This window comes from Streptococcus sp. HMSC072C09 (genome assembly GCF_001813105.1).
In the GTDB taxonomy this organism is placed as follows: Bacteria; Bacillota; Bacilli; order Lactobacillales; family Streptococcaceae; genus Streptococcus.
In genome coordinates, this window is record NZ_KV811506.1 from 5,783 (window position 1) to 51,869 (window position 46,087).

The 46,087-nt window shown below is 43.8% G+C and carries 37 protein-coding genes, 2 tRNA genes and 1 pseudogene; 38 read left to right on the plus strand and 2 right to left on the minus strand.

The features are described 5' to 3' along the window. The 22 genes and pseudogenes from HMPREF2893_RS11310 to rsmA form a co-directional block, all read left to right on the plus strand. A partial coding sequence (locus HMPREF2893_RS11310; RefSeq protein ID WP_148131937.1) for an LPXTG cell wall anchor domain-containing protein occupies positions 1–1,421 on the plus strand: 1,421 nt, incomplete at its 5' end. 195 nt (positions 1,422–1,616) lie between these two features. Then, entirely contained in the window at positions 1,617–6,239 is a 4,623-nt protein-coding gene (locus HMPREF2893_RS10120) for an accessory Sec-dependent serine-rich glycoprotein adhesin (protein ID WP_070676005.1), read from the plus strand. A 183-nt stretch (positions 6,240–6,422) separates the two neighbouring features. Beyond that, complete coding sequence (locus tag HMPREF2893_RS10125) at positions 6,423–7,427, plus strand: sugar transferase (RefSeq protein WP_070676006.1); 1,005 nt, start codon at positions 6,423–6,425, stop codon at positions 7,425–7,427. A 223-nt stretch (positions 7,428–7,650) separates the two neighbouring features. Next, on the plus strand, positions 7,651–8,868 hold the full coding sequence (gene secY2, locus HMPREF2893_RS10130; protein ID WP_042760209.1) for an accessory Sec system protein translocase subunit SecY2: 1,218 nt from the start codon (positions 7,651–7,653) through the stop codon (positions 8,866–8,868). Positions 8,869–8,876: 8 nt separating this feature from the next. After that, positions 8,877–10,466, plus strand: a complete 1,590-nt coding sequence (gene asp1, locus HMPREF2893_RS10135; RefSeq protein WP_024056285.1) for an accessory Sec system protein Asp1 — start codon at positions 8,877–8,879, stop codon at positions 10,464–10,466. Beyond that, on the plus strand, positions 10,459–12,003 hold the full coding sequence (gene asp2 / locus HMPREF2893_RS10140) for an accessory Sec system protein Asp2 (RefSeq protein WP_024056284.1): 1,545 nt from the start codon (positions 10,459–10,461) through the stop codon (positions 12,001–12,003). The genes asp1 and asp2 overlap by 8 nt, the downstream gene beginning before the upstream one ends. Next, positions 12,000–12,470 carry an accessory Sec system protein Asp3 gene (gene asp3 / locus HMPREF2893_RS10145; RefSeq protein ID WP_024056283.1) on the plus strand — a complete coding sequence of 157 codons (471 nt, stop codon included), beginning with the start codon at positions 12,000–12,002 and terminating at the stop codon, positions 12,468–12,470. Before asp2 ends, asp3 begins: the two co-directional genes overlap by 4 nt. Before the next feature lie 25 nt (positions 12,471–12,495). Next, a complete protein-coding gene (secA2, locus tag HMPREF2893_RS10150) occupies positions 12,496–14,880 on the plus strand; it encodes an accessory Sec system translocase SecA2 (protein ID WP_083312264.1) in 2,385 nt (794 codons plus the stop codon). Between the two features lie 11 nt (positions 14,881–14,891). Then, positions 14,892–16,406 carry an accessory Sec system glycosyltransferase GtfA gene (gene gtfA / locus HMPREF2893_RS10155; protein ID WP_024056280.1) on the plus strand — a complete coding sequence of 505 codons (1,515 nt, stop codon included), beginning with the start codon at positions 14,892–14,894 and terminating at the stop codon, positions 16,404–16,406. Then, positions 16,390–17,745: an accessory Sec system glycosylation chaperone GtfB gene (gene gtfB, locus HMPREF2893_RS10160; protein WP_024056279.1), complete on the plus strand. Its 1,356-nt coding sequence runs from the start codon at positions 16,390–16,392 to the stop codon at positions 17,743–17,745. The genes gtfA and gtfB overlap by 17 nt, the downstream gene beginning before the upstream one ends. Next, positions 17,738–17,929 carry an accessory Sec system protein Asp4 gene (gene asp4 / locus HMPREF2893_RS10165; protein WP_003003066.1) on the plus strand — a complete coding sequence of 64 codons (192 nt, stop codon included), beginning with the start codon at positions 17,738–17,740 and terminating at the stop codon, positions 17,927–17,929. Before gtfB ends, asp4 begins: the two co-directional genes overlap by 8 nt. Before the next feature lies 1 nt (position 17,930). Further along, the gene (locus HMPREF2893_RS10170) at positions 17,931–18,155 is read left to right on the plus strand and encodes an accessory Sec system protein Asp5 (RefSeq protein ID WP_003012425.1); all 225 of its coding nucleotides are present in this window, start codon (positions 17,931–17,933) and stop codon (positions 18,153–18,155) included. 365 nt (positions 18,156–18,520) lie between these two features. Next, positions 18,521–19,414: a TDT family transporter gene (locus tag HMPREF2893_RS10175; protein ID WP_070676009.1), complete on the plus strand. Its 894-nt coding sequence runs from the start codon at positions 18,521–18,523 to the stop codon at positions 19,412–19,414. An 85-nt stretch (positions 19,415–19,499) separates the two neighbouring features. Then, a complete protein-coding gene (locus tag HMPREF2893_RS10180; protein WP_070676011.1) occupies positions 19,500–20,177 on the plus strand; it encodes a CPBP family intramembrane glutamic endopeptidase in 678 nt (225 codons plus the stop codon). A gap of 78 nt (positions 20,178–20,255) precedes the next feature. Next, entirely contained in the window at positions 20,256–20,597 is a 342-nt protein-coding gene (gene rnpA, locus HMPREF2893_RS10185; protein WP_003002960.1) for a ribonuclease P protein component, read from the plus strand. A 1-nt stretch (position 20,598) separates the two neighbouring features. After that, positions 20,599–21,414: a YidC/Oxa1 family membrane protein insertase gene (locus HMPREF2893_RS10190; RefSeq protein WP_003015944.1), complete on the plus strand. Its 816-nt coding sequence runs from the start codon at positions 20,599–20,601 to the stop codon at positions 21,412–21,414. 15 nt (positions 21,415–21,429) lie between these two features. Further along, positions 21,430–22,377, plus strand: coding sequence for an RNA-binding cell elongation regulator Jag/EloR (gene jag / locus HMPREF2893_RS10195; protein WP_024054752.1), 948 nt, complete (start codon positions 21,430–21,432; stop codon positions 22,375–22,377). Positions 22,378–22,452: 75 nt separating this feature from the next. After that, a pseudogene (locus HMPREF2893_RS10200) lies at positions 22,453–23,083 on the plus strand (HI_0552 family protein). Positions 23,084–23,230: 147 nt separating this feature from the next. Next, positions 23,231–23,365 carry a 50S ribosomal protein L34 gene (gene rpmH, locus HMPREF2893_RS10205; protein ID WP_003003086.1) on the plus strand — a complete coding sequence of 45 codons (135 nt, stop codon included), beginning with the start codon at positions 23,231–23,233 and terminating at the stop codon, positions 23,363–23,365. Between the two features lie 125 nt (positions 23,366–23,490). Continuing rightward, positions 23,491–24,261, plus strand: a complete 771-nt coding sequence (locus tag HMPREF2893_RS10210) for a TatD family hydrolase (protein ID WP_049483646.1) — start codon at positions 23,491–23,493, stop codon at positions 24,259–24,261. After that, positions 24,233–24,817, plus strand: coding sequence for a ribonuclease M5 (gene rnmV, locus HMPREF2893_RS10215; protein WP_176745632.1), 585 nt, complete (start codon positions 24,233–24,235; stop codon positions 24,815–24,817). The genes HMPREF2893_RS10210 and rnmV overlap by 29 nt, the downstream gene beginning before the upstream one ends. Positions 24,818–24,869: 52 nt before the next feature. Continuing rightward, the gene (gene rsmA, locus HMPREF2893_RS10220; protein ID WP_023919235.1) at positions 24,870–25,745 is read left to right on the plus strand and encodes a 16S rRNA (adenine(1518)-N(6)/adenine(1519)-N(6))-dimethyltransferase RsmA; all 876 of its coding nucleotides are present in this window, start codon (positions 24,870–24,872) and stop codon (positions 25,743–25,745) included. A 44-nt stretch (positions 25,746–25,789) separates the two neighbouring features. On the opposite strand, the gene HMPREF2893_RS10225 is transcribed toward rsmA, so the two are convergent. Next, positions 25,790–25,879: transfer RNA gene (locus HMPREF2893_RS10225), tRNA-Ser, on the minus strand. Between the two features lie 4 nt (positions 25,880–25,883). Continuing rightward, positions 25,884–25,966 (minus strand) — tRNA-Leu (locus tag HMPREF2893_RS10230). A gap of 248 nt (positions 25,967–26,214) precedes the next feature. Here HMPREF2893_RS10230 and rsgA point away from each other — a divergent pair. From rsgA to glnA, 16 genes are all read left to right on the plus strand, one after another. After that, on the plus strand, positions 26,215–27,093 hold the full coding sequence (gene rsgA / locus HMPREF2893_RS10235) for a ribosome small subunit-dependent GTPase A (RefSeq protein ID WP_070676015.1): 879 nt from the start codon (positions 26,215–26,217) through the stop codon (positions 27,091–27,093). Between the two features lie 14 nt (positions 27,094–27,107). Further along, a complete protein-coding gene (rpe, locus tag HMPREF2893_RS10240) occupies positions 27,108–27,767 on the plus strand; it encodes a ribulose-phosphate 3-epimerase (protein ID WP_070466649.1) in 660 nt (219 codons plus the stop codon). After that, a complete protein-coding gene (locus tag HMPREF2893_RS10245) occupies positions 27,760–28,392 on the plus strand; it encodes a thiamine diphosphokinase (protein WP_049506567.1) in 633 nt (210 codons plus the stop codon). Before rpe ends, HMPREF2893_RS10245 begins: the two co-directional genes overlap by 8 nt. Before the next feature lies 1 nt (position 28,393). Next, positions 28,394–29,644, plus strand: a complete 1,251-nt coding sequence (locus HMPREF2893_RS10250) for a DNA recombination protein RmuC (protein WP_049506568.1) — start codon at positions 28,394–28,396, stop codon at positions 29,642–29,644. Further along, entirely contained in the window at positions 29,631–30,575 is a 945-nt protein-coding gene (locus HMPREF2893_RS10255; protein WP_021153975.1) for a 3'-5' exoribonuclease YhaM family protein, read from the plus strand. The genes HMPREF2893_RS10250 and HMPREF2893_RS10255 overlap by 14 nt, the downstream gene beginning before the upstream one ends. A 135-nt stretch (positions 30,576–30,710) precedes the next feature. Then, positions 30,711–31,526 carry a pur operon repressor gene (gene purR, locus HMPREF2893_RS10260; protein WP_049491697.1) on the plus strand — a complete coding sequence of 272 codons (816 nt, stop codon included), beginning with the start codon at positions 30,711–30,713 and terminating at the stop codon, positions 31,524–31,526. 23 nt (positions 31,527–31,549) lie between these two features. Continuing rightward, positions 31,550–32,131, plus strand: a complete 582-nt coding sequence (locus HMPREF2893_RS10265) for a hypothetical protein (protein WP_049491695.1) — start codon at positions 31,550–31,552, stop codon at positions 32,129–32,131. A 205-nt stretch (positions 32,132–32,336) separates the two neighbouring features. Beyond that, positions 32,337–32,750 carry a 30S ribosomal protein S12 gene (gene rpsL, locus HMPREF2893_RS10270; RefSeq protein WP_003003125.1) on the plus strand — a complete coding sequence of 138 codons (414 nt, stop codon included), beginning with the start codon at positions 32,337–32,339 and terminating at the stop codon, positions 32,748–32,750. 19 nt (positions 32,751–32,769) lie between these two features. Beyond that, positions 32,770–33,240, plus strand: a complete 471-nt coding sequence (gene rpsG / locus HMPREF2893_RS10275; RefSeq protein WP_003003105.1) for a 30S ribosomal protein S7 — start codon at positions 32,770–32,772, stop codon at positions 33,238–33,240. Positions 33,241–33,655: 415 nt separating this feature from the next. Next, positions 33,656–35,737 (plus strand): elongation factor G, encoded by a 2,082-nt coding sequence (gene fusA, locus HMPREF2893_RS10280; RefSeq protein WP_003003071.1) that lies wholly within the window; start codon positions 33,656–33,658, stop codon positions 35,735–35,737. A 278-nt stretch (positions 35,738–36,015) separates the two neighbouring features. After that, on the plus strand, positions 36,016–37,026 hold the full coding sequence (gene gap / locus HMPREF2893_RS10285; RefSeq protein WP_003003093.1) for a type I glyceraldehyde-3-phosphate dehydrogenase: 1,011 nt from the start codon (positions 36,016–36,018) through the stop codon (positions 37,024–37,026). 233 nt (positions 37,027–37,259) lie between these two features. Then, entirely contained in the window at positions 37,260–42,023 is a 4,764-nt protein-coding gene (locus HMPREF2893_RS10290; RefSeq protein WP_083312265.1) for an endo-beta-N-acetylglucosaminidase, read from the plus strand. 204 nt (positions 42,024–42,227) lie between these two features. Next, positions 42,228–43,427, plus strand: a complete 1,200-nt coding sequence (locus tag HMPREF2893_RS10295; RefSeq protein ID WP_031573909.1) for a phosphoglycerate kinase — start codon at positions 42,228–42,230, stop codon at positions 43,425–43,427. 268 nt (positions 43,428–43,695) lie between these two features. After that, on the plus strand, positions 43,696–44,229 hold the full coding sequence (locus HMPREF2893_RS10300; protein WP_070676019.1) for an FUSC family protein: 534 nt from the start codon (positions 43,696–43,698) through the stop codon (positions 44,227–44,229). A 67-nt stretch (positions 44,230–44,296) separates the two neighbouring features. Beyond that, positions 44,297–44,656, plus strand: a complete 360-nt coding sequence (locus HMPREF2893_RS10305; protein WP_014713966.1) for a MerR family transcriptional regulator — start codon at positions 44,297–44,299, stop codon at positions 44,654–44,656. A 39-nt stretch (positions 44,657–44,695) separates the two neighbouring features. Beyond that, the gene (gene glnA, locus HMPREF2893_RS10310) at positions 44,696–46,042 is read left to right on the plus strand and encodes a type I glutamate--ammonia ligase (RefSeq protein WP_003008870.1); all 1,347 of its coding nucleotides are present in this window, start codon (positions 44,696–44,698) and stop codon (positions 46,040–46,042) included. Positions 46,043–46,087 lie beyond the last annotated feature (45 nt).

The following is a 46,087-nucleotide window of genomic DNA, read 5'->3' on the forward strand; positions in this document are numbered from 1 at the left end:
TGTCAGCATCTGAATCAGCTTCAACCTCAGTAAGTAAATCGGTTTCTACGTCTGAATCGGTGTCTACATCCGAATCAGTATCAGCGTCTGATTCAGAATCAGCGTCCGAATCAGTATCGACATCTGAGTCAGTGTCAACGTCCGAATCAGTATCGACATCTGAGTCAGTGTCAACGTCCGAATCGGTTTCTGTATCTGAATCAGTGTCCACCTCAGAATCAGTTTCTGCATCCGAGTCAGCGTCAGAATCATTGTCTGCATCTGAGTCAGCATCAACCTCTGAATCAGTCTCGGCGTCTGAGTCGGTATCCGAGTCAGTATCAACGTCTGAATCAATCTCGACATCTGAATCATTGTCAGCCTCTGAGTCAGTGTCTACATCCGAATCGGTTTCTACCTCTGAATCAGTATCAGTGTCCGAATCAGCTTCAACTTCAGTAAGCCAATCAGTCTCAGCATCTGAATCAGTGTCGACATCAGAATCAGTTTCAGCCTCTGCGTCGGTATCAACATCGGAGTCAGTTTCTGCGTCTGAATCAATCTCGACATCGGAGTCAGTTTCTGCGTCTGAATCAGTTTCAGCATCCGAGTCGGTTTCTACCTCTGAATCAGTATCGACCTCAGAGTCCGTTTCTGTATCAGAATCGGTTTCTACGTCAGAATCAGCATCAGCCTCTGAGTCAGTTTCTGCGTCTGAATCAGTGTCAACATCAGAATCAGTATCAACGTCTGAATCTGTGTCAACATCCGAATCGGCATCTGTGTCTGAGTCAGTTTCAGCGTCTGAGTCAGTTTCAACATCAGAATCTGTGTCAACGTCTGAATCGGTGTCTACATCAGAATCAGTATTAACGTCTGAATCAGTTTCTGTATCTGAGTCAGCATCAGCCTCTGAGTCGGCCTCTACCTCAGAATCAGTCTCAACCTCTGAATCAGTCTCAATGTCCGAATCGATTTCTGTATCTGAATCAGTTTCAGCGTCCTTGTCAGCGTCTACGTCTGAATCAATCTCGACATCCGAATCAATGTCAGCATCGTTGAGCAGTTCAGTATCAGAAAGCCAGTCAGTCTCTACTTCGCTTTCGGTTTCGACATCAGTATCTGCATCAGAGTCAGCATCATTGAGTACCTCTGCACCTGAATTAACTTCAACATCAGTAAGTACTTCAGTTTCAGTGAGTCAATTACAATCAGGATCAACATCTGGTAGCGGTTCATACTCTAACTCAATGAGCCAATCAATTTCTCGTTCAGAGTCATTGTCTGTATCAGAAACAGCAAGTGGTTCACAAAAACACAGCCAATCTGTGGCGCTTCCGAATACTGGCGAAACAGAATCTGTAACATCAGTTCTTCTCGGGGTAGTTACAGGGTTAGCTGGAATTGCTGGACTTACCCGACGTAAAAAGAAGGGGAACTGATCTAGTAGGAAATATCATTTTTTTCGAGTGAATCTCATAGGAGATTCACTTTTTTATTAGTAGAATGAAGTATTTTTAATGTGTTACAAAAAATTTGAAAATTAAACAATAATATAGAAGTTTTTTGTAGCGAATTACTTGAATCTACGTAGTATTCCTGTATAATAATAATGACTACAATGTAAGGGGAATATCATGCAATTTAAGCGTTCAAAAGGAAACTTTCGTGAGACAGATCGTGTCGTACGCTTCAAATTAATTAAATCAGGAAAAAATTGGCTTCGAGCATCAACAGCTGCTCTAGGCCTCTTTCGCGTGGTGCGTGGGCAAGTGGAGGAGACTATCATTGCCAACGTGCAGCAAGATCAAATAGAAAGTCAAAAGCATAACCAAGCCTTCTTAAAGGGTTTGATTACGGTAGGGACTGTTTTTGGTGGTGCTGTGCTTGCTACGACTGCTAAGGCGGAGGATGCAACATCACTTGCACCAACGGTTTCTGAGACAAAAGAGGAAACCTTGGTAGAAGTGGATAGTGTGGTCTTAGCAAAAACTTCAAGCCAGCCTTCAGAATCCATCTCTGTTTCAGGATCAACTAGTTTTTCTACATCTGAGAGTGCGTCTGCTTCGATCAGTGAATCCACCTCTTTGTCCTTGAGCGAAGTTGGATCAACTGCATTATCAACGGCACTTAGTGAGTCTGCTCAAGCTCTAGAGTCAGAGGTAGTTGTTGAAGAGCCGACTAGTTTAGAAGAAGCTACTGTTTTAGAACAAAATACCTCTGAAGCTGAATTGCTACAGGAAATTGCAGGGAATTACGCATCTAAAATGACGGACACCGATCGCCGAGCAGTGGTCGAAGCGGTCATTAACAAAGTGCAGGCCGAAGTGGCTGCAAGTAATAACTTGATCCATACCAATGCCAGTGCTCAAGCTTATGCTGACCAGCGCGATCGTTTGGAGAAAGCTGTCGATGAGATGATGACGACCTTGACAGCTGCAGGTTTTGTGGGAAATACAAATGTAGATGGGAAACCTGCGATCTCTGCTCAGTTGGCTCCTCTAGCTGAGGAAACATACTTGGCTGATGATGTATTGGATATGAGCCCGAACCCAGAAGATCCCAATGGTGCGAGTGTAGAAGATCCTACACTTGACACACCAGGATATGCTAAGGATCCTCATCTAGATAAAGATCTCTTAAGATTTTCGCCTGAAGAGTTGAAAAATTTTTTAGGTGAACCCTACACCAATCGTTATACATTTGGTATTTGGGACTTTGTGAATAAACAAGGAGAGTCACTTGGTTACTATGCGACCATGTCGATTGATATCAGTGAGATAGATCCGGAAAAGCATAAGGCAATGGATGTTTATTTCCGCATTGTCCGAAAATCAGATGGGGCTGAAATTTTTTCACAAACTGTATCTCCAGAAGGATATGGCCAAGATATTCAATTACCAAAAGAAGTACTAATTGGTCAGGCTCCCCTTGGGAACAAGGTTTTTAATTCGGAACCTTCTACAGGTAATGGGACCTTTGGAATGCTAACGAATTTTATTCCGGAACAGGCTTTCTTATTCCGGAGTATTTATGATGTCATGACGCCTGAGAATCAGGGGCAATTGATTAGGACGTATCCTAGTATCAAAATTCCATCTATGATGGGACAACAATCGACCTTCTATAGAGAAGTGGACCCGAATGGTAGATGGTTTAATGGGCAATATGAACCAACGGGGAAAGAAAGATCCTTACTAGAGTATAGAATCTACGGATTGGAAGGCCAGCATTATACAGCTTCCAATCCACGCGAATTTCCTGGTTATGTACAGGTCCCAGCGCATACCGTGTTCCCGAATCGTAAAAGTGGGGTGTTCGATAATAGTAAGAATGGGAAATCAAGAATTGAACTATTAGGGGATGCGCGTGAGCATTTCATTAAAAGTGAAGTTGTCACCCTTAATCAAAATGGTGATTATTCTCTTCGCTACTATGTTTTAGATCCTTCTAAAATCCATGATGTTAGTAGTGGTGATGTAGGAAACGCTAAGGTAACCGATGTATATACACTTGTTTATGAAAAAGAATTTAAACAAGATAGTACGGATAACCTTTCAGATTTAGGTGGAACTCGTAAAGTTGAAAGTAAAAACAAGGATTATTTCCTGAATGTTACACCAAAACGAATAGATTACCAACATTTTGAGTTGGATATTACAGGTTGGTTCTCTAGTAAGGAGACAGTTACATACACTGATGAGAAAACAGGAATAGAATATACTGTTCCAAAACCATTCACGGAACTTCCAAAATCAGCCTACCTCGATAAAAATACGACCATGGTCGTTGGAGAAGATGCAACACCTCAAGGAGCAGATGGTTTTTCCAACTTCAAACAAACGATCAAAAAAATAGTAGATTCATATCCCTTAACGAGTGTGAATTATTACTATCGGAAGATGACACCGTCAGAATCTGCTTCACAATCTCAAAACTTCTCGATTTCAACTTCAGAGTCACTAGTTTCAGAATCCATTTCATCTTCTCAATCTGTTTCGGTCAGTGAGTCCGTTTCCTTGTCACAAGCATCTAGCTTCGCCAGTCAATCAGATTCACAGGTTTCAACCTCGATTTCCTTGTCACAATCTGTATCGACAAGCGAATCCAACTCGTTGGTTCAGGAATCGATCTCCACTAGTCAGTCGGAGTCTCTAGTCCAAGAGTCGGTTTCAGCCAGTCAATCAGATTCCTTGATTAAAGAATCCGTATCTGCCAGCCAGTCTGATTCGTTGGTTCAGGCCTCTGTTTCAGCAAGTCAATCGGATTCGTTAGTTCAGGCCTCAGTCTCTGCTAGCCAGTCCGAGTCGCTGCTCAAAGAGTCGGTTTCTTCAAGCCAGTCAGATTCATTGGTTCAAGAGTCCGTTTCGGCAAGCCAATCAGAGTCGTTGGTCCAAGCCTCAGTTTCTGAGAGTGAATCGGAATTATTGGTTCAGGAGTCTGTATCGGCCAGTCAATCCGATTCGCTGGTTAAAGAATCTGTCTCAGCAAGTCAGTCAGATTCGCTGGTCCAAGAGTCGGTATCATCCAGTCAATCAGACTCACAATCAAAAGCAGCATCAGCATCTAAGAGTGAGTCTGAAAAAGCCTCTAAATCTGTTTCGTTGAGTCAGTCGGTATCCTTATCTAATTTAGCATCTAGATCAATTTCTGTGTCTCAATCGCAGTCGACATCAGCTGTTGGATCGGAGGAAGTGGTTTCTCAACTGATTTCCTTGTCACAATCTATTTCGATGAGCAAAAAGCTGTCAGAATCCGTTTCGTTGAGTCAGTCAGATTCCTTGCTTCAGGAATCCGTATCTGCTAGCCAATCAGAGTCGTTGGTTCAGGAATCTGTATCGGCCAGTCAGTCAGAGTCGTTGGTTCAAGAATCCGTTTCTGCGAGCCAGTCTGATTCGCAGGTACAAGAGTCAGTCTCAGCGAGTCAGTCCGATTCCTTGATACAAGAATCAGTTTCCGCGAGTCAGTCTGATTCCTTGGTTCAGGAATCTGTATCGTCTAGCCAATCAGAGTCTTTGGTAAAAGCCACAGTTTCAGCAAGTCAGTCTGAGTCATTGGTACAAGAATCAGTTTCAGCAAGTCAGTCTGAGTCGTTGGTACAAGCGTCAGTTTCAGCGAGCCAATCAGACTCGCAGGTACAAGCCTTGGTTTCAGTGAGTCAATCAGAGTCGTTAGTACAAGAATCAGTTTCCGCCAGTCGATCAGACTCCTTGGCTCAGACATCTGTATCGTCTAGCCAATCAGAGTCTTTGGTTCAAGCATCAGTTTCAGCGAGCCAATCAGAATCGTTAGTACAAGAATCGGTTTCAGTGAGTCAATCACAATCTACTTCTGATGTCGAATCTAAGTCTCAAAATACAGAATCTATGTCCTTTTCTCGTTCTGATTCAATGAGTCAGTCGGAATCGCAAGTATCGACTGATTTGCAATCAACATCATGGAGTCAGTCAGAATCACAAGTTCAAGCTTCGATCTTTGCAAGTCAATCAGAGTCGTTGGTTCAGGAATCTGTATCTGCCAGTCAATCAAAGTCGTTGGTTCAAGCATCGACTTCAGCGAGCCAATCTGAGTCACAAGTTCAAGCATCAGTCTCCGCAAGCCAGTCTGAATCGTTGATACAAGCTTCGATCTCTAATAGCTACTCAGAGTCGTTGGTCCAAGCTTCGGTTTCCGCGAGTCAATCAGATTCATTAGTTCAAGCTTCTGCTTCGACAAGCGAATCGGCTTCAACTTCTCATGTCGTAGCTGCATCGCAGGTTTCAGAGTCTGGATCGTTCTCTCGATCCGTTTCTGAGAGTCTATCTGCTTCACAATGGACATCCCATTCAGAATCTCTAGCGTCGGCCTCGCTATCGAAGTCTGACTCCTATAGCCAATCAGCTTCACTCCTTTCAACAAGCGAATCGGCTTCAACGTCCATGCGAGTATCTGAATTTCCTTTGACGAGTGTTTCAGATTCTATAAGCGCATCATCAACAGAGAGTCAATCCCTATCGCAGGAAATTTCTGAATGGATCAGTGTGTCTTATGCGTCAAGCTTCTCTGCTGTGACAAGTTCTTCGGAGTCTGTCGTGTCTTCGTTTGGCACCTCTTACTCAGAATCTCCATCAGACACAAGCTCACTAAGTGCGACGCGTTCTTCAGAACCTGCTCTTCCAGAGACAGGTACCCATCCTTCATCTAATATTCTTGCTACAGGAGCTTCCATTCTTCTGTCTGGATTAGCCCTTTTAGGAATTCGGAAAAAGGATGGCAAATAAAACCTTAAAAGACCGGAATGAACTGGTCTTTTATTGATCTAGAATGTCTAAGAAGTTGGGAAATATGTTATAATGGACAAGGAAGTTTTGAGTAAAGTGATATAGAGAAGGATACCTGTGAGAAATGTATCTGTCTATATGCAATTACAATATAGGATCAATAATAAGAGTTTGAGGGAAAAAATGAAAATCCATTTCACAAATTTATTTGGGCAATCTTCGCAAAGTGTTGCCTTAATGGCGCAAAATGATATTATGAATGTGGTTCGTGAACTCGGGGTTAATGAACTTGGGATCTACTTTTATGATCAAACTAATGAACCGGCTGGTGAGTTGAATTCACGGATGGACGGTATTTTAGCTGGTGTAGCTTTTGGAGATATCGTCTTCGTTCAATCACCCTCTTGGAACGGAATTGAGTGGGATAATCGTTTAGTGGATAAGTTAAAACTCCTTCAAACCAAACTGGTCATGTTCATCCATGATGTCCCGCCACTCATGTTTGAAAGTAATTATTATCTCATGCCTGCTTATATTGAGATGTATAATAAGAGCGACCTTGTTGTAGTCCCCTCAGAACAGATGTACCATCGTCTAGTATCAGAAGGGCTTACAGTAAAAAAATATGTGGTCCAAAAGTTGTGGGATTTGACCCACAGTTTGGATCTCTATACTCCGCAATTTGAGAAAAAACTGATCTTCTCAGGAAATCCGTCACGTTTCCCACATATCATCGATTGGAAATATGATACCCCCCTTCATGTCTATACCGAACCAGTTGAAGGAGTCGATTATTCTAAGGTCCATATTGAAGGCTGGCGGACCAAGCAAGAGTTGCTTCTCGAACTTTCCAAGGGAGGTTTTGGACTTGTCTGGGGAAATTCAGAGAATCCTGAGGATGAGCGGGATTACTACAAAGAAAATATTTCCTACAAACTATCAACCTATCTTTCTGCTGGTCTTCCAGTAGTGGTACCAGATTATTTGTCAAATGCAGACTATATTCGAGAAAAAGGGCTCGGATTTGTAGCCTCCAGTCTCGAAGAAGCCAATCGTTTGGTTCAAGACTGCACAGAAGAAGAGTATGCCCAAATGGTTCAAAAGGCTCAACATACTTCTTATTTGATTCGCAATGGCTATTTTACAAAGAAATTATTTGTTGATAGTGTCATGGCTTTAGGAAAATAAATAGAATAAAATAGGATTCTTCAGACATAAATCTGAAGAATTTTTTATTGAATACGGTACCAAGGCTATAATTTTTTACAATATTAAGGATTAGTGACAAATAAGTGTAGAAAATAAGCAAATTATGGTAAAATAAGTTGAGATAAAATGCTCTAAAGGCACATATTTAAAGGCTGTTTTCCAAGTGGAAGAGTCAAAATGAGTAAGAGAAAGTTTAAAAGAAATGTTAAAACGATCTGAAGTAGGAAAGAGATTTTGTTGGACGATATTTTTCGTCTTTATTTATGTTTTGGGAAGTAAAATTTCCCTGCCTTTTGTTGACTTATCAAAGGCCTTGAGACTCAATGAGGGAACGACAACGGGCTTGCAGCTCTCAAGCGCTGTGATGGGGGGAAACCTCCGCGGGATGTCGATCTTTTCGATCGGTCTATCCCCATGGATGTCTTCCATGATTTTGTGGCGGATGTTTACCGTTTCAAAACGCTTTAACCTCGAAAAAACCAGCACGGAGATTGTGGAACGGCGAAAGATGTACGTAACCTTGGTGCTCGCCATCGTCCAGTCTTTGGCAGTGGCCATGTATCTCCCTTTGAAGACAGGGTTGAACTCTGGACTTGTCATTGCGGTCAATACCATGATTATGGTAGCTGGAGCCTTCTTTTTAGTTTGGCTCTCCGATCTAAATGCCGCTTTGGGGCTTGGAAGCTCTGTGGTCATCATGATGGCTGGGATGGTTATGTACCTGCCAGAAGACGTGATGCAGACCCTTTCAAATGTCAATAATATACCAGAAATCGCTTATGTTCTGGGCGTGATTTTCATCTTGATTTTTGTCTATGTGGCAGTCTTAGTGGAATATTCCAAGTACCAGATTCCTGTCAATAAATTAGGGATCCACAACAACTTGAAAAGTTATACTTTTTTGGATATCAAGATCAACCCAGCAGGAGGGATGCCCTTTATGTACGCCATGACCTTGGTGTCCATTCCTCAGTATGCCATGCTCTTGATCTTGTCTATGGATTCCAATGCCAAGTGGGCTGCTCATTTAGCCAAACACTTGGTGATGGGAGATCCGATTTGGATCCTTCTTTACATTCTGATGATCGCCCTTCTCTCTTTTGCTTTCGCCTTTGTCAATGTGAACGGAGAAGAAATTGCAGATAAGATGATGAAGGCTTCTGAGTATATCGATCATGTCTATCCTGGAGCAGATACACGTCGCTATATCAATAAAATTGTGCTACGCTTGACTGTTTTTGGGACCTTGTATCTGATCCTCTTCACAGCGCTTCCTTTTTCTCTCTTGTTATGGGATAAGGATCTCTTGCGCTTGACCATGATTCCAGGAACCTTTCTCATGTTTGTCGGGATGATTTACAATATCCGAGAAGAAATTCGTGCCCTTCGAGTGAATCAACGTTATACAAGAATATTCTAGGAGTAACCATGTATTATTTTGTACCAGCTTGGTATGGAACGGACCGCATCTGGCAGCAAACAGCTACCCCTTGGTACTGGATGCGAGAGTCCATTGAATTTGACGATACCATTAATCAAGTTCGTATTTTTCAAGAAGCAGAAATGGATCGGATCTTATTGTTGCCTCAATATAGTCCACAACTGCGCTATTTTTTACACCGCCAAGATTTGTTAGAGACAGATGTTCTTTCGATTTTTGATAAAATCCAACAGGTTCCGTCTGATTTGACTATGCGCCCAGTCCAGCTTCAGGACATCGAATGGCCAAGTGAGACCACTTTTTCCTACACTCCCTTTTTGGTAATGGCATTTCGAAAGGGCCACCACCTAGCGAAAATTGATATGGGAGTGGATGGAAATATCCTTACCCTAACCCGTTATAAAGAGGATGAAATCCTATATGTCGAATATTTAGATGACCGTGGGTTTATTTCTAGTAGGGTATACTATAAAGATGGCAAACCTTATTTCCAAGAGTATCTGAGTTTTGATGGACAATGGGTTTTGAGAGAGATGTTGATCGAAGAGAACCGCTCCGTCATGGTCAATGAAGCTTTCTTTCATGCCTTCAAAAAAGAAAGCTACTCTGATATAGGAGAAGTTGTAGCTGAAAAAATGAAGGAACATTTACTGACTCTGGTTCCAGGACGAGATCAGTTGGTTCTGGCAGCTCATCCAGCAAATTTGGCTTTTTTACAAGATACAGCAAGTAGCGTCAAGAAAGTCTTGTCTTTCTATGGGGATCGTCAGCCCTTGTCTGCTGAAAATTTTGCCCTCTATTTTGATATGATTGATGCCCAGCTCTTGATTACAGATAGTGAAAAAACCAAAGAAGCGATTGGAGTCTTTTCTCCTAGTTTGGCTCAAAAGACACACCGGATCACCTCTTTTGACTCCCGACTCCGTTTGGGTTCTAGTCAGGAGCGCAAGGAATCGAAGATTTACTTTTATGTCAATGAAGCCGAGCTCCCAAGTAAGAGCCAGCTCAAGAAGGTCTTAGAAGTGTTGTCTCACCATCCTTTATTTGAAGTTGTTTTTGCATTTTACAATGGCTCGCCGGAGCGTGTTAAGGAATTAGAAGGGCAACTCGAGGAATTGATCGCTAGCGAGCAGGACTTGCATCTGGTTCAATCACCAGCCCAAATGGAAGGGCTTGGGGAAAACCAGATTATCGATGAAGAGTCCGTACAAGACGCACCGGACTATCGCTTTGTAGTTAAGAATTTTTCAAATGAAAATGACATTATTCAAGAGTTGGAAAAAACCCGCTTGATCGTAGATTTAAGCGAGGAACCCAACCTCTATACTCAGATTGCAGGGATCTCTGCTGGGATTCCTCAGGTCAACCGCGTCCAGACAGAATATGTTGATCATTTGAAAAATGGCTATGTCTTATCAAAGGGAGACAAGGAATTAGAGAAGGCGATTACTCACTTTTTATTCGAATTGAAGCCTTGGAACGAAGCCTTGGTCTACTCGATCGAAAAAATTCAAGAATACACCGGTCAACGCTTGATCGAGAAATGGGAAGGATGGATGAAAGAACGTCATGGATAAAAAACAACAAATACCCCATATTCTCCAAATCGGCTCAAGCAGTTGGCAGGATCAGGTGGAGCTTCCTGATGGACTAGGCTGGCACTTTTTTCAAGCTGCCGCTCTTCCATCGCTCAAAGAGTATATGGAAGAAGAGGAAATCTCCAAATTCAAAGCCTTGATTCTAGAAAAGCCAGAAGATTTATTAGCTTTAGGCGAAGACCTGGCTTATTTTCAACCTTATACCGTTTTTTATGATCAAAGCCATGAACTAGAGGCGCCTTCTGACGAATTGGCCCACCTCTTAAGACTCAAGCAAGCAAGACCCTGGGATTTCTCAAACAAGCATCAATTTCTCTATGTCTTAGAGCGCTTTTTATACGACAATCAATATGGAGATGCCTTTACGGTTCGTGACCTGCGAGTGAGACCTGATTTTGCTGGCCAGCAAACGGTGCTGGGGCAACATTTTCTGAAGCTAGATGGATCATACGGTGAAGAGTTTACACCGATTGCTCAGTGGGTCTACAACTACGTGTATGATGCTAGCCATCCTATCAATTTTTGGTTGGAATATGAAAAAGATCCAAGCTGTCAGCTGCAATTGCGGATTCAATTTTATCGCTTTGGTGCACTGGGAGAGTGGGTCAAAGATGCAGTCTTTTCAGAAGAAGAGATGGAGCAACCGCTAGAATTGGATGGAGCAGAACCTTATTACCTAGCCTTTTCGCTGGAAGCAAAAGGAGAGGGGGCGCTTACGATCGGAGCCTTACATAAGCGCTTGTCACATGGTCCTTTAGGAGAGATGACCGTAGGAGCTAAGACGCTACGGGACCACAAACGCCAAGAAATTTTTGCTTATTTCCATCCTGGCGATATGAAGCCACCTTTAAACATTTACTTTTCTGGGTATCGCCCGGCCGAAGGTTTTGAAGGGTTTGGGATGATGCGTGCGATGGGTAGTCCCTTTATTCTCTTTTCTGACCCAAGACTGGAAGGTGGATCCTTCTATATGGGCTCAGAAGAATTGGAAAGTCAAATCACTGCCTTTATTGATCAGCACTTGGACTTGCTCGGCTTTGAGCCAAAAGATATGAATTTTTCAGGCTTGTCCATGGGGACCTTTGGTGCCCTTTACTATGGTGCTCTTTATTCTCCTCATGCGATCTTGGTCGGAAAACCCATTGTCAATCTGGGGGATGTCGCTGCCAACCTGAAATTTAAACGCCCAGATGAGTTTGGAACATCCCTAGATATGATGCAGTTGATCATTGGTCAAGTGTCGCAAGAAGGGATCGGTCAGCTGAATCAACGCTTCTGGGACCGGTTTGATCAGGCAGATTTCAAGGATACGATTTTAGCCCTTGCCTATATGAGGGATGATGACTACGATCAGCAGGCTTATCCAGATATTTTAGAGGCCTTGTATGAATTGCCGGTTCGTATTATCAGCACCAGTCGCGCTGGTCGGCACAATGACGCGAGTGCTCCAATCATTGAATGGTTTATGACCCAGTACAATGAAATCATGGAAAGGGATTTTGGAAGAAACCAATGATAAAAATAAAAGAAAATGAAAGCAGACGAATCTACTGGGGCGATACTGTTCTAGCAGATTATCTTTGGGGGTCGACCATTCAGGTAACTGCTCAAGGAAGCGTTCAGTTTCAGAACCCCCTCATGCCATCTGGTCAAGTGCTGAAAACTTGGCATTCGCAGACAAATTTTGGTGCAACTCGTCAAATTCCTAGTCTGCCCCTGCTCAAAAGAGAACAAGATTATGAATTGGTTATCACGATGGAAGCGACTCCTGCTCATACCGTTATGGTAGAAATTGTCTTCAAAGATCGCTTTGGAGAGGTCGTTGGCCGTCGAGTAACCGCAGAAGGTCGCTTGCCGTTTACCTACCCAGATCAAGCATACGCATATGAAGTACGCTTGCTCAGTGCAGGTTTGCAAGAGTTTACCTTCCACTATTTCACGATTCAACCAATATCGTCTGAGGGAGCAGAAGTTCTCGAATAGACGAACATCACTGCAAAAAAAGAGGATTACATTGGATTACGTTAAATTAAGAAACATCAAAAAAATCTTAAAAGAAGTCAATAGCTGGAAGGATGACATGGCCCGCTTGACGGATCGACAACTACAGGAGAAGACTGTGGAATTTCGGGAACGACTAGCAGAGGGCGAGACCTTGGATGATCTCTTGCCGGAAGCATTTGCGGTTGCGCGGGAAGCTGATAAACGGGTCTTGGGCATGTTTCCTTATGACGTGCAAGTCATGGGAGGAATTGTCCTCCACCAAGGCAATGTCGCTGAAATGAATACCGGTGAAGGAAAGACCTTGACGGCAACTATGCCGGTTTATCTCAATGCCTTAGAGGGCAAAGGGGTCATGGTTATTACGACCAATATCTATCTGGCAACTCGGGATGCAGAAGAGATGGGACAGGTCTACCGCTTTTTAGGCTTGACTGTTGGAGTTCCCTTGAAACAATCAGAAGACGAAGAATTAGATCCAGAAGCCAAACGGGAGATTTACCGGTCAGATGTCATTTATACGACTAATACTAGTCTGGGCTTTGACTATTTAACAGAGAACTTGACGGCTTCTGCAGATGGCCAATTTTTGGCAGACTTCAATTACGCCATTGTTGATGAGATTGATTCGGTGCTCCTTGATAGTGCTCAGACTCCCTTGATTATTTCTGGTTCTCCTCGGGTTCAATCCAACCTATATGGGATTATTGATACCCTGATCCAAACCTTCAAAGAAGGGGAAGACTTCAAGTTTGATGAAGAAAAGAAACGAGTTTGGTTGACTCGAAAAGGAGCTCATGCAGCAGAAGCCTTTCTAGCCATTCCCAACCTCTATGATCCCCAATACCGTGACTTGGTACGCCATATCAGCTTAGCCCTGCAGGCCAATAAAAACTTTATTAAGGATAAGGATTATGTCATCCATCCCAATGTCGAAGGGCAACCGGAGATTGTCTTACTAGACCAGGCGACGGGGCGCTTGATGGAAATGACCCGTTTGCAAGGAGGACTCCACCAGGCGATTGAAGCCAAAGAGGGTCTCAAGCTCACCCAAGAAACACGGGCCATGGCTTCTATTACTTACCAAAACCTCTTTAAGATGTTTCGGAAGTTGGGAGGCATGACCGGGACTGGGAAGGTCGCTGAGGCAGAGTTTCTTGATACCTATGCCATGTCAGTGATCAAGATCCCAACCAATCGCAAGAAGATCCGCAAAGATTTGCCGGATGAAATCTATCAGACCTTGCCAGAGAAAATCGTGGCTTCCTTGGATTATGTGAAGAAGGTCCACGAAAAGGGCAATCCGATTCTGGTCTTTGCCGGATCGGTTGAAATGTCGATTCTTTATTCGAATCTTCTTTTGCGCGAAGGGATTCCACACAATCTTCTCAATGCCAACAATGCTCCTCGAGAGGCCCAGATCATTAAGGAATCAGGTCGAAAAGGTGCTGTGACCGTTGCGACCTCAATGGCCGGTCGGGGAACCGATATCAAGTTGGGACCAGGAGTTGCTGAGTTAGGTGGCTTGGTGGTTGTCGGGACTGAGCGGATGATGAACCAGCGGATTGACCTTCAAATTCGGGGGCGTTCAGGTCGCCAAGGAGATCCCGGTTTGACCAAGTTCTTCGTCTCTTTGGAAGACGATTTGATGAAAAACTGGGGGCCAGACTGGATCCAGGATACCTATCAAGACTATGATGTGGATGAGCGGATTGGTTCTGCTAAAGCTCTGACCAAGCGCAAGTATAGAAACTTGGTGGAACGGGCTCAAAATGCTAGTGAAAGTTCTGGTCAGGCCAGTCGTCGGATGACGTTAGAATTTGCGGAAAGCATGAACATTCAGCGTGCCATCGTCTACGAAGAGCGCGACCGCTTGATCAAACAAGAAGGTCGCTTGGACAACATCGTTGAAAAAGTGCTTCGTTCCGTCTTTTCAAGCATAGTCCATAAAAAAGAGTACAAGGAACCGGTAGCTTTTTATCGCTATATGTTAGACAATGTTAGCTACCAAGTGGATCCGGATAAGGCCCACCAAACTTTCCGTAGCAAGAAAACCAAAGAAAATTTCTTATGGGAGATTGCTAAAAGCGAGTTGGAAGCTAAGTATGAGATCTTAGGCACCGATGAGGTGATCGCCCAATTCCAGCGCATGGCCATTCTAAAAGCTATCGACGAGAACTGGGTCGAGCAGGTAGACTATCTGCAACAATTGCGCATGGCGCTCTCTGGTCAGTACACCAGTCAGAAAAACCCTTTGGTAGAATTTTTCCAAGAAGCCTACCAATCCTTTGAACGAATGAAAGAGGCGGCCAAAGAACAAATGGTCCGCAATCTCTTACTGAGTCGAGTAGAAATCAATAAAAAAGGGGAAATTGTCTTGCATTTCCCATAAAAGAGGACATTATGACAGTATACAATATCAACCTTGGAATCGGTTGGGCTAGCAGTGGTGTTGAGTATGCCCAGGCCTACCGTGCCCAGTTGTTACGCAATATCCATCAACCAGCCAAGTTTGTCTTTATGGATATGATCCTAGCCGATAACATCCAGCATTTAACAGAAAATATCGGTTTTAAAAATGATGAAATTATCTGGCTCTATAGCCATTTTACAGATATAAAAATTGCACCAACAACCTATACCATTGATCAGGTCTTAGCAGGATTTGCCGGAAAACCGACTCGAGAAGAAGTCGATGGTAAGATCAAGCGCTTCTTTTATGAGGACCAGGACAACTTTTTGACCTGCTACCTGCGCGAAGAAAACAGTCCCTATGTCGAACGCTGCGAGTACGTGTCTAGAGGGATTTTAGTGAGAAAGGATTACTTCTCCTATACCCGCTATTGTACCGAGTACTTCATTCCCAAAAACAATCAAGCCAACTTGATTGAGCGCCGCTTTTACAATGAAGACGGGACAGTTGCCTACAGCATGCAGATGGCGGATGGTCGCGAAATTTATCGTTTCCCAGATCGCTACCTGGTTGGTCGCCAAGAATTGATCCGCTACTTCATGCAGACCCTTCAATTGACCAAACAAGATCTGGTGATTTTGGATCGGGAAACCAATATTGGTCAGCCTATCTTTGAAGAAGCGCAAAAAGCCCGCCTGGGGGTGGTCGTTCATGCCGAGCACTTCAGCGCCAATAATGTCGATGATCAGTATATCCTGTGGAATAACTACTACGAGTACCAATTTACCAATGCAGACAAGGTGGACTTCTTTATTGTCGCGACTGACCGCCAAAAAGAAATCTTGGCCGAGCAGTTTGCTAAATACACCAACCATCAGCCGGCTATCTATACCATTCCAGTTGGGAGTCTTGCAAGCCTGCCACAAAATGAAAATCGCACTCCATTTTCTATGATTACTGCCTCTCGTTTGGCGACAGAAAAGCATATTGACTGGTTGGTGCGAGCAGTGGTTCGCGCCAAAAGAGAATTGCCAGAACTGTCTTTTGACATCTATGGAAAAGGTGGAGAAGAAGGCAAGTTGCGTTCTCTAATTGATGAATTGGGGGCGGCAGACTATATCCATCTCAAAGGGCATGCCAATCTAGAGGAAATTTATAAGAATTATGAGGTTTACCTGTCAGCATCGACCAGTGAAGGCTTTGGGTTGACCTTGATGGAGGCGATTGGTTCTGGACTTCCGATTATCGGTTTTGATGTTCCTTATGGCAATCAGACCTTTGTCACAGAAGGTAAAAATGGCTATCTCATTCCACCATCAGCAGATCAAGTGGTCGACCAGATCGCTGCTGCCTTTGCAGATAAAATCATCCAGCTTTACAAAAAAGATGATCTAGCCAGCATGCGTCAAGCATCTTATGCGCGTGCAGAAGACTTTTTGACCAGCCGAGTAGAAGAAGCTTGGGCACAATTGATAGAAGAGGTGACACATGCTGAACATATTTGATAGTTATTCTCGTGAGAGCCAGGATTTGCTCCACTCTATGAAAGAGTCTGGCTTTGACCATCCGACCGTTGTTTTGGAGCCAAACGGTTTCTTACCAGACGGTGTTGAGTCTCCCTTTATCTATTTCTTAGGACAAGCAAAAGGGGAGAAGCGCGGACGCTACTTTAATGAAGTTCCAGTGCCTGATTTCTGGGAAGTTTCTGGGGATAACAGTTCGGGGAGAGTGACCTACTATGGTCAAGAAAAGGCTCGAATTGTTTACCATGCTGCTTCCTATAAACGCATCGTTGAGCGCTTAGAGTGGTTGGACGATAAGGGACAAGTGTTCATGATTGAGCGCTTCGACCAATACGGTCGCAAAATTGCCGTAACGACTTGTGGCGATCAGGGCCAACATTTGGTGACCACTTATTTTGAAGGGGATATCGAGCGCTTGACAGAGAATCACCAAACAGGGGATTTGATTTTGACCTTGGACCATCAACCCATGCGGATTTTCAAGAATCGCTTAGATTACTTTGTCTTTTATCTAGAGTATCGTGGTTTTGATTTGGATGGTTTGGTCTACAATACGCTGGCTACCTCCTTTAGCATTAGTCTCCAGTTGGGTAATAAAGGCATCAAAGGACGCGATGTCTTGGTGTGGCAAGAGCCTCTTCACGACAGCCTTCCGGGCAATATGCAGTTGATTCTAAAGAGCCCAGAAATCCGGACCAAGAAGATCTTGATTCCGCAAAATGCGACCTATCATCGTGCTTTGCAGTTGACCTCGCAAGATCAGCATAGCTATTTCGGTCCCCTTGGCTACCTGTATGATTTCAAGGTGAAAGACGATATCCGTAAAGACGCCTTTGTCTTGACCAATTCGGATCAGATCGAAGCCTTGACCTACCTAGTAGAGAACTTGCCGAATGTGACCTTCCGTGTAGCAGCTTTGACGGAGATGTCTGCGAGCCTCTTGTCTATGGTCCGCTACCCAAATGTAGTCTTGTACCAAAATATCAGTCAAGAGCGGATCAAAGAGTTGCTTAAGGTCTCTAGTATTTATCTGGATATCAACCACTATGCAGAGGTGCAAGGTATTGTTCGCAAGGCCTTCGAACACCAGCAAGTCATCCTTGCCTTTAGCCATACCCTGCATGACCGCCACTTCCTCGCACAAGCCAATATCTTTGATCAAGGAAAAGAAGCAGATATGGTGGCTCGTATCCAGGAAATCTACCAATCTGTGGATAACTACAGAGAAGCCGTTGCGCAACAAATTGCCCAATCAAGTAGCGTTGAGCCAGCTGTTTTCAAAGCTCGCTTGCAAGAAGGGATAGGTGGACATAGTGAGTGATCGTAAGAAAGACTTATTTTACAAAGAAGTAGAAGGACGGATGGAGTCTCTCAAACGCCGTCCTGCCGAAAAAGAAAAGACGACACGTTCTGAAAAGATCAATGTCACTTTTAATGTGATCATTGGTTTGGTGATTCTGCTGGGAGTTATTTTTACCCTCTTCAGAGTGTTAGGAGGATCCTAAGATGGAAATGGTATTTGCAATCGGGATCTCGATCTTATCCCTCGCTCTTGTGGTTCTGATCACCCTGCAGCCTCGCCAACAACAATCGCTTTCAACAGATGCGACCAGTAACCTAGGAAAGCCAAGTTACTGGCGGTCTCACCGTGGACTCAAGTTAGCGACCCTTGTTGTTAGTATCGTCTTTCTCCTATCCTTATTTCTTTATATGATGGTCGTACAGGCCTAGTCTTTAATAGAATGGATAAAAAGAAGTTGGTGTTTTCCAACTTCTTTTAGAATGTAATCCATCTGTTTCTTACATAATGCAACCTAAATGATACATAAAAAATTAAAGAGATATCTACAATTTGAAGAGGCTGGGACAAAAGTCCTAGCCTCTCAATTGTTTTTGGATTGTCGAGCAAGACGCAGTGGTTGAGTGGGCTCTACTACGCTGATTTCATCAGCTTTTACAGCCCTACTCAACTGTGCGGAGGTGGGACGACGAAATCGAATTCTAACGAATTACCGATTTCTCTCCCACTCTCTTTTTTATCCTGCTTCCTTCTCTTTTATGGTATACTGAAAGCGACAACATGATTGGAGCTCTCGATGAAAAAGATTCCCTTAGTATTTTCAGGATGTCTGTTAGGACTGGTTGGCGCTGGAAACCTTCTTGCAGACTCGCTACCCTTCCTTGCTCACGCCTTTAGTCTGACAGGTTTGTTCTTCTGGTTTTTCTTTGTCGTTTATCATGCGATTCGCTGGCAAGAAACCAAGATAGAATTCCAACAACCAGCCCTTTTATCTGGGATGGCGACTTTTCCCATGGCAGGGATGATTCTATCCACCTATCTTTTGCGCCTCTTTCCAGCCTTTGGGGGTCTATCACAGTTGGTCTGGTGGTCTGCCTTTCTCTTGGATCTGGGCTTAATTCTCTATTTTACCAAGACACATGTCCTAGCGCGACCAAGAGCCAATGCCACTCCCAGTTGGACCGTTCTCTATGTAGGCATTGCAGTAGCAGCTTTGACCTATCCCGTTGTGGGAATAAGAGAGATTGCTTATCTCGCTTTAGTGATTGGTTTTGGTTTGACCTTTCTTCTTTATCCCCTTATCTATCATGATTTGAAGCAGTCCCCCTTACCCAGTCATCTGTTGGGCCAAGAAGGCATCTATTGTGCTCCCTTTTCTCTTCTTTTAGCAGCCCTGGTTCGTGTGGGTGGAGCGAGCTTGCCCACCTGGTTCTTACTGATCATGGTGGTGGCCTCGCAAGGTTTTTATTTCTTTGTGTTGATGCGCCTACCGAAAATGATCAAAGAAGGTTTTCAACCTGCTTTTTCAGCCCTGACCTTTCCAACAGTCATCACAGCGACCTCTTTGAAAATGGCCCAAGGCTTGTTGCAACTACCTTTCTTGACAGTTCTTGTATGGCTGGAAACTCTTCTTTGTCTCTTGATTTTAGTCGCTGTCTTAGGTGGTTATGTGGCCTATCTCAGAGAGTAGGAAGGCATCCTTTTTCATTGAAACCTTGTCACGATTATGGTAAGATGCACTATACGATTTGTCATACTTTATAGGAAAGGTATCTATGAAATTCATCAAAGGAAAGCTCTCACTGCTGTATCCCCTCTTTCTGCTCTTGTTTTATTTTTATGTTCGGCCCCAATTTCGCCCCTTGGCCCAGTATGTCTCCAATAGTGTAGCAAGTGCCAATAGCTATTATTGGACCTTATTTGGCCTAGAAGGCCTCTATGCAGTCTTTACAGGATTTTTGGTCTATCGTTTTTCTAAAAAAGCGCAGTTTAAGCTGGGGAAGAACCCTCTTCAAGCTCTGATAGAAGCCGTTTTTGCGGCCTGTTTGGTTTACTGGTTGGACTACTTCATCAGTGGTTTTGTTCAAGGACGGGCAGCCGTTTTGAGTCTCTTTCCACGGGAAATTAGCCCAACAGGTGTGCTTATCCTAGTGATTGCAATGGTTATCATCCGGCCGGTGACAGAGGAGCTGATCTTTCGTGGAGCCTTGGTGAATGCCTACTTCAAAGGCTGGAAACTCTATGCTGAGATTTGGCTTCCAGCCCTCATCTACAGTGGCTTACATTTTCTCCACAATCCCTTTTCATTAGGAGCTTCTATCATCTATCTCCTGCCGAGTGTGATTTTTGGGACCCTGTATTATCGGAGCAAGACGCTCCTTTCTCCTATTTTGGCTCATATCTTGCTCAATCTCTACTACACCTTGCCTTTACTTTTATCTGTATTCAAGTAGCAACCGATTTCCTGAGTGAGATTGGTTTTTTTTGAAAATATGGTATAATAGAATAAATTTAATAGAGGGAGTTGAGGTTTGAAAAAAAGCTACCGCGTCAAACGTGACAAAGATTTTAATGCTATTTTTAAAAGTGGTCAAAATGTTGCCAATCGGAAATTCGTTGTTTACCGCTTGCGCAAAGACCAACCACATTTTCGAGTCGGCCTGTCTGTTAGTAAGAAGCTGGGAAATGCTGTGACTAGAAATCGCATCAAACGTTTGATTCGCCATGTTTTGATCAAACACCAAGCCTTCCTTACGACCGATGATTTTGTCGTCATTGCTCGTAAAGGAGTGGAGGAGCTCGACTTCCATCAAGTTGAGAAAAATCTTGTACATGTCTTAAAATTAGCGCATGTCTACCAAGAAAGGGAATAATGTGAAAAAGAAACTGAAGTTAACTGGATTATTAGGAGCAGCCTTATTGGTCTTGACAGCTTGTGGGACCTCTCAAGTGACAGCTCAGTCGACAGGTGGTTGGGAACGCTTCGTCTACTTCTTTGCCGAAGCCATTCGCTTCTTGTCATTTGGCGGAAGTATCGGTGTGGGGATTATCGTCTTTACCATTGTCATCCGGACGGTCCTCTTGCCGCTTTTCCAATATCAAATGAATTCAACCCGCAAGATGCAGGAAATTCAACCCCTACTCAAGGAATTGCAAGCCAAGTATCCTGGAAAGGATCTAGATAGTCGGACCAAGCTTTCTGAAGAGATGCGGGCCCTTTACAAGGAAAAAGGCGTCAAAACATCTTCAGCCTTTCTTCCTCTCTTGATTCAGATGCCGGTTTTGATGGCCTTATTCCAAGCGCTGAGCCGTGTCGAATTCCTTAAAGTTGGTCACTTCCTTTGGTTGGACCTTGGCGCGATCGACCCGACTTACATCTTGCCGGTTCTTGCAGCGCTCTTCACATTTTTCAGTAGTTGGTTGACCAATAAAGCCATGCCAGAGCGCAATGGGAGTGCAACAACCATGATGTATGTGATGCCTGTGATGATCTTCTTCTTTGCCTTGTTCTCAGCTAGCGGGGTCGCACTCTACTGGGTGACTTCCAATGCTTACCAAGTCGGACAGACCTATCTCTTGAACAACCCCTTCAAGATTATCGCAGAGCGTGAAGCAAAAGAGCAAGCTTCGCGAGACATGGAAAAACAAAAACGCCGTGCCCTAAACAAAGCACAGAAAAAGAAAAAATAAGAAAGAGGTGGACATATGGTCCTATATACTGGAGCAACTGTTGAAGAAGCCATTCAAAAAGGCCTGAACGATTTAGATATTCCCCGTATGAAGGCACACATTACAGTTGTAGCGCGTGAGAAGAAAGGTTTTCTTGGCTTGTTTGGGAAAAAACCAGCCCAGGTTGAGATTGAGCCGATTGCAGAAACAACGGTTGTGAAAGCCAATCAAAAAGCCGTCAAAGGTGTCCCAGATGAAATCAATGCGCAAAACGAGCCGGTTAAGACAGTGAGCGAAGCAACGATCGATCTCGGACGCGTCGTTGCAGCGATCAAAAAGGTCGAAGAAGAAGGAGAAGTTGTCTCTGAAGAAATCAAGACAGAAATCCTCAAACATGACAAAGAAGCAGATACCGTTCTTGAAGAAAAAGGGCATGAACATATCCTTGAGAAGGTTAAAGAACCAGTAGCAAAAGAATCAAATGAGTCTGATTTCTCAAACCTTGGTATCGAAGTAGAGGAAAACTACAATATCGAAGAAGTCGTCACAGATGTGACAGCCTATGTTCAAACAGTAATCGATGAAATGGATGTGGATGCGACCATCTCAAGCAGTCACAACCGCCGTACGGTCAATATGCAAATTGATACCAATGAACCGGGACGTGTCATTGGATACCACGGAAAAGTCTTGAAGGCTCTTCAACTTTTGGCGCAAAATTACCTCTATAACCGCTACTCAAAGAATTTTTACATTACCATTAATGTTAATGACTATGTAGAACACCGGGCGGAAGTTCTTCAAAGCTATGCTCAGAAGTTGGCAACGCGTGCCCTCGAAGATGGGCAAGCCCAACAGACAGATCCGATGTCAAACAGTGAACGCAAAATCATTCACCGGATTGTCTCTAAGATGGAAGGAGTCACTAGCTACTCTGAAGGGGAAGAACCAAACCGTTACGTAGTGGTAGACATCGAAGGATAATCAAGCTATTATTTCCCATAAGGGAGAGACGGGATTGAGCCGATCTCTCCTTTTTTAGGTTTAGAAAGGAAGCAGATGGCATTTGCAGCGATTCGAGAGTTTTTAAAGCTTCAAGGAATTCACTACCAGGCCCCAGCAAAGGCAGGCGTGCTAGCCTCAGAGATGGAGCAGTATCGTGCTCTAGCTCAAGCGGCTCGTAAGGAATTCACCGATTTGGTCTCAGCCTTTCAGAAGCGTCACCCCTATTTGGAGCAAGATCGGACCAGTCAATGGATGAACCAGGCCCAGGTCTTGCGACCTCATTTTTGGGCCTATCTAAAAGGAGAAGGGACGATGGCAGAACCTATGTTTGCCTTGAGGCTCTATGGAGATGCAGCTGATTTTGGAGTTTCCTTAGAGGTGAGTTTTATCGAGCGAAAAAAAAGATGAGCAGAGCCTTCAAAAACAACAAATGGTTCTCACCCTTCCCATCACTCAGCCAGTTTATTATTTCGCCCAGAAAAATGGAGAGAGTCAAAGGGTAGAAGGAACAGAAAAGAATCGTCATGATCTGTTACAAGCAGTAGCAGAAGGGGCGGTTCGTAAGGTCCTCGTCAAATACGATGTTTCTCTAGTCGTGGAAGATTCTCTTGAGGATATCCTGGATCAGTTGCAAGAGGCGCTGGTGGCTCTGGAACCCTATTACTTGGCAACCCGTCAGGTGTAGAAAGGTTTTCTCCGACCTGTATTTGCAACAATTTTGCCATAGCTATTGACAAATAGAGCTGAATCCGATAGAATAGTAAAGTATGTTTAGTAACTGATCACAACTAGCCGGCTAAACGAATACAAAATCTATGAGGAGGTATTCATCGTGAAACGTACTTATCAACCAAGTAAACTTCGTCGTGCGCGCAAACATGGTTTCCGTCACCGTATGGCAACTAAAAACGGTCGTCGCGTATTGGCAGCTCGTCGTCGTAAAGGACGCAAAGTTTTGGCTGCCTAATTCAGATAAAAAACTAAAAACCAGTAGAAACTCGAGACTACTGGTTTTTGTTTTGTCCGAAAGTGAATTTAGAGGCGCTTTCTGCTATAATAGAAAGAAGAAAAACTCGGAAGAAAAGGAAGATCATGCAGATTTTTGATACCCACACCCATCTCAATGTGGAAGAATTCGCAGGAAAAGAACAAGAAGAGCTGGACTTGGCCAAGGAAATGGGCGTTGTAGCTCATAATATTGTCGGTTTTGACAAACCAACGATTGAGCGAGCCATGGAGTTGGCAGACCAGCATCCAGAGCTCTATCTCACACTTGGTTGGCACCCCACTGAGGCGGGCGATTATAGTCCTGAAGTGGAGGCCTATTTACTTGAACAGTTGAAACATCCCAAAGTCATCGCCCTAGGAGAAATTGGTCTGGATTACCACTGGATGACAGCACCAAAAGATGTTCAAGAAAAGGTTTTTCGTCGTCAGATTCAATTGTCTAAGGACTTGGACTTGCCTTTCGTGGTGCATACGCGTGATGCTCTTGAAGATACCTATGCCATCATCAAGAGTGAAGGAGTCGGGCCTCGCGGTGGGATCATGCATTCCTTCTCAGGAAGTTTAGAAGAAGCCAAACGCTTCATGGATCTGGGAATGATGATCTCCTTTTCTGGAGTGGTGACGTTTAAGAAAGCCACAGATGTCCAAGAAGCAGCAGCTGGCCTGCCGCTCGATAAGATCTTGGTTGAAACAGATGCTCCTTACCTGGCACCAGTTCCCAAACGTGGCCGAGAAAATAAAACAGCCTACACTCGTTATGTAGTAGACTTCATTGCAGAACTACGTGGCTTAACAACAGAAGAAGTGGCTCAGACAACCTATGACAATGCAAGAAAGGTATTTGGCCTTGACTGAGAAAAGAAAAATACCGGAAGTGATTGTTGTTGAAGGCAAGGACGACACAGCCAATCTCCGTCGTTTTTATGAGGTGGATACCTATGAAACACGAGGCTCTGCGATCGATCAAGATGACTTGGAACGAATTGCTACCTTGCAAGAGTTGCGTGGGGTCATTGTTTTTACCGATCCAGACTATAATGGCGAGCGCATTCGCAAGATCATTATGCAAGAGGTGCCCCAGGCCAAACATGCCTTTTTAAATCGAGGCGAAGCAGTACCCAAGTCCAAGACCAAGGGGCGTTCCTTGGGAGTGGAGCATGCTAGCTTTGAAGACTTAGAAAAAGCCCTAGCTGGACTGGTCGGGTCTTACGAAGATGAAAATTTCTTTGATATCACAAAGACCGACTTGATGCGGCTTGGACTGTTGATGGGAAGCGATAGTCGCAAACGACGAGAATACTTAGGAGAAGCCTTGCGCATCGGCTACTGCAATGGCAAGCAATTGATCAAACGCTTGGAGTTGTTTGGAATTAGTTTAGCACAAGTCGAAGAGGCGATGGCTAGTTATTAAGACGGAAGTAGAGGGGATCCTTTACCCCTAAACTGATTAGAAAAGAGAAAAAATGAGAATTGCAGATTATAGCGTGACCAAGGCAGTGCTGGAGCGTCACGGATTTACCTTTAAAAAATCCTTCGGTCAAAACTTTTTGACCGATACCAACATCCTTCAAAAAATTGTGGATACGGCAGAGATCGATAAGCAGGTCAATGTCATCGAAATTGGTCCTGGGATTGGGGCACTTACTGAGTTCTTGGCAGAAAATGCCGCAGAAGTCATGGCCTTTGAGATCGATGACCGCTTGGTTCCTATTTTGGCGGATACCTTACGGGATTTTGATAATGTCACAGTTGTCAACCAAGACATCCTCAAGGTAGACCTCAACCAGTACATCGCAGAGTTTAAAAATCCAGACCTTCCGATCAAGGTGGTGGCTAACCTTCCGTATTACATCACAACTCCCATCCTCATGCACTTGATCGAATCCAAGATTCCTTTCCAAGAATTTGTGGTCATGATGCAAAAAGAGGTGGCAGACCGCATCTCGGCTGAGCCCAACACCAAGGCTTATGGTTCTTTATCCATTGCAGTCCAATACTATATGACTGCTAAGGTAGCCTTTATCGTGCCTCGCACCGTCTTTGTGCCAGCACCAAACGTCGACTCTGCCATTTTGAAGATGGTCCGTCGCGAAGAACCAGCAGTAGCTGTCAAGGATGAAGATTTCTTCTTCTCTGTCAGCAAGGCTAGCTTTGTCCACCGCCGCAAAACACTTTGGAACAACTTGACTAGTCGCTTTGGCAAGACCGAAGAAATCAAAGCCAAACTGGAAGCAGGAATCCAAGCTGCAGGCCTGCAACCTTCTGTACGAGGAGAAGCTCTGAGCTTAGAAGACTTCGCTCGCCTAGCAGATGGCCTTCTAGAAGTAGGAATAAAATAACAGAAAAGACATGAGCTTCGTAGCTCATGTCTTGTTTTTGTAGAAGGAAAGGACGGGATTTGAACCCGCGCGTGAATAAAAATCCACTTGCCGGATTTCGAGTCCGGTGCCGTACCGAGCTGGGCCACCTTTCCAAGATGCGGAGAAAGGGATTTGAACCCTCACGCCCGAAGGGGCACATGCGCCTGAAGCATGCGTGTCTGCCGTTCCACCACCTCCGCATAGTTCTATTATACACTTTTTAGGAAAAATGCCAAGGAAAAAAAGGAAGGTGCCCTTTCCCGAATTCTGCTAAAAGACAAGTCATAACGGATACTCCGTCTTCTGTTTCTATCCGTTTAAAAAACGAACCTATTCGTTTCTAAAAGCGTTCGGAGAGGTTCACTTTTCGTTTTTTATTATCAAGCAATCCAGCCTTATTTCTCATTTTTTGGTATAATAGATAGTATTAATCTCAAAGGAGTGCGATTTGCAAGGAACAATCGTCAAGGCCTTGGCTGGCTTCTACTACGTGGAGTCAGACGGTCACATTTACCAGACACGGGCTCGTGGAAATTTTAGAAAAAAAGGACAGACTCCTTATGTGGGGGATCAGGTGGAGTTCTCTGCTGAAGAGAATTCGGAAGGCTACATTTTGAGCATTGCGCCTCGAAAAAATAGCCTCGTGCGTCCTCCTATTGTCAATATTGATCAGGCAGTAGTGATCATGTCAGCGAAGGAGCCGGATTTCAATGCCAATCTTTTAGACCGTTTTCTGGTTCTTTTGGAGCACAAGGGGATTCATCCCATTGTCTATATTTCAAAACTGGACTTGTTAGAAGATATGGAAGACATCCAATACTACCAAGGAATCTATCAGGCTATTGGCTACGACTTTGTCTTGTCGATTGAGGAACTCTTGCCCCTTTTGACCAATCAAACCACGGTCTTTATGGGACAGACCGGTGTAGGAAAATCGACCTTGCTCAATAAAATCGCTCCGGATCTGGAGCTTGAAACGGGTGAGATTTCAGATAGTCTGGGGCGCGGTCGACACACGACCCGAGCTGTCAGCTTTTACCATTTAAATGGAGGAAAGATCGCAGATACGCCTGGCTTCTCCTCCCTCGATTATGAAGTGACGACCAGCGAAGACTTAAATCAAGCCTTCCCAGAGATCGCCGATGTGAGCCACTCTTGTAAATTTCGTACCTGTACCCACACGCATGAGCCAGCTTGTGCGGTGAAACCAGCCGTTGAAAGAGAGGAAATTGCACCTTTCCGTTATAAGGATTACTTGCAATTTCTAAGTGAGATTGAAAACCGTCGCGAAACCTATAAAAAAGTTTCGAAAAAAATGCCAAAATAGGAGACACTACAACGATGAAAACAATGAAAATTGCACCCTCAATTTTGAGTGCCGATTATGCCAATTTTGAAAGTGAATTGAAACGCTTAGAAGCAGCAGGAGCTGACTATGCCCATATCGATGTCATGGATGGCCATTTTGTGCCCAATATCAGCTTTGGAGCTGGTGTCGTAGAGAGCATGCGTCCACATAGCAAGTTGGTCTTTGATTGCCACTTGATGGTCACCAATCCTGAACACCATATCGAAGAATTTGCCCGTGCAGGTGCTGACATCATCAGCATCCATGTGGAAGCTACTCCCCATATTCACGGAGCTCTTCAAAAAATTCGTCAAGCAGGTGTGAAGGCTAGTGTCGTGATCAATCCAGGAACTCCTGTAGTCAGTATCAAACATGTCTTGAACTTGGTAGATCAAGTCTTGGTCATGACCGTTAATCCAGGATTCGGTGGCCAAGCCTTCTTGCCTGAAACCATGGACAAGGTGCGCGAATTAGCCGCGCTTCGTGAAGAAAAAGGCTTAGGCTTTGATATCGAAGTCGATGGAGGAATTGATGGCCAAACTATTTCCCAAGCAAAAGAAGCCGGGGCCAATGTCTTTGTAGCAGGCTCTTATGTCTTTAATGGAGATGTTAATGAGCGTGTTCAAACGCTCCGAGATGCTGTAAATGGGTAAGATCGCAATACTGGCAGGAGGGGACAGCACGCTTTTGCCAAGAAATCATGACGCTTATGTAGGCGTTGATGGTGGCTGTTTGAAGTTACTGGAACAAGGCCTGCCATTAGATATAGCTGTGGGGGATTTCGATTCCGTCTCTGAGACTGATTTGAATAAGATCCGTATCCAAGCCAAGCAGGTTATTCAATCCATCCCTGAAAAGAACGATACGGATTTGGAATTGGCCTTGAAAGCAGTCTTTGAAGCCTATCCAGAGGCTATTATCACCGTTTATGGTGCCTTTGGCGGTCGCTTGGATCACTTCTTGTCTAATATCTTTTTACCGACCGATCCAGACCTAGCTCCCTACATGGATCAGATCCAATTAGTCGATGGTCAAAACCGCTTAATCTACAGACCAGCTGGCTGCCATGAGATTCAGCCAGATCCAGCCATGTCCTATGTTGGTTTTATGCCTGTCGGACAAGGCCACTTAGAGATCACAGGGGCCAAGTATCCGCTCCATCAGGATAATTATTTTTTGAAGGCCATGTATGGCTCCAATGAATTTTTGGATCAACCGATTCAAGTGAGTCTTGACCGTGGCTATCTTGTCATTGTTTATAGTAAAGACAGAGGTTAATATGAATATCATTCTGCTTCTGATTGGCCTGCTCAATCTGGGCCTCCTCATCTATCTCTTGCAACGGTCAGATGATACTAGACCGGCTTTACGAGAGATGCTGGAAGACCATGAGGATCATTTGACAGACCAGTTGGACTATCGTTTTGAAAAAGAAAGACAAGCAAGCCAGATTGCCAATCAGCAGTTAGAGATCGCCCTGACAGATCGCTTAACCGAGATGCGAGTGGAGATCCACCAGCAGACGACGGCTCTGCGCGCTGAGATGAACGAGCACTTTACTAAAAATCGGGACAAAACAGATGAGCGTATGCGCCAGATTCAAGAGTCCAATGAAGTGCGGCTAGAACAGATGCGCCAAACGGTAGAAGAAAAATTGGAGAAAACCTTGCAGCACCGCTTGCAGACCTCCTTTGAGACGGTTTCAAAACAATTGGAGTCGGTCAACAAAGGGTTGGGAGAAATGCAGACGGTGGCGAGGGATGTCGGAACCCTTAATAAAGTTCTCTCCAATACCAAGACGCGTGGGATTATGGGCGAATTGCAGCTGGGCCAAATCATTGAAGATATCTTGACTCCAGCCCAGTATGAGCGGGAGTTTGTCACCGTTCCCCAATCCAGTGAGCGCGTGGAATATGCCATTAAGCTTCCGGGGCAAGGAGAGGAACCAGTCTATCTACCGATTGACTCTAAATTCCCACTGGAAGACTACTATCGTCTGGAAGAAGCTTATGAATCAGGAGAGAAAGAGGAGATCGAGCGTTACCGCAAGGCCCTTCTTGCTAGTATCAAGCGTTTTGCTAAAGATATTCAACAAAAATACCTCTTTCCACCAGCGACGACTAATTTCGGAATTCTCTTTTTGCCAACTGAAGGCCTCTATTCCGAAGTGGTTCGCAATCCAGCATTCTTCGATCGCTTGCGTCGGGACGAACAAATTTTAGTGGCTGGTCCAAGCACGCTATCAGCCCTCTTGAACTCCTTGTCTGTTGGCTTTAAAACGCTTAACATCCAAAAGAGTGCAGACGATATTAGTAAAGTGTTGGGATCGGTCAAATCAGAATTCCACAAGTTTGGAGGGATTCTGGCCAAGACCCAGCGCCATTTAAAAAATGCTTCCAATAATATTGATGATTTGCTAACCAGACGGACTAGTGCCATCGAGCGGACACTCCGCCAAATCGAAAGCGATGAGGACCTGCTGGGACTAGATGTATATATAGAAGATGGAGAAGATGATGGTCAAAATTAGCCAAATGAAAAAAGATGAATTGTTCGAAGGATTCTATTTAATCAAGTCAGCAGAAGTGCGTCAAACGCGGGCCGGGAAAAACTACCTCGCCTTTGTCTTCCAGGATGAGACCGGTACGATCGAAGGCAAATTATGGGATGCCCAACCCCACAATGTAGAGAGCTTTACAGCTGGGCGCGTGGTCCATATGTCTGGACGTCGAGAAGTTTACAATAATACTCCGCAAGTCAACCAATTAAACATGCGCTTGCCCCAAGCAGGAGAGCCCAACAATCCAGCAGACTTTAAGGAAAAACCACCAGTAGATCCCAAAGAATTGCATGAATACTTGTCAAACATGATTTTCAAAATTGAAAATCCAGTCTGGCAACGGATTGTTCGGGCCCTCTATGGGAAATATGAGAAAGAGTTTTATAGCTATCCAGCTGCTAAGACCAACCACCATGCCTTTGAAGCCGGTCTCGCTTATCATACGGCGACCATGGTCCGTTTGGCAGATAGTATCGGTGATATCTATCCTCAGTTGAATAAAAGTTTGCTCTTTGCAGGGATTATGTTACACGATTTGGCCAAAGTGATCGAGTTGACGGGACCTGAAAATACAGAATACACTGTTCGAGGCAACCTCATCGGCCACATTGCACTGATCGATGAAGAAATCACCAAGGTCTTGCAAGACTTGAAGATTGATGATCAAAAAGAAGAAGTGATCGTCCTTCGCCATGTGATCTTGAGTCACCATGGCTTGCTGGAATACGGTAGTCCTGTTCGTCCAAAAATCATGGAAGCAGAGATTATTCATATGATCGATAATTTGGATGCGGAAATGATGATGATGACAACAGCCCTTGGCTTAATTGGTCCTGGCGAAATGACCAATAAAATCTTCGCCATGGAAAATCGTTCCTTCTATAAACCGAATCTCGACTAGTAAAAACAGGGATAAATACGGGAATGATTCTGCCAAAAATAAAATAATCAGGAAAAAACGGCCTTCTGTAAATCAGAATGTTCGTTTTTTTCGCTTCTTATGGTATAATGATAGAAAAAACTACATGGTGAGAAAATGAAATTAAGAAGAAGTGAACGGATGGTCGTAATTTCTAATTACTTGATCAACCATCCCTATGAATTGACTAGCCTCAATACGTTTGCGGAAAAGTATGAGTCTGCCAAGTCTTCCATCTCAGAAGATATCGTGATCATTAAGCGTGCGTTTGAAGAGATGGAAATCGGAAATATTGAGACCATTACAGGAGCTGGTGGAGGTGTTATCTTTACACCGTCTATCTCAGATCAAGAATCCAAAGAAATCGTCGAAGATCTTTGCAAGCAACTGTCTGAAAGTGATCGTATCCTTCCTGGTGGCTACATTTACCTGTCTGATCTTTTGAGCAATCCGAAGATTTTGAATCGGATCGGCCGCATCATTGCCAAAGCCTTCCGGGGCAAGAAGATTGATGCTGTCATGACCGTAGCGACTAAGGGAGTTCCTCTAGCTAATGCAGTAGCCAATGTCTTGAATGTTCCATTCGTCATTGTCCGTCGTGATTTGAAAATCACTGAAGGGTCAACCGTTAGTGTCAACTATGTTTCCGGCTCAAGTGGGGATCGTATTGAGAAAATGTTCCTTTCAAAGCGGAGCCTAAAAGCAGGAAGCCGGGTCTTGATTGTCGATGATTTCCTTAAAGGTGGCGGAACGATTAACGGAATGGTCAGCCTCTTGTCTGAATTTGATTCTGAATTAGCAGGAGTAGCTGTCTTTGCGGATAATGCTGCAACCGACCGGGAATTCTTTGAACACAAATCCTTATTGCGCGTGACCAACATCGATGTAAAAGAAAATAAATTGAGTGTCGAAGTTGGGAATATCTTTGATTAAGAGCAACAAAGGAGGATCAAAAAGTGAAAAGAATTTTAGATCGATTTGATAATAGTCCTTTGTGGATTCGCTTGGTGACAGTTCTGTCTCTATCCTTTATTTTGGTAGCTGGTTTGTATACCGTTAAAAAGAATACGGCTGCCCAGGTAACGACAGAAATTCAACCTGCTAAAAAAACAGGTTCCCTTCCAGTGAAAAAGGAAACAAAGGAAGAAAAAGAAAAGAAGGAAGAAAAGAAAAATACAGAAGCTGCTGAAAAAGCAGTCGTTCAAATGGAAACAACGCCAAGTCAAGATTCTGTGAACGCTGCCCAAGCTGCTGTGAAGAAAGTCAAAGATGCGACTCAAAAGCAATCGCTTGAAGCCCGTATTCAATACATCGCTAACTATTATGGACTGACCTATGAGAGCGACACAGCGGCAACACAGCAGACTCAAACAGACGCTAATGCCAACGCAAATGCTAATGCCAATGCTAATGCTAATGCTAATGCCAATGCTGGAGTAGCTGGAGCCAATGCGACAGTTCAACCACAACAGCAACAACAACAGTATGCTCCGGCTGCAGATGCAGGGGTAGAAGTACCTGCTGAAGCTGGTCAATAATGAACTTTTTCGACTTCTTTAAAAAATAAAAAAACATCTTGCAATCAAAGTGCCGTCATGTTATAATAATAGACGGTACTTTTTACTTTTGGTCTCTCAAGAGTGTACAGGGACGTGCTGACAAATGTTGCAAAAGTACACACAGATGGTAGCTGTCACCAAGTGTACCATCACCAAAAATAAAAAATTTCACAGGAGAATGTAGATGCCTACAATTAACCAATTGGTTCGCAAACCGCGTAAATCAAAAGTAGAAAAATCTAAATCACCAGCTTTGAACGTTGGTTACAACAGTCATAAAAAAGTTCAAACAAACGTTTCTTCACCACAAAAACGTGGTGTTGCAACTCGTGTTGGAACAATGACACCTAAAAAACCTAACTCAGCCCTTCGTAAATTCGCTCGTGTACGTTTGAGCAACTTGATCGAAGTAACTGCTTATATCCCAGGTATCGGACACAACTTGCAAGAACACAGCGTGGTTCTTCTTCGTGGTGGACGTGTAAAAGACCTTCCAGGGGTACGTTACCATATCGTCCGTGGAGCACTTGATACTGCAGGTGTAAACGATCGTAAACAAGGCCGTTCTAAATACGGTACTAAAAAACCAAAAGCATAAGGAAAGGGGATAAAGAAAAATGAGTCGTAAAAACCGTGCGCCTAAACGCGATGTATTGCCAGATCCGCTTTACAATTCACAATTAGTTACTCGTCTTATCAACCGCGTTATGCTTGATGGTAAACGTGGTACAGCTGCTTCAATCGTATACGGAGCTTTCGAACAAATTAAAGAAGCTACTGGAAACGACGCTCTTGAAGTATTCGAAACAGCTATGGAAAACATTATGCCTGTACTTGAAGTACGTGCTCGCCGTGTCGGTGGTTCTAACTACCAAGTCCCAGTTGAAGTTCGTCCAGAACGTCGTACAACACTTGGACTTCGTTGGTTGGTAACAATCGCTCGTCAACGTGGTGAACACACAATGGTTGATCGTCTTGCAAAAGAAATCTTGGATGCAGCGAACAACACTGGTGCAGCTGTTAAGAAACGTGAAGATACTCACCGTATGGCTGAAGCTAACCGTGCATTCGCACACTTCCGCTGGTAAGATTAAGATACTGAGGGCGTTAAAAAAGCGACTGAAAATTAGGAAGCTTGACGAAGAATCAAGGATTCTAGGAAAGCTTATCTATTTTCCGAGCTTTTAGCCCGGGTTCAATTATGATACTAATAGCGGCAAAGGCCCAAGGCAAAAATAGGAAACTGATGCAGTGTTCCGTGAACACAAAGCAGTTTATCTTTTTTGCACCGGGCCTCGCTCGGGTTCAAATCAGTTAACTTGAGCTTTTAGCCCGAGTTCAATTAAGCTTCGTCAGCTCTTGGACCCAATTCAACTCTTCTTACAAGTTGGAACCAAAACTTAGCATGAAAACACTGAGAACGGGTAGGTCCTGCCTATCCGTTTTTATTAAATCATGTTATAATAGAATATAGAAATAAAAAATATAGGAGAAACAAACCTCATGGCACGCGAATTTTCACTTGAAAAAACTCGTAATATCGGTATCATGGCTCACGTCGATGCTGGTAAAACAACTACAACTGAGCGTATCCTTTACTACACTGGTAAGATTCACAAAATCGGTGAAACTCACGAAGGTGCGTCACAAATGGACTGGATGGAGCAAGAGCAAGAACGTGGTATCACCATCACATCTGCCGCTACAACAGCTCAATGGAAAGACACTCGTGTAAACATCATCGACACACCAGGACACGTGGACTTCACTATCGAAGTTCAACGTTCACTCCGCGTTTTGGACGGTGCTGTAACCGTTCTTGACTCACAATCAGGTGTTGAGCCTCAAACTGAAACAGTTTGGCGTCAAGCAACTGAATACGGAGTTCCACGTATCGTATTCGCTAACAAGATGGATAAAATCGGTGCTGACTTCCTTTACTCAGTAAGCACACTTCATGACCGTCTTCAAGCAAACGCTCACCCAATTCAATTGCCAATCGGTGCTGAAGATGACTTCCGCGGAATCATTGACTTGATCAAGATGAAAGCTGAAATCTATACTAACGACCTTGGTACAGATATCCTTGAAGAAGATATTCCAGCTGAATACCTTGAACAAGCTCAAGAATACCGTGAAAAATTGGTTGAAGCAGTTGCTGAAACTGATGAAGACTTGATGATGAAATACCTTGAAGGGGAAGAAATCACAAACGAAGAATTGAAAGCTGGTATCCGTAAAGCTACAATCAACGTTGAATTCTACCCAGTACTTTGTGGTTCTGCCTTCAAGAACAAAGGGGTTCAATTGATGTTGGATGCAGTCCTTGACTACCTTCCAAGCCCACTTGATATCCCTGCAATCAAGGGTGTAAACCCAGATACAGACGAAGAAGAAGAACGTCCAGCATCTGATGAAGAGCCATTTGCAGCTCTTGCCTTCAAGATCATGACTGACCCATTCGTAGGTCGTTTGACATTCTTCCGTGTTTACTCAGGTGTCTTGAACTCAGGTTCATACGTCTTGAACACTTCTAAAGGTAAACGTGAACGTATCGGACGTATCCTTCAAATGCACGCCAACACTCGTAAAGAAATCGAAACAGTTTACTCTGGAGATATCGCTGCTGCCGTTGGTTTGAAAGATACTACAACTGGTGACTCATTGACAGATGAAAAAGCAAAAATCATCCTTGAATCAATCGAAGTTCCAGAACCAGTTATCCAATTGATGGTTGAACCTAAATCTAAAGCAGACCAAGACAAGATGGGTATCGCCCTTCAAAAATTGGCTGAAGAAGATCCAACATTCCGCGTTGAAACAAACCCTGAAACTGGTGAAACAGTTATCTCTGGTATGGGTGAGTTGCACTTGGATGTCCTTGTTGACCGTATGAAACGTGAATTCAAGGTTGAAGCTAACGTTGGTGCCCCTCAAGTATCTTACCGTGAAACATTCCGCGCTTCTACACAAGCACGTGGATTCTTCAAACGTCAATCTGGTGGTAAAGGTCAGTTTGGTGATGTTTGGATCGAATTTACTCCAAACGAAGAAGGTAAAGGATTCGAGTTCGAAAATGCTATCGTCGGTGGTGTGGTTCCACGTGAATTCATCCCTGCAGTAGAAAAAGGACTTCAAGAATCTATGGCGAACGGTGTTCTTGCTGGTTACCCAATGGTTGACGTGAAAGCTAAGCTTTACGATGGTTCATACCACGATGTCGACTCATCTGAAACTGCCTTCAAGATCGCTGCATCTCTTGCGCTTAAAGAAGCTGCTAAGACTGCACAACCAGCTATCCTTGAACCAATGATGCTTGTAACCATCACAGTTCCTGAAGAAAACCTTGGGGATGTTATGGGTCACGTAACTGCTCGTCGTGGACGTGTAGATGGTATGGAAGCACACGGTGCAAGCCAAATCGTTCGTGCTTATGTCCCACTTGCTGAAATGTTTGGTTACGCTACTGTTCTTCGTTCTGCAACTCAAGGACGTGGTACCTTCATGATGGTATTTGACCACTACGAAGATGTACCAAAATCAGTACAAGAAGAAATCATTAAAAAAGCTAAAGGTGAAGCTTAATTTACCAAAGCTAAGAAACTCTTCCCATTCGGGAAGAGTTTTTCTTTGTTCCAAGAGTGAATACAAGTAAAAAAGTGCTTTTCCTATCGATCAAGACTTTGTGAAAAACTTTAATAAAAGAGGTGGTGATCTATGATAAATCTTGCTTTTCGTTGGGAAATAGTTGCTTTTTAATGCAATAAAGTATATAATAGAGACTGTTAAAAGATGTTTGGCGCTGTGTCAAGTTACTCTTTTCACAAAAAAATTTTTTGATTTTCATAAGGAGGAAATCACGAATGGTAGTTAAAGTTGGTATTAACGGTTTCGGTCGTATCGGACGTCTTGCTTTCCGTCGTATCCAAAACGTAGAAGGTGTTGAAGTTACACGCATCAACGACCTTACAGATCCAGTTATGCTTGCACACTTGTTGAAATACGATACAACTCAAGGTCGTTTCGACGGTACTGTGGAAGTTAAAGAAGGTGGATTCGAAGTTAACGGTAAATTCGTTAAAGTTTCCGCTGAACGTGATCCAGAACAAATCGACTGGGCTAACGACGGTGTAGAAATCGTTCTTGAAGCAACTGGTTTCTTTGCTACTAAAGCAGCTGCTGAAAAACACTTGCATGCTGGTGGTGCTAAGAAAGTTGTTATCACTGCTCCTGGTGGATCAGATGTTAAAACAGTCGTATTTAACACTAACCACGATATTCTTGATGGTACTGAAACAGTTATCTCAGGTGCTTCATGTACTACAAACTGCTTGGCTCCAATGGCTAAAGCTCTTCAAGATAACTTCGGTGTTGTTGAAGGATTGATGACTACTATCCACGCTTACACTGGTGACCAAATGATCCTTGACGGTCCACACCGTAAAGGTGACCTTCGTCGTGCACGCGCTGGTGCTGCTAACATCGTTCCTAACTCAACTGGTGCTGCTAAAGCAATCGGTTTGGTTATCCCTGAATTGAACGGTAAATTGGACGGAGCTGCACAACGTGTTCCTGTTCCAACTGGATCAGTTACTGAATTGGTAGTTGTTCTTGATAAGAACGTTACTGTTGATGAAGTGAACGCAGCTATGAAAGCAGCTTCAAACGAATCATACGGTTACACTGAAGATCCAATCGTTTCTTCAGACGTTGTAGGTATGTCTTACGGATCATTGTTTGACGCAACTCAAACTAAAGTTATTGACGTTGACGGTAAACAATTGGTTAAAGTTGTTTCATGGTATGACAACGAAATGTCTTACACTGCACAACTTGTTCGTACTCTTGAATACTTCGCAAAAATTGCTAAATAATTCATGCGTATGATGAGAGGAGGGAAACCTCCTCTTTTTTTGTACTTTTTTTAGAGCTTTCTCATCATATTATAGGAATTGCCAAAATAGATTGACAGTGCTAAATAGATTAGGGTATCCTATTCTTGATTGGAGATTTCTAATACAAGAAAATGAAAGCGATTACAGGTCGTGGAGAAAGGAGCCAATGGAAATCGCTCAAGAAAAAGAAAAAACCATACAAGGAGGTCAAGATGAACGGTCATCTATTTGAAAAGAAAGAACGATTTAGTATACGAAAATTCAGTGTGGGGGTTTGTTCCGCATTGATTGGGTTAGCATTTTTAGGAACAGGTGCTGTCTCTGCAGATGAGACGGTTTCTACTAGTGAACAACCCTTGGAAAGCTCTTCAGCAACGACCGAAGACGTCAATCATCTAGTGAGAGAAGCTGGCGTCTATACTGCAGATGCGGCCTTACCTTCTGCAGAAACGGAAAAACCAGTCGCAGAAGCGGTCACTCCGGAGGCTAGCCCTACGAGTACAGAAGCTAGCTCGACGACTACAGATCATCCAGCTGTTTCAGAGACTGAAAAACCAAAAGTTGCTGCTGAAAAAGTGGCCGATTTACCAACCAATGAAGAAAAACAATTGAGACCCAAAGAAGTTAAGTTCGATACCTGGGACGATCTCTTGAAGTGGGAACCAGGAAAACGAGTGGATGACGATATGAACAGAGCAAGCGTCCCACTTGCGAGTCGTTTCCAAGGAAAACAAATTAATGAACAAGCCAACCCTGAAGCGAAGATCCAAGCACTGTCAAATATGAACTCCAAAGCAAAGGATCATGCGTCTGTCGGCGGGGAAGAGTTTAAAGCCTATGCGTTTGATTACTGGCAATATTTGGATTCCATGGTCTTTTGGGAAGGGCTGGTTCCATCAGCAGATGTGATCGATGCTGCCCACCGAAATGGGGTTCCTATTTATGGAACAATCTTTTATAACTGGTCTAGCAGCATCAAGGATCAAGAACATTTTGCAGAAACCTTGAAAGAAGATAGTGAAGGCTCTAAAACTTTCCCGATCGCCCGTAAATTAGTCGAACTTGCCAAGTACTATGGCTTTGATGGTTACTTTATCAACCAAGAAACGACCGGAAATCTTGTAGAACCATTGGGTCCAAAATTGAGAGATTTTCTTCTTTATACCAAGGAATATGCGAAGAGTCTGAACTATCCGATTAAGTATTCCTGGTATGATGCTATGACCTATGAATATGGTCGTTACCATGAGAATGCGCTGGGAGAATACAACTACAATTTCATGCAGCCTGAAAACGGGGAAAATCCAGTTGATACTTTCTTTGCTAACTTTAACTGGGGCAAATCAGAAGTTGATTATTCCATCAGCACAGCTAAATGGATTCATCGGAATCCTTATGATGTTCTAGCTGGACTCGAGCTCCAAAAAGGAGGCTCTTATAAGACTAATGTAGACTGGAATGCCATTTTAGATGAACATGGCAAGTTGCGTCTATCCCTTGGTCTTTATGCGCCAGATACGATTACAGGGCTAGGAAAGACTGGAGAAGGATACCATACCCATGAAGATCTATTCTGGACAGGTTTCCAAGGAGATCCGACTAAAGGAAAACCAGCAGACCAATCTTGGTACGGTATGTCCAATCTAGTAGTGGACAAAACCCCAATCACTAGTGAAGATTTCAATACTTCCTTTAATACTGGACACGGAAAACACTGGTTTGTGGATGGCAAGATTTCTAAAGAAGGGGAGTGGAACTACCGTTCTGTTTCTGGCTACCTTCCAACATGGCGTTGGTGGGTAGAGCATAGTGAGGATAGTGCGCCATTGAAAGGTCGTTATGATTTTGATCAAGCCTACAATGGAGGAAATTCTCTAGCCTTTGAAGGAGATTTAAAAGCCAATAGCAGTCAAAATGTCATGCTCTATTCGACCAAGATTCCTGTGACAGAAACGACAAAATTGAGCGTCAGTCATAAAGGTGGGATCGGAGCAGCTGCCTGGGTAGCTGTTGCCACCAAAGAAGACTACTCTGAATACGAATGGAAAGAATTGACACCGAGTGCGGATTGGTCTACTCAAACCTTTGATTTGGGAAGTTTGGCTGGCAAGACCATTTATGCTGTGAAGATGTTCTTTGACCATGATACGGATGTTAAAGACTACAAATTTAATCTCGGCCAATTGTCGATTACTTCAAACCAAGAGAAACCAGCGACTCCAGCAGAAGTATCCGTTCGAGCAAAACGCCTACAAAATGCGCAAGAAGCAGAAGCAGTCCTCAATTTTAAAGGGGTAGCAGATGCGGATTATTATGAAGTCTATGAAAAAGATGGCGATAACTGGCGTCTCTTAACAGGGTCTTCTGCGACAACCGTCTATCTACCAAAAGTTAGCCGTTCAGCAAGTGCTGAAGGAACCACTCAGGAACTCAAGGTTGTGGCAGTTGGAAAGAATGGTCAACGTTCGGATGCGGGAACTGTAGCCTTTGATTGGGGCATGACCGTGTCAGATACCAGTCTACCAAAAGCTTTAGCGCCAAACGTGGTCATCGGAGCCAAAGTGATCGGTTCGAGCTTCCCGGATGCGGATGGTAGTGAAGGCATCGAAGGTATGTTAAATGGTACCATTACCAGTCTTTCAGATAAATGGTCTTCTGCTCAATTGAGTGGAACCGTCGATATTCGTTTGACACAACCACGGACCATTGTTCGTTGGGTCATGGACCATGCCGGTGCGGGTGGAGAATCTGTCGACGATGGCAAGATGAATACCCGTGACTTCGACCTTTACTACAAGGATGAAGCGGGTGAATGGAAGCTTGCTAAGGAAGTTCGTGGCAATAAAGCCCATGTGTCCGACATTACACTCGACCATCCAATCAAGGCTCAAGACTGGCGTCTCCATGTCATTACGGCAGATAACGGCACCCCATGGCAAGCCATCCGGATTTACAACTGGAAGATGTATGAAAGTCTGGATACTGAAACGGTCAATATTCCGATGAAACATGCTGCAGCGCAAAACTTAGGTAATCATTTTGTCCAAGTCGGCTTCAAAGATGTTCCGGCCGATACCACTCTGACTCTTTATGCCGATAAAGAAGCCACTAGTCCAATTGCGACCATGACAGCCGATCAAGCTGGAAATCTCATCTTTAAACCGCTGGCTTTTGAATCAACCCCGTCTCTTCTTTACTATCGTGCACAAGTTCCTGGTAAAGATATCAGTAATGTTTTGGCGATCGAAGTTCCAAAGAATGATAAAGAAATTGCGGGACTTCAATTTGAAGATGGATTGAGCAAGAAGGTTTACCGGGAAGGCGATGCCCTTTCCTTGAAAGTGGCGACTCTCCGCGTTCATTATAAAGATGGCCAAGCAGATCAACTGGTCAATCTCACCAACTCAGGTGTAGAGATTCATGGATTTGACAGTAGCAAGCTTGGAGAACAACACCTAGAAGTCTCTTACCTTGGTCAGAAATTGGATAAGACCCTCACTGTTTTTGTGGTCAGTGCAGAGGAAGCAGGTGAAAAAGCAGTTGCTGGTCTAGAATTGACCGACAAACCAAAAGTGGAATATATTGTCGGAGAAGCATTGGAGAAGGAGGGTGGACGCTTTACAGTCGTCTTTGAAGATGAAACGACCGAAACGCATGCCTTGACAGATGAAGGGGTTGAAGTGACTGGCTTTGATACGACCAAGGAAGGTCGTCAAACCATCACTGTCCATTACAAAGGAGCTAGTACAAGCTTTGATGTCCTCGTGAATCCAAAACCAGCTCTCAACGATGAATACCTTAAGCAAAAATTGGCTGAAGCTGAAGCTGCAAAAGCCAAAGTAGACTTTACTTTTGCGACTCCTGAAGTCAAAGAAGCTTTGCTGGCTGGAATGGCTGCTTCTGAAAAAGTCTTGAAAGAGCATGATACCAGCACACAAGATCAAGTCAATGAGCAGTTGAACCAATTGACCGCTCTCTTGAAAGCCTTGGATGGTCAAGCCAATCTAACAAAAGAAAAAGAAGCTCTCTCTGCTCTGACAACAGAAGCGACTGCTCTATTAACAAGCAAGCCAAATCACCCTTCTGGAGAGGCTTTGCAGGCACTCCTGGAGAAAAATAAAGAGCTCCTAGCTTCTTCAGAGCTCACTCCTGAAGCGCTTGAAACAGCTAAGACAGGTCTAGAGACCTTGATTGCGCTCCTGAAAGAAGATAAGCCAGCGGTCTTTGTAGACCCTGCGACTGGAGTCGAAGTTCAATTCTCCAACTTAGAGCCAACCGTTGTCAAAGGACTAAAAGTCGCAAAAGTTGAAGCCAATCAGACAGAAAAAGAAGAGCTGAAGGGCCGAGAAGGAATCGTCTTTGATATTGAAGGCGTGGATGCAAGCGGTCAAGACATCGATACGCACCATCCATCCCTTGTGAAAATCCCTGTGGATAAGGATAAAGAAGTGGAGCAAGTTCTCTTCTTCCCAGAAGGTCAAGCTCCTCAATCCTTGGCCTTTGAGAGAGTCGGAGATGTGGTCATCTTTACAGCTCCTCACTTTACCCACTATGCGATTGTCTATAAGCCAGCCAAAACGGAAGGACCAGACCAACCGATCCAACCAGAAGAACCGGCTAAACCAGATCAGCCTGTTCAACCAGCTGCCCCAGTGACTCCGGATCCAGCTAATCCATTGAAGCCTACAGAGCCTTCTCAAGTGGATCAGTTGGCCCCAACGACTTCTACTCAAGCGGATCATCAGGAGGAAGAACACAAGGATATGGTCGATCAAGAGATCCATCAGTTGTTAAGTGCCCACCAAGGAGTGAACTTACAGCCAACGGTTCAGCAAGAAACAAAAGATGCCAGCAAAGAAGGTCAATCGGAACACTTACCAAATACGGCAAGCCTAGAAGCTTCCTTTGCAGCTGAAGCTGTTCTCCTAGCAGCCTTAGGAGGCTTCCTCTTGGCTGGTAAGAAGAAAGAAGAGTAATTCTTTTACAAGATTCTTTTGTTCACTTAAAAAGTCACTCTCAAAAAAAACCTCTCTGGTGAAAACCAGAGAGGTTTGATCTTGTATCTAGAAGTGTCGTTCGGATCCTGTGAATTAGAGGGGAAAAGCATTGGATTTTTCTACCTCTTTTACAGCTTTTGTGATATAATTATCATGTATTAAAAAAAGAAGGAGTCATATCTAATGGCAAAATTGACTGTTAAAGACGTTGACTTGAAAGGGAAAAAAGTTCTCGTTCGTGTTGACTTCAACGTTCCTGTAAAAGATGGCGTGATCACTAATGATAACCGTATCACTGCAGCTCTTCCAACTATCAAGTACATCCTTGAACAAGGTGGACGTGCAATCCTCTTCTCTCACCTTGGACGTGTTAAAGAAGAAGCAGATAAAGAAGGTAAATCACTTGCTCCTGTAGCTGCTGACTTGGCTGCAAAATTGGGTCAAGAAGTTCAATTTATCCCAGGTGTTACACGTGGTGCTGAATTGGAAGCAGCTGTTAACGCTCTTGAAGATGGACAAGTTCTCTTGGTTGAAAACACTCGTTTCGAAGATGTTGACGGCAAGAAAGAATCTAAAAACGATCCTGAACTTGGTAAATACTGGGCATCACTTGGAGATGGTATCTTCGTAAACGATGCATTTGGTACAGCTCACCGTGCACACGCATCTAACGTTGGTATCTCAGCAAACGTTGAAAAAGCTGTTGCTGGATTCCTTCTTGAAAACGAAATTGCTTACATTAAAGAAGCAGTTGAAGCTCCAGAACGTCCATTCGTAGCCATCCTTGGTGGTTCAAAAGTTTCAGACAAGATCGGTGTTATCGAAAACTTGCTTGAAAAAGCTGATAAAGTTCTTATCGGTGGTGGGATGACTTACACATTCTACAAAGCACAAGGTATCGAAATCGGTAACTCACTTGTAGAAGAAGACAAATTGGATGTGGCGAAAGCTCTTCTTGAAAAATCAAACGGCAAATTGATCTTGCCAGTTGACTCAAAAGAAGCGAACGCATTTGCTGACTACACTGAAGTGAAAGACACTGAAGGTGAAGCAGTAGATCCAGGATTCCTTGGTCTTGATATCGGTCCTAAATCAATCGCTAAATTCGACCAAGAATTGACTGGTGCGAAAACAGTTGTATGGAACGGACCTATGGGTGTATTTGAAAACCCTGACTTCCAAGCTGGTACAATCGGTGTGATGGACGCTATCGTGAAACAACCAGGCGTTAAATCAATCATCGGTGGTGGTGACTCAGCTGCTGCTGCGATCAACCTTGGCCGTGCAGACAAATTCTCATGGATCTCTACTGGTGGTGGTGCTTCTATGGAACTCCTTGAAGGTAAAGAACTTCCAGGATTGGCTGCTCTTACAGACAAATAAACTAAATAAAATGAAAGAGGCTGGGACAAAAGTCCTAGCCTCTCAATTGTTTTTGGATTGTCGAGCAAGACGCAGTGGTTGAGTGGGCTCTACTATGCTGATTTCATTAGCTTTTATATCCCTACTCAACTGTGCGGAGGTGGGACGACGAAATCGAATTCTAACGAATTACCGATTTCTGTCCCACTCTCTTTTTTCTTTCTACTGATATCTGTTCTCTCCTTTCTGAAAATATGGTAGAATAATAGAAATAGAAAGATAGGTGACCATGGATTACTTTAAACGACACAAATTTGATTGGTCCAAATTCCGTTTGGGGATGAGAACCTTTAAAACAGGGATTGCCGTTTTTATTGTACTACTTATTTTTGGAATATTTGGCTGGCGAGGCCTTCAGATCGGAACTTTGACAGCTGTTTTTAGTTTGAGGGAAGACTTTGATAAGAGTGTCCACTTCGGGGCTTCGCGTGTCATGGGCAACAGTATCGGAGGTTTTTATGCTGTATTGTTCTTCCTTTTAAAAACGCTCTTTCATGGGGCGTATTGGGTGACTCTTATTTTTGTACCCATAGCGACCATGTTAACCATTATGACAAATGTCGCTATGAATAACAAAGCAGGAATTATTGGAGGAGTTTCGGCAATGCTGATCATTACCCTCTCAATTCCTAACGGAGAAACCTTCTTATATGTTTTTGCCCGAATATTTGAGACCTTTATTGGCGTTTTCGTTGCGATTTTGGTCAATTCGGACGTAGATCGCATTCGCGATTTTCTCAAGAAACACAAAAAAGCTATGTAAGATTATATAACATTTAATCTTGACATAGATTTTTTTTTCGATATAATAGAATAGAAAGAGGAATGGTATGAAGGAAAAGGAATTACGACGCTCGCTGGCAGTCTTTCCGATTGGAAGTGTTATGAAGTTGACCGACTTGACAGCTCGTCAGATTCGTTATTATGAAGATCAAGGGTTAATTTCTCCTGATCGAACAGAAGGCAATCGCCGCATGTATTCATTGGACAATATGGACCGTCTGCTTGAGATCAAAGATTATATTTCAGATGGTTTGAATATTGCGGATATCAAGAAGAGATATGCGGAAAAAGAGCAAGAGCAAACCAAGGTGGTCAGCCAAGAAGCCATTCGTAAGGCTCTTCATCGTGACATTCTTCAGCAAAGTCGCTTCACATCTTCCCCATCGCCATATGGTCAATTTCGTTGATCATTTCATAAGCTTGTAATCTATTTTAAGGAGACAAAAATGTCAATTACTGCTGCAGATATTCGCCGTGAAGTAAAAGAAAAAAATGTTACTTTTATTCGCTTGATGTTCTCTGATATTTTGGGAACCATGAAGAACGTCGAAATTCCAGCTACCGATGAGCAACTGGACAAGGTTCTTTCAAACAAAGCCATGTTTGATGGTTCTTCTATCGAAGGATTTGTCCGTATCAACGAGTCAGATATGTATCTTTACCCAGATTTGGATACATGGACAGTCTTCCCTTGGGGAGATGAAAATGGTAGCGTAGCTGGCTTGATCTGTGACGTCTATACGACAGAAGGAGAACCATTTGCAGGAGACCCACGTGGCAACTTGAAACGGGCCCTTCGTCATATGGAAGAACTTGGATTCAAATCCTTTAACCTTGGTCCAGAACCAGAATTCTTCCTCTTCAAGTTGGACGAAAATGGAGATCCAACTCTTGAAGTAAACGACAAAGGTGGCTATTTTGACTTGGCTCCAACAGACCTTGCAGATAACACTCGTCGTGAAATCGTAAATGTCTTGACCAAGATGGGCTTTGAAGTAGAAGCCAGCCACCATGAAGTAGCCGTTGGTCAGCATGAAATCGACTTTAAGTATGACGAAGTTCTTCGCGCTTGTGATAAGATCCAAATCTTTAAACTCGTTGTGAAGACCATCGCTCGTAAACACGGTTTGTACGCAACCTTTATGGCTAAACCTAAATTTGGAATTGCCGGATCAGGTATGCACTGTAATATGTCTCTCTTTGACCAAGATGGCAACAATGCCTTCTTTGATCCAGAAGATCCACGTGGAATGCAATTGTCAGAAACTGCTTATCACTTCTTGGGTGGTTTGATCAAGCATGCCTACAACTTTACAGCCGTGACCAACCCAACCGTCAACTCTTATAAACGTTTGGTTCCTGGATATGAAGCACCTGTTTATATCGCTTGGGCAGGACGCAACCGTTCCCCATTGGTACGTGTGCCAGCATCACGTGGTATGGGAACTCGTTTGGAATTGCGTTCCGTAGATCCAATGGCCAATCCTTATGTAGCCTTGGCAGTCTTGCTTGAAGTCGGCCTTCACGGAATTGAAAATAAAATCGAAGCACCTGCTCCGATCGAAGAAAATATCTATGTGATGACACCGGAAGAACGTAGAGCAGCTGGAATCACAGATTTACCTTCTACCCTTCACAATGCTTTGAAAGCCTTGACAGAAGACGAAGTGGTGAAAGCTGCCTTGGGTGAACACATTTACACCAGCTTCCTTGAAGCCAAACGAATCGAATGGGCAAGCTATGCGACCTTCGTATCCCAATGGGAAGTAGACAACTATTTAGATCTTTATTAAGAAACAAGAGTAAAGAGGCTAGGACAAAAGTCCTAGCCTCTCAAT

Coding starts and splice junctions, on each gene's coding strand:
- HMPREF2893_RS10120 (WP_070676005.1), top strand. CDS start 1,617: ATGCAATTTAAGCGTTCAAAAGGAAACTTTCGTGAGACAGATCGTGTC.
- HMPREF2893_RS10125 (WP_070676006.1), top strand. CDS start 6,423: ATGAAAATCCATTTCACAAATTTATTTGGGCAATCTTCGCAAAGTGTT.
- secY2 (WP_042760209.1), top strand. CDS start 7,651: ATGTTAAAACGATCTGAAGTAGGAAAGAGATTTTGTTGGACGATATTT.
- asp1 (WP_024056285.1), top strand. CDS start 8,877: ATGTATTATTTTGTACCAGCTTGGTATGGAACGGACCGCATCTGGCAG.
- asp2 (WP_024056284.1), top strand. CDS start 10,459: ATGGATAAAAAACAACAAATACCCCATATTCTCCAAATCGGCTCAAGC.
- asp3 (WP_024056283.1), top strand. CDS start 12,000: ATGATAAAAATAAAAGAAAATGAAAGCAGACGAATCTACTGGGGCGAT.
- gtfA (WP_024056280.1), top strand. CDS start 14,892: ATGACAGTATACAATATCAACCTTGGAATCGGTTGGGCTAGCAGTGGT.
- gtfB (WP_024056279.1), top strand. CDS start 16,390: ATGCTGAACATATTTGATAGTTATTCTCGTGAGAGCCAGGATTTGCTC.
- HMPREF2893_RS10170 (WP_003012425.1), top strand. CDS start 17,931: ATGGAAATGGTATTTGCAATCGGGATCTCGATCTTATCCCTCGCTCTT.
- HMPREF2893_RS10175 (WP_070676009.1), top strand. CDS start 18,521: ATGAAAAAGATTCCCTTAGTATTTTCAGGATGTCTGTTAGGACTGGTT.
- HMPREF2893_RS10180 (WP_070676011.1), top strand. CDS start 19,500: ATGAAATTCATCAAAGGAAAGCTCTCACTGCTGTATCCCCTCTTTCTG.
- jag (WP_024054752.1), top strand. CDS start 21,430: ATGGTCCTATATACTGGAGCAACTGTTGAAGAAGCCATTCAAAAAGGC.
- HMPREF2893_RS10210 (WP_049483646.1), top strand. CDS start 23,491: ATGCAGATTTTTGATACCCACACCCATCTCAATGTGGAAGAATTCGCA.
- rnmV (WP_176745632.1), top strand. CDS start 24,233: ATGCAAGAAAGGTATTTGGCCTTGACTGAGAAAAGAAAAATACCGGAA.
- rsmA (WP_023919235.1), top strand. CDS start 24,870: ATGAGAATTGCAGATTATAGCGTGACCAAGGCAGTGCTGGAGCGTCAC.
- rpe (WP_070466649.1), top strand. CDS start 27,108: ATGAAAACAATGAAAATTGCACCCTCAATTTTGAGTGCCGATTATGCC.
- HMPREF2893_RS10245 (WP_049506567.1), top strand. CDS start 27,760: ATGGGTAAGATCGCAATACTGGCAGGAGGGGACAGCACGCTTTTGCCA.
- HMPREF2893_RS10250 (WP_049506568.1), top strand. CDS start 28,394: ATGAATATCATTCTGCTTCTGATTGGCCTGCTCAATCTGGGCCTCCTC.
- HMPREF2893_RS10255 (WP_021153975.1), top strand. CDS start 29,631: ATGGTCAAAATTAGCCAAATGAAAAAAGATGAATTGTTCGAAGGATTC.
- purR (WP_049491697.1), top strand. CDS start 30,711: ATGAAATTAAGAAGAAGTGAACGGATGGTCGTAATTTCTAATTACTTG.
- rpsL (WP_003003125.1), top strand. CDS start 32,337: ATGCCTACAATTAACCAATTGGTTCGCAAACCGCGTAAATCAAAAGTA.
- rpsG (WP_003003105.1), top strand. CDS start 32,770: ATGAGTCGTAAAAACCGTGCGCCTAAACGCGATGTATTGCCAGATCCG.
- fusA (WP_003003071.1), top strand. CDS start 33,656: ATGGCACGCGAATTTTCACTTGAAAAAACTCGTAATATCGGTATCATG.
- gap (WP_003003093.1), top strand. CDS start 36,016: ATGGTAGTTAAAGTTGGTATTAACGGTTTCGGTCGTATCGGACGTCTT.
- HMPREF2893_RS10290 (WP_083312265.1), top strand. CDS start 37,260: ATGAACGGTCATCTATTTGAAAAGAAAGAACGATTTAGTATACGAAAA.
- HMPREF2893_RS10295 (WP_031573909.1), top strand. CDS start 42,228: ATGGCAAAATTGACTGTTAAAGACGTTGACTTGAAAGGGAAAAAAGTT.
- HMPREF2893_RS10300 (WP_070676019.1), top strand. CDS start 43,696: ATGGATTACTTTAAACGACACAAATTTGATTGGTCCAAATTCCGTTTG.
- HMPREF2893_RS10305 (WP_014713966.1), top strand. CDS start 44,297: ATGAAGGAAAAGGAATTACGACGCTCGCTGGCAGTCTTTCCGATTGGA.
- glnA (WP_003008870.1), top strand. CDS start 44,696: ATGTCAATTACTGCTGCAGATATTCGCCGTGAAGTAAAAGAAAAAAAT.